Source organism: Janthinobacterium longum (assembly GCF_051380735.1).
Lineage (GTDB): Bacteria > Pseudomonadota > Gammaproteobacteria > Burkholderiales > Burkholderiaceae_D > Janthinobacterium.
In genome coordinates this window covers 113,127-169,664 of the sequence record NZ_JBNYXQ010000002.1, presented here as the reverse complement: position 1 = coordinate 169,664, position 56,538 = coordinate 113,127, and the positions used below count along the sequence as shown (strand labels likewise).

At 53.9% G+C, this 56,538-nt stretch carries 56 protein-coding genes, 1 tRNA gene and 3 pseudogenes (2 of these 60 running past the window's edge); 35 read left to right on the top strand and 25 right to left on the bottom strand.

Translation table 11 applies throughout. The features are described from left to right. The 3 genes from ACQ4WM_RS09055 to gpmA form a co-directional block, all read right to left on the bottom strand. Positions 1-255, bottom strand: the beginning of a protein-coding gene (locus ACQ4WM_RS09055) for a S41 family peptidase (RefSeq protein WP_436546374.1). Its footprint begins 1,248 nt before the window's first position; 255 of the gene's 1,503 nt are visible here — the first part of the coding sequence; the start codon lies at positions 253-255; its stop codon lies off the left edge, out of view. Between the two features lie 32 nt (positions 256-287). Next, positions 288-1,817, bottom strand: a complete 1,530-nt coding sequence (locus ACQ4WM_RS09050; protein ID WP_436546668.1) for a murein hydrolase activator EnvC family protein — start codon at positions 1,815-1,817, stop codon at positions 288-290. A 77-nt stretch (positions 1,818-1,894) separates the two neighbouring features. Continuing rightward, positions 1,895-2,641, bottom strand: coding sequence for a 2,3-diphosphoglycerate-dependent phosphoglycerate mutase (gene gpmA / locus ACQ4WM_RS09045; RefSeq protein WP_436546373.1), 747 nt, complete (start codon positions 2,639-2,641; stop codon positions 1,895-1,897). A gap of 106 nt (positions 2,642-2,747) precedes the next feature. Here gpmA and ACQ4WM_RS09040 point away from each other — a divergent pair, with 106 nt between their 5' ends. The 5 genes from ACQ4WM_RS09040 to ACQ4WM_RS09020 all read left to right on the top strand — a co-directional run bounded on the left by ACQ4WM_RS09040 (position 2,748) and on the right by ACQ4WM_RS09020 (position 5,745). Then, positions 2,748-3,194, top strand: a complete 447-nt coding sequence (locus ACQ4WM_RS09040) for a rhodanese-like domain-containing protein (protein ID WP_436546372.1) — start codon at positions 2,748-2,750, stop codon at positions 3,192-3,194. Between the two features lie 43 nt (positions 3,195-3,237). Then, positions 3,238-3,504, top strand: coding sequence for a glutaredoxin 3 (gene grxC, locus ACQ4WM_RS09035; protein WP_436546371.1), 267 nt, complete (start codon positions 3,238-3,240; stop codon positions 3,502-3,504). 171 nt (positions 3,505-3,675) lie between these two features. After that, positions 3,676-4,146 carry a protein-export chaperone SecB gene (gene secB, locus ACQ4WM_RS09030; RefSeq protein WP_436546370.1) on the top strand — a complete coding sequence of 157 codons (471 nt, stop codon included), beginning with the start codon at positions 3,676-3,678 and terminating at the stop codon, positions 4,144-4,146. A gap of 113 nt (positions 4,147-4,259) precedes the next feature. Then, a complete protein-coding gene (locus tag ACQ4WM_RS09025) occupies positions 4,260-4,703 on the top strand; it encodes an SH3 domain-containing protein (protein ID WP_436546369.1) in 444 nt (147 codons plus the stop codon). 4 nt (positions 4,704-4,707) lie between these two features. Next, positions 4,708-5,745, top strand: coding sequence for an NAD(P)H-dependent glycerol-3-phosphate dehydrogenase (locus ACQ4WM_RS09020; RefSeq protein WP_436546368.1), 1,038 nt, complete (start codon positions 4,708-4,710; stop codon positions 5,743-5,745). Positions 5,746-5,751: 6 nt separating this feature from the next. Here ACQ4WM_RS09020 and ACQ4WM_RS09015 read toward each other — a convergent pair whose 3' ends face one another. The 4 genes from ACQ4WM_RS09015 to mscL are packed head-to-tail and all read right to left on the bottom strand — an operon-like array spanning position 5,752 to position 8,484. Then, positions 5,752-6,093, bottom strand: a complete 342-nt coding sequence (locus ACQ4WM_RS09015; protein WP_436546367.1) for a cupin domain-containing protein — start codon at positions 6,091-6,093, stop codon at positions 5,752-5,754. Between the two features lie 17 nt (positions 6,094-6,110). After that, on the bottom strand, positions 6,111-6,806 hold the full coding sequence (locus tag ACQ4WM_RS09010; protein WP_436546366.1) for a DUF2461 domain-containing protein: 696 nt from the start codon (positions 6,804-6,806) through the stop codon (positions 6,111-6,113). A gap of 21 nt (positions 6,807-6,827) precedes the next feature. Next, a complete protein-coding gene (locus ACQ4WM_RS09005) occupies positions 6,828-7,991 on the bottom strand; it encodes a Do family serine endopeptidase (RefSeq protein ID WP_436546365.1) in 1,164 nt (387 codons plus the stop codon). Between the two features lie 40 nt (positions 7,992-8,031). Continuing rightward, positions 8,032-8,484 (bottom strand): large conductance mechanosensitive channel protein MscL, encoded by a 453-nt coding sequence (gene mscL, locus ACQ4WM_RS09000; RefSeq protein WP_436546364.1) that lies wholly within the window; start codon positions 8,482-8,484, stop codon positions 8,032-8,034. A 425-nt stretch (positions 8,485-8,909) separates the two neighbouring features. Between mscL and petA the strand changes: the two genes are divergently transcribed. The 11 genes from petA to ACQ4WM_RS08945 all read left to right on the top strand — a co-directional run bounded on the left by petA (position 8,910) and on the right by ACQ4WM_RS08945 (position 19,023). Next, positions 8,910-9,518, top strand: coding sequence for a ubiquinol-cytochrome c reductase iron-sulfur subunit (gene petA / locus ACQ4WM_RS08995; RefSeq protein ID WP_308923431.1), 609 nt, complete (start codon positions 8,910-8,912; stop codon positions 9,516-9,518). A 2-nt stretch (positions 9,519-9,520) separates the two neighbouring features. After that, positions 9,521-10,933, top strand: a complete 1,413-nt coding sequence (locus ACQ4WM_RS08990) for a cytochrome b (RefSeq protein WP_436546363.1) — start codon at positions 9,521-9,523, stop codon at positions 10,931-10,933. A gap of 36 nt (positions 10,934-10,969) precedes the next feature. After that, positions 10,970-11,734 (top strand): cytochrome c1, encoded by a 765-nt coding sequence (locus ACQ4WM_RS08985; protein ID WP_436546362.1) that lies wholly within the window; start codon positions 10,970-10,972, stop codon positions 11,732-11,734. A gap of 123 nt (positions 11,735-11,857) precedes the next feature. Further along, entirely contained in the window at positions 11,858-12,469 is a 612-nt protein-coding gene (locus tag ACQ4WM_RS08980) for a glutathione S-transferase N-terminal domain-containing protein (protein ID WP_008443913.1), read from the top strand. 208 nt (positions 12,470-12,677) lie between these two features. Next, the gene (locus ACQ4WM_RS08975; protein WP_436546361.1) at positions 12,678-13,193 is read left to right on the top strand and encodes a ClpXP protease specificity-enhancing factor; all 516 of its coding nucleotides are present in this window, start codon (positions 12,678-12,680) and stop codon (positions 13,191-13,193) included. A gap of 26 nt (positions 13,194-13,219) precedes the next feature. Continuing rightward, positions 13,220-13,295 (top strand) — tRNA-Thr (locus ACQ4WM_RS08970). A gap of 1,702 nt (positions 13,296-14,997) precedes the next feature. Next, positions 14,998-15,531: a sigma-70 RNA polymerase sigma factor region 4 domain-containing protein gene (locus ACQ4WM_RS08965; RefSeq protein WP_436546360.1), complete on the top strand. Its 534-nt coding sequence runs from the start codon at positions 14,998-15,000 to the stop codon at positions 15,529-15,531. Next, positions 15,531-16,541 carry a hypothetical protein gene (locus tag ACQ4WM_RS08960; protein WP_436546359.1) on the top strand — a complete coding sequence of 337 codons (1,011 nt, stop codon included), beginning with the start codon at positions 15,531-15,533 and terminating at the stop codon, positions 16,539-16,541. Before ACQ4WM_RS08965 ends, ACQ4WM_RS08960 begins: the two co-directional genes overlap by 1 nt. A gap of 444 nt (positions 16,542-16,985) precedes the next feature. Then, positions 16,986-17,663: a GTPase domain-containing protein gene (locus tag ACQ4WM_RS08955; RefSeq protein WP_436546358.1), complete on the top strand. Its 678-nt coding sequence runs from the start codon at positions 16,986-16,988 to the stop codon at positions 17,661-17,663. Next, on the top strand, positions 17,660-18,163 hold the full coding sequence (locus ACQ4WM_RS08950) for a hypothetical protein (protein ID WP_436546357.1): 504 nt from the start codon (positions 17,660-17,662) through the stop codon (positions 18,161-18,163). The genes ACQ4WM_RS08955 and ACQ4WM_RS08950 overlap by 4 nt, the downstream gene beginning before the upstream one ends. A 17-nt stretch (positions 18,164-18,180) precedes the next feature. Beyond that, a complete protein-coding gene (locus tag ACQ4WM_RS08945; RefSeq protein ID WP_436546356.1) occupies positions 18,181-19,023 on the top strand; it encodes a hypothetical protein in 843 nt (280 codons plus the stop codon). A gap of 60 nt (positions 19,024-19,083) precedes the next feature. On the opposite strand, the gene ACQ4WM_RS08940 is transcribed toward ACQ4WM_RS08945, so the two are convergent. The 3 genes from ACQ4WM_RS08940 to ACQ4WM_RS08930 form a co-directional block, all read right to left on the bottom strand. Next, positions 19,084-19,857, bottom strand: a complete 774-nt coding sequence (locus ACQ4WM_RS08940; protein WP_436546355.1) for a hypothetical protein — start codon at positions 19,855-19,857, stop codon at positions 19,084-19,086. Beyond that, positions 19,854-20,342: a Panacea domain-containing protein gene (locus ACQ4WM_RS08935; RefSeq protein ID WP_436546354.1), complete on the bottom strand. Its 489-nt coding sequence runs from the start codon at positions 20,340-20,342 to the stop codon at positions 19,854-19,856. Before ACQ4WM_RS08935 ends, ACQ4WM_RS08940 begins: the two co-directional genes overlap by 4 nt. Positions 20,343-20,593: 251 nt before the next feature. Next, positions 20,594-20,929 carry a transposase gene (locus ACQ4WM_RS08930; RefSeq protein ID WP_436546353.1) on the bottom strand — a complete coding sequence of 112 codons (336 nt, stop codon included), beginning with the start codon at positions 20,927-20,929 and terminating at the stop codon, positions 20,594-20,596. 555 nt (positions 20,930-21,484) lie between these two features. On the opposite strand from ACQ4WM_RS08930, the gene ACQ4WM_RS08925 reads away from it, so the two are divergent. Genes ACQ4WM_RS08925 through ACQ4WM_RS08915 form a run of 3 tightly spaced genes read left to right on the top strand, consistent with a single transcriptional unit; the run spans position 21,485 to position 22,341 of the window. After that, positions 21,485-21,862: a hypothetical protein gene (locus ACQ4WM_RS08925; RefSeq protein WP_436546352.1), complete on the top strand. Its 378-nt coding sequence runs from the start codon at positions 21,485-21,487 to the stop codon at positions 21,860-21,862. A gap of 57 nt (positions 21,863-21,919) precedes the next feature. Further along, positions 21,920-22,084 carry a hypothetical protein gene (locus ACQ4WM_RS08920; RefSeq protein WP_436546351.1) on the top strand — a complete coding sequence of 55 codons (165 nt, stop codon included), beginning with the start codon at positions 21,920-21,922 and terminating at the stop codon, positions 22,082-22,084. Beyond that, positions 22,081-22,341, top strand: coding sequence for a hypothetical protein (locus ACQ4WM_RS08915; protein WP_436546350.1), 261 nt, complete (start codon positions 22,081-22,083; stop codon positions 22,339-22,341). The genes ACQ4WM_RS08920 and ACQ4WM_RS08915 overlap by 4 nt, the downstream gene beginning before the upstream one ends. A gap of 399 nt (positions 22,342-22,740) precedes the next feature. Here the strand turns inward: ACQ4WM_RS08915 and ACQ4WM_RS08910 are convergent. After that, positions 22,741-23,217 (bottom strand): annotated as a pseudogene (locus tag ACQ4WM_RS08910) (transposase); the annotation flags it as partial. 461 nt (positions 23,218-23,678) lie between these two features. Between ACQ4WM_RS08910 and hsdR the strand changes: the two are divergent. Genes hsdR through ACQ4WM_RS08885 form a run of 5 tightly spaced genes read left to right on the top strand, consistent with a single transcriptional unit; the run spans position 23,679 to position 32,760 of the window. Next, positions 23,679-27,185: a type I restriction-modification system endonuclease gene (gene hsdR, locus ACQ4WM_RS08905; protein WP_436546349.1), complete on the top strand. Its 3,507-nt coding sequence runs from the start codon at positions 23,679-23,681 to the stop codon at positions 27,183-27,185. A 30-nt stretch (positions 27,186-27,215) separates the two neighbouring features. After that, positions 27,216-28,664: a class I SAM-dependent DNA methyltransferase gene (locus ACQ4WM_RS08900; protein WP_436546348.1), complete on the top strand. Its 1,449-nt coding sequence runs from the start codon at positions 27,216-27,218 to the stop codon at positions 28,662-28,664. Next, positions 28,661-29,995 carry a restriction endonuclease subunit S gene (locus ACQ4WM_RS08895; RefSeq protein WP_436546347.1) on the top strand — a complete coding sequence of 445 codons (1,335 nt, stop codon included), beginning with the start codon at positions 28,661-28,663 and terminating at the stop codon, positions 29,993-29,995. The genes ACQ4WM_RS08900 and ACQ4WM_RS08895 overlap by 4 nt, the downstream gene beginning before the upstream one ends. Further along, entirely contained in the window at positions 29,992-31,668 is a 1,677-nt protein-coding gene (locus ACQ4WM_RS08890; RefSeq protein WP_436546346.1) for an AAA family ATPase, read from the top strand. Before ACQ4WM_RS08895 ends, ACQ4WM_RS08890 begins: the two co-directional genes overlap by 4 nt. After that, on the top strand, positions 31,669-32,760 hold the full coding sequence (locus tag ACQ4WM_RS08885) for a hypothetical protein (RefSeq protein ID WP_436546345.1): 1,092 nt from the start codon (positions 31,669-31,671) through the stop codon (positions 32,758-32,760). It abuts the gene before it with no gap. Between the two features lie 52 nt (positions 32,761-32,812). Here the strand turns inward: ACQ4WM_RS08885 and ACQ4WM_RS08880 are convergent. Continuing rightward, positions 32,813-33,676: pseudogene (locus ACQ4WM_RS08880) on the bottom strand (IS3 family transposase); the annotation flags it as partial. Between the two features lie 470 nt (positions 33,677-34,146). Here ACQ4WM_RS08880 and ACQ4WM_RS08875 point away from each other — a divergent pair. Further along, positions 34,147-34,410 carry a helix-turn-helix domain-containing protein gene (locus ACQ4WM_RS08875; RefSeq protein WP_436546344.1) on the top strand — a complete coding sequence of 88 codons (264 nt, stop codon included), beginning with the start codon at positions 34,147-34,149 and terminating at the stop codon, positions 34,408-34,410. Positions 34,411-34,412: 2 nt separating this feature from the next. After that, positions 34,413-35,759: a type II toxin-antitoxin system HipA family toxin gene (locus ACQ4WM_RS08870; protein WP_436546343.1), complete on the top strand. Its 1,347-nt coding sequence runs from the start codon at positions 34,413-34,415 to the stop codon at positions 35,757-35,759. 112 nt (positions 35,760-35,871) lie between these two features. Here the strand turns inward: ACQ4WM_RS08870 and ACQ4WM_RS08865 are convergent, their stop codons facing one another. Both ACQ4WM_RS08865 and ACQ4WM_RS08860 read right to left on the bottom strand, forming a co-directional pair. Next, entirely contained in the window at positions 35,872-36,552 is a 681-nt protein-coding gene (locus tag ACQ4WM_RS08865; protein WP_436546342.1) for a hypothetical protein, read from the bottom strand. A 13-nt stretch (positions 36,553-36,565) separates the two neighbouring features. Next, positions 36,566-37,807: a phage integrase N-terminal domain-containing protein gene (locus tag ACQ4WM_RS08860; RefSeq protein WP_436546341.1), complete on the bottom strand. Its 1,242-nt coding sequence runs from the start codon at positions 37,805-37,807 to the stop codon at positions 36,566-36,568. A 931-nt stretch (positions 37,808-38,738) separates the two neighbouring features. Here ACQ4WM_RS08860 and ACQ4WM_RS08855 point away from each other — a divergent pair. From ACQ4WM_RS08855 to ACQ4WM_RS08840, 4 genes and pseudogenes are all read left to right on the top strand, one after another. Next, positions 38,739-39,746 carry a ParM/StbA family protein gene (locus ACQ4WM_RS08855; RefSeq protein WP_436546340.1) on the top strand — a complete coding sequence of 336 codons (1,008 nt, stop codon included), beginning with the start codon at positions 38,739-38,741 and terminating at the stop codon, positions 39,744-39,746. 14 nt (positions 39,747-39,760) lie between these two features. Then, positions 39,761-40,171 carry a hypothetical protein gene (locus tag ACQ4WM_RS08850; protein WP_436546339.1) on the top strand — a complete coding sequence of 137 codons (411 nt, stop codon included), beginning with the start codon at positions 39,761-39,763 and terminating at the stop codon, positions 40,169-40,171. 420 nt (positions 40,172-40,591) lie between these two features. After that, the gene (locus tag ACQ4WM_RS08845; RefSeq protein ID WP_436546338.1) at positions 40,592-42,460 is read left to right on the top strand and encodes a hypothetical protein; all 1,869 of its coding nucleotides are present in this window, start codon (positions 40,592-40,594) and stop codon (positions 42,458-42,460) included. 145 nt (positions 42,461-42,605) lie between these two features. Then, positions 42,606-43,857, top strand: a pseudogene (locus ACQ4WM_RS08840) (IS3 family transposase). A gap of 139 nt (positions 43,858-43,996) precedes the next feature. Here ACQ4WM_RS08840 and ACQ4WM_RS08835 read toward each other — a convergent pair. The 11 genes from ACQ4WM_RS08835 to ACQ4WM_RS08785 form a co-directional block, all read right to left on the bottom strand. After that, positions 43,997-44,740: a hypothetical protein gene (locus ACQ4WM_RS08835; protein WP_436546337.1), complete on the bottom strand. Its 744-nt coding sequence runs from the start codon at positions 44,738-44,740 to the stop codon at positions 43,997-43,999. A 192-nt stretch (positions 44,741-44,932) separates the two neighbouring features. After that, on the bottom strand, positions 44,933-45,211 hold the full coding sequence (locus ACQ4WM_RS08830; RefSeq protein WP_436546336.1) for a DUF1643 domain-containing protein: 279 nt from the start codon (positions 45,209-45,211) through the stop codon (positions 44,933-44,935). Between the two features lie 13 nt (positions 45,212-45,224). After that, positions 45,225-45,470 carry a hypothetical protein gene (locus ACQ4WM_RS08825; protein WP_436546335.1) on the bottom strand — a complete coding sequence of 82 codons (246 nt, stop codon included), beginning with the start codon at positions 45,468-45,470 and terminating at the stop codon, positions 45,225-45,227. Between the two features lie 294 nt (positions 45,471-45,764). Continuing rightward, on the bottom strand, positions 45,765-46,106 hold the full coding sequence (locus tag ACQ4WM_RS08820) for a hypothetical protein (RefSeq protein WP_436546334.1): 342 nt from the start codon (positions 46,104-46,106) through the stop codon (positions 45,765-45,767). Positions 46,107-46,117: 11 nt separating this feature from the next. Next, the gene (locus ACQ4WM_RS08815) at positions 46,118-46,342 is read right to left on the bottom strand and encodes a hypothetical protein (RefSeq protein ID WP_436546333.1); all 225 of its coding nucleotides are present in this window, start codon (positions 46,340-46,342) and stop codon (positions 46,118-46,120) included. Between the two features lie 540 nt (positions 46,343-46,882). Beyond that, positions 46,883-48,130, bottom strand: coding sequence for a hypothetical protein (locus tag ACQ4WM_RS08810; protein ID WP_436546332.1), 1,248 nt, complete (start codon positions 48,128-48,130; stop codon positions 46,883-46,885). Between the two features lie 439 nt (positions 48,131-48,569). Next, a complete protein-coding gene (locus tag ACQ4WM_RS08805; protein ID WP_436546331.1) occupies positions 48,570-48,821 on the bottom strand; it encodes a hypothetical protein in 252 nt (83 codons plus the stop codon). A 34-nt stretch (positions 48,822-48,855) separates the two neighbouring features. Continuing rightward, positions 48,856-49,338 carry a GNAT family protein gene (locus ACQ4WM_RS08800; protein ID WP_436546330.1) on the bottom strand — a complete coding sequence of 161 codons (483 nt, stop codon included), beginning with the start codon at positions 49,336-49,338 and terminating at the stop codon, positions 48,856-48,858. A 627-nt stretch (positions 49,339-49,965) separates the two neighbouring features. Then, positions 49,966-51,696 carry a DUF2326 domain-containing protein gene (locus ACQ4WM_RS08795; RefSeq protein ID WP_436546329.1) on the bottom strand — a complete coding sequence of 577 codons (1,731 nt, stop codon included), beginning with the start codon at positions 51,694-51,696 and terminating at the stop codon, positions 49,966-49,968. Then, on the bottom strand, positions 51,687-51,914 hold the full coding sequence (locus ACQ4WM_RS08790) for an ABC-three component system middle component 6 (RefSeq protein WP_436546328.1): 228 nt from the start codon (positions 51,912-51,914) through the stop codon (positions 51,687-51,689). The genes ACQ4WM_RS08795 and ACQ4WM_RS08790 overlap by 10 nt, the downstream gene beginning before the upstream one ends. Further along, a complete protein-coding gene (locus tag ACQ4WM_RS08785) occupies positions 51,901-52,866 on the bottom strand; it encodes an ABC-three component system protein (RefSeq protein WP_436546327.1) in 966 nt (321 codons plus the stop codon). Before ACQ4WM_RS08785 ends, ACQ4WM_RS08790 begins: the two co-directional genes overlap by 14 nt. A gap of 470 nt (positions 52,867-53,336) precedes the next feature. On the opposite strand from ACQ4WM_RS08785, the gene ACQ4WM_RS08780 reads away from it, so the two are divergent. The 5 genes from ACQ4WM_RS08780 to ACQ4WM_RS08760 form a co-directional block, all read left to right on the top strand. Then, the gene (locus tag ACQ4WM_RS08780; protein WP_436546326.1) at positions 53,337-53,825 is read left to right on the top strand and encodes an arsinothricin resistance N-acetyltransferase ArsN1 family B; all 489 of its coding nucleotides are present in this window, start codon (positions 53,337-53,339) and stop codon (positions 53,823-53,825) included. 193 nt (positions 53,826-54,018) lie between these two features. Then, a complete protein-coding gene (locus ACQ4WM_RS08775) occupies positions 54,019-54,825 on the top strand; it encodes a TIGR02391 family protein (protein WP_436546325.1) in 807 nt (268 codons plus the stop codon). Between the two features lie 221 nt (positions 54,826-55,046). Beyond that, positions 55,047-55,259 carry a HigA family addiction module antitoxin gene (locus ACQ4WM_RS08770; RefSeq protein WP_436546324.1) on the top strand — a complete coding sequence of 71 codons (213 nt, stop codon included), beginning with the start codon at positions 55,047-55,049 and terminating at the stop codon, positions 55,257-55,259. A gap of 148 nt (positions 55,260-55,407) precedes the next feature. Further along, entirely contained in the window at positions 55,408-56,163 is a 756-nt protein-coding gene (locus ACQ4WM_RS08765; RefSeq protein WP_436546323.1) for a YkgJ family cysteine cluster protein, read from the top strand. An 80-nt stretch (positions 56,164-56,243) separates the two neighbouring features. Continuing rightward, positions 56,244-56,538: the 5' portion of a DUF6650 family protein gene (locus ACQ4WM_RS08760; protein WP_436546322.1), read on the top strand. It continues 197 nt past the right edge of the window; 295 of the gene's 492 nt are visible here — the first part of the coding sequence; the start codon lies at positions 56,244-56,246; the stop codon falls past the right edge of the window.

Below are 56,538 nucleotides of genomic sequence, written 5' to 3'. Positions count from 1 at the left end.
CTTGTCGAGGTAGACCGAGTGCGGGTCCAGCGACGACACCATGCCGGCGATCGCTTCGGACAGCAGCTTCTTGTCTTCCACTTTTTCAACGTAATCGGTCTTGATCAGGCCAAACACGTCGGACAGCTGGCGCAGCTCGTCGAGCGGCAGCGGTGCGCCAGCCTTCTGGGCAATGGCCGGGAACTGCAGCGTGGCGCCGATGCCGGCCAGCAGGCCCACGCCGATCAAGCCGATACTTTTTACTTTAATGCCCATGTGTGTTTCGCAATCTGCAAGTACGTTGTTACTTAAAACCTGACCCAGGTGGCGGGATCGAAGGCACGGCCCTGATAGCGCAACTCAAAGTATAGCCCCGATTCTTCGTTGCCGCCGCTGTTGCCCGCGCTGGCAATCGCGTCGCCGCTCTTGACGCTGTCACCGGCACGTTTCAGCAATGACTGGTTATTGCCATAAATGCTCATGTACTGGCCGCCATGGTCAACGATGATCAAATTGCCGAAGCCGCGCATCCAGTCGGAAAACACCACGCGGCCGGCGGCCACGGCATGCACGTCGCTGCCCTCGCCGGTCTTGATGAACACGCCCTTCCAGCTAGGGCCATCACCGCGCTTGCTGCCAAAGCGGGCTGCGATCCGGCCGGCCACGGGTGGACGCAACTGCCCTTTCAGGCTGGCAAAGGCGCCGGCCGGCGGTGCGGGTGCCAGGGTCGGACGGGCCGGCTCGGGAGCCGGAACCGGGGCCGGTTCGGGCTTGGGTTCCGGCTTCGGTTCGACCTTGGCTATCTGTGGCGGCTCGTCCTTGTCGATCGGATCGAGTTTCACGGGCGGCGCCGGGACCGGGACCGGGACCGGCACAGGTACTGGCACCGGGGTCTGCGGTTTGATCTTGCCCGATTTGCTCTGCTGCTCCCGCGCCAGGCGTTCGCGTTCGGCCAGGGCCCGTGCTTGCGCCTGGGCTTCCACCCTGGCGCGCGCGGCGAGCAAGCGCTCACGTTTTTCTTCGGCGGCCTTGGCGGCAGCCGCTGCTTTCTCGGCAGCGCGTTGTTCGGCCAGCAATTGCTGGCGTTTCTTTTCAGCGGCGGCCGCAGCCGCCTGCTCTTCGATCAGCTTGGCCAGCTTGTCGACCAGGTCGCCCATGCGCTGCTCGTCGCGCGCGACACTGCCCGCTTCCTTGCGCTTGGCCACCAGGCGCTGCGACAGATTGGCCAGCAGCGCGGCGCGGCGTGTCTTTTCCTGTTCCAGCACGACTTTCTGGTCGCGCTCTTCCTGGGCGATTTCTTCCAGCTCATCCTTGGCGTTCTGCACGTCGGCCTGGTTTTTCTCCACCGCCAGCAGGTTCGCGCGCAACGATTCGAGCAGGCGCGCCTGCGCCTGCGACACATAGGCCATCAGTTGCAGGTCGCGGTTGATGCGGTTCGGATTGTCGCCCGACAGCAGCAACTTCATGCGGTCTTCATTGCCGGCGACATATTGTTCGCGCAGCAATTTCGACAATTGTGCTTTTTGTTTTTCCACCGTCGCCGTCAGCTCGCGGTGTTCCTTGCCCAGCGCGGTGAGCTTGACGCTGGTCTGGTTCTGCTCCTGCGCCAGATCGCGCAGGGCGCGGTTGGCGTTGGAGATCGCCTCTTCCGACTCGGCCAGGGTATCGGCCGCGTCGTCCTTGGCACTTTCGGTCTGGCTGATGTCGCGTTTCAAGGCCGTCAGCTTTTGCTGCAGGCCGGCGCGCTGCAATTCCGCAGCCGCCTTCTGCTTGCTGCGTTCGGTGGGTCTGGCGGCATGCGCAGCGCCGCAAGACAGCAGCAGCGCCAGGCACAACACGGCGCCGGCACGCCAGGCCGGCTGGGGACGTTCAGCAGAGGGGGCGATCACTGTGCCACGGAAGAAAGACTGCAAAGTTACTTGGCCTTCCCTTGGTTCGCCACGGCGGCCTGGGCCGCCGCAATTGCTGCCGGATCGCCCAGGTAGTAATGGCGGATCGGTTTCAGGTCGGCGTCCAGTTCATACACCAGCGGCTGGCCGTTCGGGATGTTCAGGCCGACGATATCGCTGTCGCTGATGCCGTCGAGCATTTTGATCAGGGCGCGCAGGCTGTTGCCGTGGGCCGAGATAATGATCTTCTTGCCGGCGCGAATGGCTGGTGCAATTTCTTCATCCCAGGCCGGCATCACGCGCGCCACGGTGTCTTTCAGGCATTCGGTCAGCGGGATCGACGCTTTCGCCAAGCCGGCATAGCGCGGGTCGTTGAACGAGGCACGGTCATCGCTTTCTTCCAGGGCCGGCGGCGGCGTGTCGTAGCTGCGGCGCCAGACCAGCACCTGCTCGTCGCCATACTTGGCAGCCGTTTCCGCCTTGTCCAGGCCCTGCAGGGCGCCGTAGTGGCGCTCGTTCAAACGCCAGTCGTTCTTTACCGGCAGATACATCATGTCCATTTCGTCCAGCGCCAGCCATAGCGTACGGATGGCGCGCTTGAGCACCGAAGTGTAGGCCACGTCGAAAGTAAAACCTTCTTCTTTCAGGATCTGGCCGGCAGCCTTGGCTTCGTTGATGCCCTTGGCTGTCAGATCGACGTCGGTCCAGCCGGTGAAGCGGTTATCGAGGTTCCAGGTGGACTCGCCGTGACGCATGAAAACGATTTTGTACATGGTTCTATCTTCTAAAAGGGTTCAATCAAAAAAGCAAAGGTAAAAAAAGAACTGTTCCGGCTTCTATTTTATAATGCGCGCATAACCTTAAACCATTGGACTCTTCGTGAAATTCATTATCGACCATATTTTTCTGCTTGCCATCGTCATCCTGTCGGGCGGCGCCCTGCTCTGGCCAATGCTGTCGATGCGCGGCAAACGCGCTACCGTACTCGAAGTGACGCAGTTGATCAACCGTGGCAAGACCATCGTGCTCGACGTACGCACGGCGGACGAATTCGCCAAGGGTCATCTGCCTGACGCGAAAAATATTCCAGTGGCAGAACTGGCAAAACGCATGGGCGAGCTGGAAAAATTCAAAACACGCCCCATTGTAGTGGTTTGCCAGAAAGGATCGCGCTCTGCAACCGCAGTTGCGGCGCTGACCAAGGCTGGTTATACCGAAGCGACCAGCCTGGAAGGCGGCATCGACGAATGGAGCAAGCAAGGCTTGCCGTTGAAAACGCCTTCGCTGGCCAAACCGTCACTGGTCAAACCGTCGCTGGCCAAATAAGGCCGGCCACTTTGCCACTGAGCACTCATACAAGGAGAACCCCATGTCCGTCCCCGTAACCGTGTATAGCACCGCCGTGTGCCCGTATTGCGTCCGCGCCGAGCGCCTGCTCGAGGCCAAAGGCGTGACCGTGCAAAAAGTGCGCGTCGATCTCGATCCTGCCGAGCGCATCAAGATGATGGAACGCACGGGCCGCCGCACGGTGCCGCAAATTTATGTCGGCGACACCCATGTAGGCGGTTTCGATGACCTGTATGCGCTGGATCAAGCCGGCAAGCTGGACCCCTTGTTAAATGGCATGGCAACCTGATATAAAGCGGGGTCGAGAAATTGCTTGGTTTTTGGCCGTATTGTTTTGATACAATTGCTCTCGCACCCCTGCAAGTTGCGCCTATCCGGCGCGGTTTGCCGCAAGCACCGTATTTGTACGCACCCTATCTGAACGGTGTGCCGTTCTTGTCCATTACAACGAAAGCGTTCCATGTCTGACGAAAATCTGCAACCAGTCTTCCAAATCCAACGCGTCTACCTGAAAGACATGTCGCTGGAACAACCGAATTCCCCAGCCATCTTCCTGGAACAAGAAGCACCGGCCATCGAAGTCGCTCTGGACGTGGGCGCCGAGCCTCTGGCCGACGGCATCTTTGAAGCCACCGTGACGATCACCGTGACGGCCAAGGTTGGCGAAAAAGTCGCTTTCCTGGTTGAAGGCAAGCAAGCTGGCATCTTCGAAGCACGCAACATCCCTGCCGATCAACTCGATCCGCTGCTGGGAATCGGCTGCCCGAACATTATCTACCCTTACCTGCGCGCCAACATCGCCGACGTGATCACCCGTGCCGGCTTCCCGCCAGTGCACCTGGCCGAGATCAACTTCGAAGTGTTCTACCAGCAACGTCAGCAAGCCATCGCTGAAGCCACTGCTGCTGCACCTAACGAAACCATCAATTAAGTTTTGCTCCACTTCGCCACCCCGTCCTGGGTTGGCCCGGCACGGCGGCTCGGTTATTTCGGCCGCCGTGTTTCATTCAAGGTTCACAAAACATCATGTTGAAAAATACGGTCATGAGCAAATTGCGTTGGTTGCCGGGCGCCCTGCTGTTGCTGGCCAGTGCCGCCAGCCACGCCGTCGACTTCAAGACAGTGGGCGCAGCCCCCGTGATCCTGTATGACGCGCCGTCCGCCAAGGGCGGCAAGTTGTACGTGGCGCCGCGCGGCATGCCGCTCGAAGTCGTGCTCAGCTATGGCGAATGGGTCAAGGTCCGCGACGCCAGCGGCGAAATGGCCTGGACCGAAGCCAAGGGCTTGTCCGCCAAACGCAACCTGGTGGCGCGCGCCGCCAACCTGAAGGTACGCGCCAGCCCTGACGAAACCTCCTCGCCGGTACTGCTGCTCGACAAGGGCGTGCTGCTGGAAATGATGGAACAGCCCGGAGGCGGCTGGATCAAGGTGCGCCACAAGGATGGCCAGGTCGGCTACGTCAAGACCAGCGAAGTGTGGGGTTTTTAAGCACATGACAGTTCAAGACAGCAATGCCGTCGTTGCACGCCGCCGCATCACCATCCTCGGCGCCGGCGCCTGGGGCACGGCGGTAGCGATGGCGCTGGCCGTCCGCCACGATGTGATGCTGTGGGGTCGCAACGCCGACGCCATGGCAGCCATGGCCGCCAGTGGTGAAAACCCTTATTTGCCCGGTTTTGCACTGCCTGCGCAATTGACGGTCAGCGCCGATTTCGACGCCGCACTCCAGCACGCCAGCGGCGAACATGCGCTGCTGATCGCCGCCTGCCCGGTGGCCGGCCTGCGTCCGCTGCTGCTGCAACTGAAACACCAGAATATACCCAACCTGGTGTGGCTATGCAAAGGATTCGAGAACGGTACCGGCCTGTTGCCGCACCAGATCTTCCAGGAGATCCTGGGCAATGCGGTCGCCGGTGGCGCCCTGTCCGGCCCCTCGTTTGCACAGGAAGTGGCGCGCGGCCTGCCGTGCGCGCTGACCATCGCCTCGCACGACACCGAGCTGCGCGCCTGCGTGGTGTCGGCCTTGCATGGCGGCAATTTCCGCGTGTATGGCAGCGATGACCTGGTGGGTGTCGAAGTGGGCGGCGCCGTAAAAAACGTGCTGGCGATCGCCACCGGCGTGGCCGACGGCCTGGGCCTGGGCTTGAATGCGCGCGCCGCACTGATCACGCGTGGCCTGGCCGAAATTACGCGGCTGGGTACGGCCCTGGGTGGCCGGACCGAAACTTTCATGGGCCTGACCGGCATGGGCGACCTGATACTCACCTGTACTGGCGATTTATCGCGCAACCGCCGCGTCGGCCTTGGCCTGGCGCAAGGCAAGCAACTGGCCACCATCGTGGCCGAGCTGGGCCATGTGGCCGAGGGCGTGCCCTGCGCCAGGGCCGTGCGCGAACTGGCGCAGCGCATGCAGGTGGAAATGCCGATTACCAACGCGGTGGCCGGCGTGCTGTTCGACGGCGACTTGCCGCAGGAAATGGTGCAGCAACTGCTGGCGCGCGATCCGCGCGACGAAGCGAACCGGGTATAAACAAGCTTAGCGGCCGGTCCTGGCCAGCAAGATAGTCAGCAACACCAGACTATCTTCGCGCGCTTCCAGCGCATGGGCCTGGCCGCCGCTCAGGTACACCATCTGGCCCGGCCCCAGCAGCTGTACACCGCCGTGGGCATCGAGCGCAACCTGGCCTTGCAGGCACAGCAAGGTGACTTCGCCCGGCACATGATGTTCGGGCATGGTCTTGCCCTTGGGCATGCACATGCGAATCAGCTCCAGTTCGTCCGTCCTGGCCAGCGCGATGGCGGAAAACTGCGTCAGGTTCTCGCCACTGGCCCCCTGCACATCGATTATTTGCCCTGAAGTTGCATGGTTCAATGCCATCCTGTGCTCCTGTTCAGTTAGTCCGCCGCTTCCTCGGCTTCTTCCTTGGCGCCGCGCATCCATTCGACCAGTGGAAACGCATCCTTCAAGCCTTCGGCCATCAGCGGCAGCAGTTTTTCCGGCTCGTTCAGTGGCAACGGCAACTCGGTCCAGACAAAAAAGCTTTTCAGCTTGATGAATTCGATATGTTCGGCATCCGGCGAAAAACCTTTGGGTGGACGCTGCAGCTTGCCCTCGTCCTGAATGGTGCCGAAGCGGGCCTTCAGGCGCTTATTCTTGAGCACTTTGGAAAACCCTGGCGCGTCGTTGACCATATGCTCGCGCAACGCCTTGAGCCGGCCCGGCGGCGGCATGTATTCGCCGGCGCCAAACAGCATATTGCCATGACCATCGATCTGCACATAGTAAGTGGGGCCGCCGGCCTTGCTGGGGCGGCGCATGTCGTTCGGTGCAATCGCCGCCGAAAAGCGCGTTTTATACGGGCTCTTGTCATGCGCAAAGCGCACGTCGCGGTTGATGCGGAACATGGCTTTCTTGGGATTGCAGAATTTCACGGCCGGGTCGAACTTGCCCAGCTCGCCGATCAGGCTGGTCACCAGCGCCAGGAATTCCTCGCGCAGGATGTCGTAGCGCGGCTTGTTCATGACAAACCAGGGACGGTTGTTGTTTTCGCTCAGTTCACGTAAAAATTGGGTCAAATCACGCACATGCATGTGTCGGTTTCCGATTCGCGGCTATTTGTTGAGATCCTTGGGGATGGGGCGCTTGCCCACCACCACGTCGAGCGCCGCCTCGCGGTTCTTGCGCAGTACCGTCATTTTAGCTGTTTCGCCAGGCGGCAGCTGGGCGATCAGGTTCAGCATTTCGGTGGTGTCGCCGACTGGCTTGCCATTGACCGCCAGCAAAATATCGCCCGGCTTGATGCCGGCCTTGTCGGCCGGGCCGCCGCGCACCACGCCGGCGATAATGGCGCCGGTTGAACGCTGCAGGCCGAAGCTTTCGGCCAGCTCTTTGGTGATGTCCTGGGTTTCCACGCCGATCCAGCCGCGCACTACATGGCCGTTCTTGATGATCGCTTCCATCACCGTCTTGGTGGTGGAGACGGGAATGGCAAAGCCGATACCGACCGAGCCGCCGCTTTGCGAATAGATGGCCGTATTGATGCCGATCAAATTGCCGCGCGTATCGACCAGGGCCCCGCCCGAATTGCCGAAGTTGATGGCCGCATCGGTCTGGATAAAGTTTTCAAAGCTGTTGATATGCAGGTTGTTGCGGCCCAGGGCGGAAATAATGCCCATGGTCACCGTCTGGCCCACGCCGAATGGGTTGCCGATCGCCAGCACAGCATCGCCCACGCGCGCCTGCTCCGACTGTCCCAGCACGATCACGGGCAATTTGTCGAGCTTGACCTTGATCACGGCCAGGTCCGTTTCCGGGTCCAGCCCCACTACCTGCGCCGGCGCCTTGCGACCGTCGGTCAGCACGACTTCGATTTCGTCGGCACCTTCGACCACATGGTTATTGGTCAGGATATAGCCTTCGTGGCTGACGATCACGCCCGAGCCCAGGCTGTTTTTCAGGCCGCCGCCTTCGTCGTCCATGTCGGGCGTGCGCTCGCCGAAAAAGCGCTTGAAGAAGGGATCGCGCATCAAGGGATGCGCGCCGCGCTTGGGCGCCTGGGTAGTCAGGATATTGACCACCGCCGGCATGGCGCGCGCCGCCGCATCGCGGAAGGATCCGGGCGCCAGGCTGCTCGAGGCCGTCTCCACCACGGGAATCGGCGTGGCGGGCGAACCCAGTTGCTGGAGCCGGCTGGCCGGGCGCAAGGCACCATAAACAAAATACAGTGCCAGCGCGATGGTCACGGTTTGCGCAAACAACAACCAGAAACGTCGCATAAAACTCCACCCAGGTCAGCCGGCCCAGTGCCGGAACGGTTTATTGTGCCAGATCGTTGTTTTTTGGTGTGCCTTTGAGCGCGTCGCGTATCTCGCGCAGCAACATGATGTCTTCCGGCGTGACCGGTGGCGCGGCCGGCGCCGGCGGCGGCGTATTGGCGCGGCGTGCCTTGTTCATCAGCCGTACCATCTGGAAAATGATAAAGGCAAGAATAATGAAGTTGAGCAAAATGGTCAGGAAGTTACCGTAGGCCAGCACGGCGCCCGCTTTCTTGGCTTCCACCAGGGTCATGCTGGTGGCCTGGCCATTCAGGGGCAGGTAGTAATTGGCGAAATCGAGACCACCAAAAATGCGGCCGATCGGGGGCATGATAACGTCTTGCACCAATGAATCGACGATCTTGCCGAAAGCGCCGCCGATGATCACACCGACTGCCAGGTCGACGACATTGCCCTTCATCGCAAATTCTTTAAATTCTTTCATCATCGCCATCTTTTTCCCCTTCGGAATGTCTATAAAAACATGACGATCATACTATTGATTTCGTTTGCACCGAGATTTTGCATGTGCGCTTGCAGCATTGTTGCCGGGCTAAAGCTTTCTAGTTCGAAAGAACTAGCCACTGCCTGCAAAAGTATATAAATTATGGTACGGGCAACGTTTTGGTTTTATTCGCAGTTTGCTTCACTTATAATTTGCGGTTGCCAGCGGGGGCTTTTTTGCCCTCTGGCGATTAACAAGAAAATGGCAGGGGCTGCGCCATTTGACCGAAGTTCCGCAGGGATATTGCCACGTTGTCGTCCAAAGAGCGTACAAAGAGACGGCGCCTGGCAAACAGTGGGAAAGCGCTTCGGCGACGGATGTTTCGCGGCTGCCATTCATAATAAAGATTCGCATTTTGACTGATTGGGGTTTGCATGAGTAACGAAAAGCAGGTCGATTCAGGCCGCCGAGGCTTGCTCGTCGCCACGTGCGCGGCGGGCAGTGTAGTCGGGTTGGCAACCGCAGGAGCCTTGGTAAGCACCTTCCAGCCGTCGGAGCGAGCGAAAGCGGCGGGCGCGCCGGTCGAAGTGGATATCGCCACCTTGCAGCCCGGCGAAATGCGCACCGTCGAATGGCGCGGCAAGCCGGTCTGGATCCTCAAGCGCACGCCGGAAATGATCGCGTCGCTGAAGAAAACCGACGGCAAGGTCGCCGATGCCAATTCGCAACGCAATCCCGCCGAATTCACGCCGTCCTACTGCATGAACGAAGCGCGTTCCATCAAGCCTGAGATCCTCGTCGCCGTCGGTATCTGTACCCACCTCGGCTGCTCCCCTTCCTCGAAATTTACCCCCGGCCCACAACCATCGCTGCCAGATGACTGGGAAGGCGGCTTTTTGTGTCCTTGCCACGGCTCAACCTTCGACATGGCCGGCCGCGTGTACAAGAACAAGCCGGCGCCGGACAACCTGCAAGTGCCGCGCCATATGTACCTGAGCGACACCAAACTGGTCATTGGTAAAGACGAGAAAGGCGAGGCTTGATCATGGCTGCTTTCAAAGAAACCAAATTTCCGGCCGATGCCCCGGCCGCCGAAAAAGCACTGGGCTGGGTCGATGACCGCTTTCCCCTGACCAAGCTGTGGAACGACCAGTGGGGCAAATACTACGCCCCGAAAAACTTCAACTTCTGGTACATCTTCGGCTCGCTGGCAATGCTGGTGCTGGTGCTGCAGATCGTCACCGGCATCTTCCTGACCATGCACTACAAGCCGGACGCGGCGCTGGCCTTCAATTCGGTCGAATACATCATGCGCGAAGTGCCGTGGGGCTGGCTGGTGCGTTATATGCACTCGACCGGCGCCTCGGCCTTCTTCATCATCGTCTACCTGCACATGACGCGCGGCTTGATGTACGGCTCCTACCGCAAGCCACGCGAACTGATCTGGCTGTTCGGTTTCGCCATCTTCCTGTGCCTGATGGCCGAAGCGTTCTTCGGCTACCTGCTGCCATGGGGCCAGATGTCGTACTGGGGCGCCCAGGTGATCGTCAACCTGTTCGGTGCGATTCCCTTTATCGGCCCTGACCTGTCGCTGTGGATACGCGGCGACTATGTGGTGTCCGACGCGACCCTGAACCGCTTCTTCGCCTTCCATGTGATCGCCATCCCGCTGGTCCTGCTGGGCCTGGTTGCAGCGCATTTGATCGCCCTGCACGAAGTCGGTTCCAGCAATCCGGACGGCATTGAAGTGAAGGAAACCCTGGGCGCCGACGGCCATCCGCTCGATTCGATTCCATCGCACCCGTACTACACCGTGCACGATCTGTTCGGCGTGTCGATTTTCCTGGTGATTTTCAGCGCGGTAGTGTTTTTTGCGCCGGAAATGGGCGGCTACTTCCTGGAATACAACAACTTCCTGCCGGGCGACTCGCTGAAAACCCCGCTGCACATCGCGCCAACCTGGTACTTCACACCGTTCTACTCGGTGCTGCGCGCCACCACGGCCGACTTCATGTACGTGCTGATGGGCGCCGTCGCCGCCTACGTGGTGTTTATCTGGCTCAAGTCGCGCCTGTCGATCAAGGCCAAGACGGCGATCGCCGTGATCGCCCTGCTGGCCATCGTCGGCATGCTGCCACAGGTACTCGACGCGAAATTCTGGGGCGTGGTGTTCTTCGGCGGCTCGGTGGTGATCCTGGCCTTCCTGCCATGGCTCGATCATTCGCCGGTGAAGTCGATCCGCTACCGTCCGAACTGGCACAAGATTGTGTATGCGATTTTCGGCCTGTCGTTCCTGATCCTCGGCTACCTCGGTACCCAGGCACCGACCGACGCCAAGACCATCGTGTCGCAAGTGTGCACCCTGATTTACTTCAGCTTTTTCCTGTTGATGCCATGGTGGAGTGCAATGGGCAAGTTCAAGACCGTGCCGTCGCGTGTGACGTTTCACCCGCACTAAGCCGATCCCACGCCACGCTCAAAGGACATACATCAAATGAAGATTGCAAAAAAACTGCTCGCCATCTTGGCGTTCGTGCCGGCCATGGCCTTCGCCAACGAAGGCGGCTTTCCACTGGAAAAAGCGCCTGACCGCCAGACCAATATGGCGGCGCTGCAGCATGGCGCCAAACTGTTCGTCAATTATTGCCTCAATTGCCATGCCGCCGCGTCCATGCGCTACAACCGCCTGAAGGACCTGGGCCTGACGGAAGAGCAGATCAAGAAGAATCTGTTGTTCTCAGGTGATAAAGTGGGCGACTTGATGACCACCGCGCTGGCGCCGAAGGATGCCAAGGCCTTTTTCGGCGTGGTTCCACCGGATTTGTCGGTAATTTCGCGCGCAAAATCATCTTCCGCTGGCACAGGCGGCGACTACCTGTATACTTACCTGCGTACGTTCTATAAAGACGACACGCGGCCGACCGGCTGGAACAATATGGTCGTGCCAAATGTTGCCATGCCGCATGTGTTATGGGAGTTGCAAGGTATCCAGACTGCCAAGTTCGTGGAAGAGAATGATCCGCACGAAGCGGGCAAGAAAATCCACAAATTTGTCGGCTTCGAACAAGTCAAGCCAGGCACGTTGAACAAGATCGAGTATGACACTGCGGTGGCCGACCTGGTCGGCTACATGGAGTGGATGGCCGAACCGGCACAGCAGACACGCAAGCGCCTGGGCGTTTGGGTACTGCTGTTCCTGTCGGCTTTTGCTCTGCTGGCATGGCGCCTGAATGCGTCGTTCTGGAAGGAAGTCAAATAAAGCGAGGCACCGGCTTCAAGCCGGTTAATGCCTGTTTCTAGCGTTGTCCGCATGAGTGGACAAGCGACCTTGGGGTGAGCCGTTCGCGGCTTCACCCCCTTTGTTTCTAAGGAACTATAAAAAATGATGGTTCTCTATTCGGGTACAACCTGCCCATTTTCGCAACGCTGCCGCCTGGTCCTGTTTGAAAAAGGCATGGACTTCGAAGTGCGCGACGTCGACCTGTTCAACAAGCCGGAAGACATTTCCACGATGAACCCGTACGGCCAGGTGCCGATCCTGGTCGAGCGCGAACTGATTCTGTATGAGTCGAACATCATCAACGAGTATATCGATGAGCGCTTCCCGCATCCGCAACTGATGCCGGCCGATCCGCTGATGCGCGCCCGCGCGCGCCTGATGCTGTTCAACTTTGAAAAAGAACTGTTCGTCCACGTCCACGTGCTGGAAAGCGAACGCGCCAAGAGCAACGACAAGAGCCACGACAAGGCGCGCGCGGAAATTCGCGACCGCCTGACGACGCTGGCGCCGCTGTTCCTGAAAAACAAGTACATGCTGGGCGACGAATTCTCGATGCTCGACGTGGCTGTCGCGCCGCTGCTGTGGCGCCTGGACCACTACGGCATCGAACTGTCGAAAACGGCCGCGCCGCTGATGAAATACGCCGAACGCATCTTCTCGCGTCCTGCCTATATCGAAGCGCTGACGCCTTCCGAGAAAGTCATGCGCCGTTAAGATATCCCCATAAAGCTACTGCGCAGCCCGCTCTCGACTTGGCGTTACTCGCCGTACTAAAGTACGGCTGCGTTACTCAAGCCGATATCGGGCTTGCTCGCTACGCTTTCTGGGGCATCTTGAGATTTATCTCATCGCTCTGTTTCATTGAATCACCGGTGCGCCCGCCTTGCAGCAATGGCGGCGCTCTCGCCTCACAGTGCCTATCATGTCTGAAATCTCAACCAAACCTTATATGCTGCGCGCCATCTACGAGTGGTGCACCGACAGCGGCTACACGCCCTACCTCGCGGTCAAAGTCGATTCGCGCACCACGGTACCGATGGAATACGTGAAAAAAGGCGAAATCGTCCTGAACATCAGCTTCGGCGCCACCAGCGCCCTGAAAATGGACAACGACGCCGTGCGCTTCCACGCCCGCTTCGGCGGCGTTTCGCGTGAAATCTACGTCCCGGTCGACAACGTAATGGCCATCTACGCCAACGAAAACGGCCAAGGCATGGCATTCGAACCAGTCCTCGGCAACGACGACCCGCAAGGCCAGCCGACCGACAGCCCAGCATCAAGCGACGCCCCGCCACCACCCGCCCCGACGGCAACCGGCCCGACCCTGTCATCGGTCCCGACCGGCAACACCGGACCGAGCGAAACACGCGACACGCCACCCGGCGACGACGAGCCACCAAAAAAAGGCGGCCGCCCGACCCTCACACGCATTAAATAGCGTATAATTCGCAACGCACAGTTTTTGCCGACTTAGCTCATTTGGTAGAGCAGTTGATTTGTAATCATCAGGTGGCCAGTTCGAAACCGGCAGTCGGCACCAATAAATTCAAGCACTTAGCCCAATCCTCAGGATTGGGCTTTTTGCTTTCTGGACGCCATGTAACCCCTGTGTAACCCGGCTTGATCAATCAAGCCGGACTAACCAGCGGCCTGCCGCACCATGCACAGGTGCGGCACCCTTCTCTCAAAAACCAAGAACGCGCCGGATAGCCTCTACCGGCCAGGCCAAGCGGCCGTTCACACGAACCGGCCTCAGAGGCCCATTTTCGGCGGACGCCCATACCCGCAATGTCTGCGGTTTTCTGCCCAAGTGGTAAGCAGCACATGCGGTATCGACATGTGTCCGCCGTTCCAGGTCAAGCGGCGTGAAGCCCTGCCAAGATTGAGAGCCTGCCATCTGGTGCTGTACTGCTCGCGGTTGTTGCTGATCCATCCATCGCCTCGAAATTTGTGCGCCGAACAACAGGCCAACCTCAATGGTCAGCGCCACATTGTCCGGCACATGTCCGACAACGCCGGGGCACGGCCCCAGCCCAAGAATACTGTTCCGTATCGACGTCGCCCCTGACGCGCAGTCAATACGCAAGCACCTTTCGGCGCTTGTCCCCCACCCGGCTTCAGGCGCCGGGCGCAACTGCCATGCGGTCTCCCGCGTCGCGCTACCTGCAAAAAAGACAGGTCATTGGTGGCGCAACACCGGTTTTTCATATTCAGAGATGGGGACGTCAAACATCGTCCGGCCAATGGCTTGGCTCATGTGTTGGATCGACACACGACCAGTTAAAGCTGATGAGGAGAAGAGTCAGGATGAGAAAAACAGGCTTGCCGGGTTCTGGAGGCGATGATCCGCTTGTGAAACGTCGATGGCGTCTGCTATGCGTCGCTCATTGTTCTGCTGGACCGAGGTAGAAAGCAGTTCGTTGGTCAGTCAAGGGACGAAATAGAAATGGTACGCCATTCAAACTGGCGTTACTTGAAGAGCAATTCCCACCATAGCGGGCATTGTGTGTTGAGGTAGATATTTCAGTTTCAGGAAGTAAATCCCTGGCCATTCCGCAGAGCGAATCAGCATCATGAAGCAACACATATTACCTGTCAACAAGTTTTCAGCCATTAGCTTGAGGCATTAATACCCGTCTCTGCCTCCTGCAGACGCTGCGATAAAAAGGACGTTGCCACAGAGAAATTGGAGTGTTAAGATTTAACTGTCGCCATGCGGCATTATTGTAAATGCAATTCCCTGTCAAAAGTAAGCAACAAAGCAGTTCACAAAATCGGCAACTTCTGACGCGTTTTCCAGCAAACGCTTGGCGATTGCTCGGCAGAACGCGCTCAATATCAGCAACTCCTAGCACATCCGCAATTGCCGTATCCCTGAATCTTCTCGTGTGTACGCCTGACGTTTCGTAATATTCACGATTGTCACCTTGCTCGACCATCTGCAACGTAGTGCCAACGTCAGCTCGGGCAGGAACTTATGCGCCTGTCCTCTCCTTACACTGGGCCATACCCAACATCACCATTTTGGGCAATTCCTATTCTCTCCCACACCCTCCTCAACTCTTCTGCGCCTGCCTGAACCTTTCGTGAACAGCTTCACGAATAGGGCCATCTCGTCGATCCGCATGCAATGCAATACCCGGGTGCGACCGGGCGGATGAGAGCACTTCCTCGTCTATTCGCACACAACCGTGGTTATATTTTACTCATACCTGTATGCATATCGGATCAAGGAGGATGGCATGTTTTTTAGCACCAACGAAATAGCGCAACTTGCTACTTCATTCCCATGGGAACACGCGGCCCAAGTCAAAATCAAGGCCGCAAAATACGGCGTGGAACCGGACGACATCATCCAGGAAGGACGCGAAATAATCCTGGAAAAAGCTAAGGCATTCGACCCAGCCAAAGGTACCTTGTGCCAGTTCGTATTTGGCCAGTTGGAGAAAAGAATGCTCCGTCAGCTGGGCGCACACACGTTTGCTGTTTCCATAGACAGCAACGAACATATTGGTGAAAGTACACACAGCGTCATCGCCAATCTGGTGGCGCCAGCAGTGTACGACGACGACGACGACTACTTCCCGCCGCCTTCAGATCAATCCAAAATTTCTAAGGCTTTGTCGATCGCCAGTTTTGTGAGCGGAAAGTCGACTGCGGATCTTGCACGGGCCCTTGGCGTCACCCCGCGGCGAGTACGACAAATTCTGCAGCAAATTCGTGAGCAGTACGCGACATCGAACCAGTCTGAGCTTTTCTTTGATGAGGGGCGCTAATGTCATCAGGTAATTATCAAAAACATGCGGCCTCTCACGGTCCATCTCGCCTAGTCATAGCACTCAATTCTCTCTACGCGCGAAAGCTCGGGACGACCACGGCAGCATGGCTGTGTCAAGCTGAATACACCCAAAGGAAAGCCGGGAGCGGCTGCTGGTGGTTCAAAAAAATTCTCGCAGATAGGGATGATAATAATCAGATGATTTCACCCCAATGGGAAATCGACCAAAGCTTTGAGTATGAAACGGGCCTGACTCGGTCACACCAAGAGAAAGCCCGAAAAGCAGCGAAAAAACTTGGAGTGCTTCAGGAGCGGCGTTCGCGCAATGGAGGTCGACTCGATTACCTGGTCAATCTGGATCTGTTAGCTGAAATCGTGTCCAAGTGGGCCGATGAAGAGCGCAATTTCCAACGTTCAGAAGCGTCGGAAATCACATTCAGCAACGGTGAATCTGGCACTCTGGAAAGCGAAATTTCGCTTTCTAGTACAGAGAGTATACAGATTAAAAAAAGTAGAACTGCGCCATCAGGCTCATCAGCCAAGCATGAGAACAGTAGCAAGAAGCGACAACCAAGGGCCAAGATCGCTGGCGTACATTGCTGGAACGATCTCGACCAGAAACTTGCCAATACTATATTAGAAAAATATGGCGAGGAGGCTGTTTGCAACGCCGTATCACAACTTGAAAACGAGGGTGCAAAGCCATTGCCATCAGTCGTCGAAAAAATATTGTCACGCTCAAGCGCCAAGAATATGGTCGAAGAAACGCGCCAGCGGCTGGACAGCTATGACATCAGCGAAATCGACCGAAAGAGGCGAACAGCAGCACGTGACGCAGTGGACATGTTATCGCCAAGCGAACGTGGCAAGCTCATCAAAAAATTCATTGATGAAAACATCGGAGGGGACGCTACATCATTCGAACCTATCACAGGTGAGTTTCGCAAATTGGATGAAAAATTGCATTGCAAACGCTGGCTGGAGGCGCAGTTTATGGGTAAATTTTGATGCCGAAAAACTATGCGGTCGGATCGCCGACGGTCGAATCATTCGCTCACTCTGGCTGACGCCGTGTATCGGAAGAGAAACTTCGGTGCGGAGAAGCGCATACCGGTGAACGCAGTCGATGCACCTGCTTCCAAGATCGGCTGGCTATAGCGGTATCCCCTGACGGAGGCTCATGTGGCGTTTTGAAAGAACCTTCCCGTCCGGTCCACCATCAGGTAGGACTCCGTCATGTCATGTCATGTCATGTCATGTCATGGCATGTGCAGATCGAATAGCCCCTCTACGTATTCGCTATTGCTCAAGCAACTTATTCATGGCAAGATAATTAGTTTTCGCCTTTATCTTCGCTCTAGTCATTATCCGTCCACGCAACACAGCTAACTGACTCACATAATAGCGTGAGCTAATCTATTAAATGTGCAGTTATCCCTCGGAGTTTATTGAATGCCACTGCCACTAATATTTATAGCTATTGGTGTCGTGTCCTTGCTCGTTGGGACAACGATCGCCGTCAAGTGGGACTATATCCTCGTTACATTAAAAGGCAAGCGGCTCGCAGTCTTGGGCGCGCGTGGGGTGGGCAAGACACACCTTGTAAAGTTCCTGGCTACCGGCTCTATCCCAGTTGAGTACAAGCAGACGGTCGCTCCTGAGAAAACTTCGTCCCGTCGCTTTCAACTCAATGACCTCGACTTGAAGGTGAAAGATTCGCTTGATATATCTGGAGATAAGGCTGCCTACGGTGAGTGGAAGGAACTGTTCGAACAAGCAGATGTAGTGTTTTACCTCGTCCGCGCTGATCGGCTCATCGCCGGCGACCGTAACGTGGAGGCCCGAGTAAGAGATGACCTAAAGCACATTGGGGGGTGGCTAACATCCCGCAACCCGCGACCATTCATTTTTATCATCGGAACTCACTGCGACCTTGACCCTGAGTTCCGCAGCACCTCATCAGCCAAGATGGGTGATTACGTTGACAAGTTCAGGCAGATTCCCATCGTAGTGGAGCTCGTCGCACGTGCAGGCGGCGCACAACAAACAAAGGTCGTCTTAGGGAGCATGAAAAATACCCAAAATACCGAAGCACTCGTTTACCAAGTCTTTATGCAGGTGACTTCATGAGCGACAGGTTCATCCTTTGGGCTCAGGCTCTTGACAACGTTTCACCAGACCACTTCCAAGTGAACGGAAAGGTTTTGGCCCCAGACGAAACCATACAGCGCCAGGAAGTAGTGTCGGTAGTATCCAACGTCATCAAGAGGGGAGAACGGATCTGTGAGAAAAGTGGTGTGCTATTGACTGCCGATGAAAGCCACTTCGTCATGGAAATACCCTCCGCCCAACTCGACAGCGCAGGGAGATCCGCGCCGATAGTATGCTACGGCGACTACAACGCTACCGTTGATCCTGTACTTGGTGCCTCGGCTACAGTAATACTCGATGACTTTGCGAGGCGCATCGGACGCACGCTGCAGGCGGAGCACTTTGAACTCGTACAAGCATCCTTTGAAGCCCTAAAAAAAAAGTCCTCGACGACGAAGCTCATACGCATCTCTCGAATCGTGATAGCGAGCCTCGTGCTTTTCGCCATCGTCTACTGGCTAGCGCAAAATGGATCGTAGCCAAAGATAAGAAACAAATGCAGAAAGCTGTGCCTGTAATGGGCGAAACGACCACCGCGATCAACCACCAAGTATCAAATAAATTTCAATCTATGACGACAGGTTCCTTTCCCAACGATCCAAGTAGCCGAAAGGCTATTCTGGTTCTGCAACAACATGACCTTGAGAAGTGCGCTTACGAACCCGGCGCCGCGCAATCGCTTTTTGATGAGGAAGCGTATGTCCTCCAGTTTCCAGTTCGCTCGCAGAGCGAGGTGTCGCCAGCCCTTCGGAACATTATCGACTCGGGGCTTGCTCGTCCAGGTAGCATGCTAGTTCAAAGCCCCTTCGACGCAGACACCTACGAGGAGGCATCGCTTGCTCCACAGCGCTTCGCACTTGCCAAACACATGTATTTCTCCATGTTATGCATGTACCTCGGAGCAACGGAAGTCAGCGTGGAGCAAATCGACCTCCGCACGCGCACAGGCAAGACTTCAGTCGATGTTAGGGCGGAGCGGCTAGGAGCGAGCGGAAAAGTATCAATCGAGGCTGAAGAACTTGAGCGTTTCCGCGCCCAAATGAATCTATGCGACATGTTCACAGGAGGCACGCCCGACATTTTGACTGCCGAAAAGCTCCTGCGTCGCACCGGCTTACTAGCGGACCCGAACATGCGCACGCTCCTCGAAATGCGACGGGACGGCATGAATCAGCTGCTAACACGCAAGTTGACACTGAGCCTCTCGAACGAGGCAAAGAGTAATCTCAATGTTGCGGGACGACTAAAGGTACCTGAGTTCGTAACGCTTTCCGTCGAGTACGACCGGGTTATCAAGGAGCAACATGACTACACGTTAACCGTCCTCGTAAAATTTTGAAGCGATTACCAATAAGTTATTAAAGAGCAAAGCCACGGCAGTCGCACAGTTTGATACGTGCTAGGCCAATGCGACGAGTCCGGCTTCAAAGATGTCAAGATAGGACGCAGCTTTTCCCTGCGCTATAAGCTTGTCAGCATCTTCAACATCAGTACCATCAGCAACAGGAATAATAAAAGCCTCGCCAGGCTGTCGCTTAGTCCACTGGAAAGCGCTTTCAATCTCTCTATCGCAGCCACAGGGGCGACCTGCTATTTTTTTCAGAGCATTGACAGCGCTATATCGGATTGACGTGATTTCACATCCGAGCGGCTTACACATACGCACAACATAACCATTGAATTTGGAAGGCTGCGCGTTGTGCAACGGGTCTAGAAGGACCACTTGAAATACGTTATCCTCGTCCATGAACCCTACAAGTCGCCCCATTGCCTTAGACACCGAGATCTGAAAAAACGGAAACTCTTCCGCATTCTTGACATAGTCGTCGCCGATCCAATCGATGTCAGCGCGCTTGATTGGAATACTTCTCCATTTCCAATCGATATCGTGCATACGCAACGTCCCATCGGCGACTGTCCGGCTATCCAACACCGACTCAAGCGTAAGCGCTGACAATTCACCAAGTCGATACATCACGGACAAAGTCCATTTTTTATCAATTCTGTCAGAGTCCAGACCAAAGTTTTCGATCTCTTTGAAATAGCGGAATCCAAATGACCAGCGTTGATTGTCACGTTTTTGGGAACGTTTTAGAAGGTTTTTAAGATCTTCGCCTTTGCCGCCTTCACCAGACTTTTCGGCGCGAGCGCGCGCCGCGTCCTTGATGCTCATCGTGAGTTAGCGACTTCGAGGGTTTGTTTGTAATACGAGGCCATAAGCTCTTCGTCTATCTCGGTCTCGCATCGAGCCGAATTAGACAGACCACCGCGCGCCTGAATCCATGGCTCTTCGTCGTGCGTCATACGTTCCAACTTAGTACCAGAGTAGGATGCATAAGCTTCCAATATCTCGTTAACGAAGTCAGCCGCATCTCGATTCAAAGATTCACCTTGATTTTGTTCCACGACGTCATTGCTCGTGATAGCGTCGTACATCATGTGCGTTCTGGAAAAACGGTCATAAATTTCACGGTTCACAGGTCCATGGACCCATGCTTGAAATTTGGCGTCGAAAAGCGGTTTCTGCTTGATAGCAAGGTGCCAAGCTTGGATGTAGAACAACAACTTTTGGAGCTTCAACACATTCAAGCCAGCGCCAGCCTCTTCCAACTTGACTATTACGTAGTCTGCGACGCTGCCAATAGTTGCTTTTGTCATAAATTCTCCCATGAATGCATTGTATCACTTAGCGCCAGGGGCTTTTCAATACTTGATTATGCACTTGCTTCAGATGGCATCAAAATTCGCCGTTCGGACACGGTAACGTGTGGGTCGTAGCGACGGCCAAGCGCGGCACCAGCGCCACCAAGTCGCAGCGGCGGTTGGAACGATACTGTACTTCAGCCAGCTAGAGCGGCGGAAAAACTTGGCAAATTTGAAGGCTTGATGTGTGCCACATAAAGCAGTCTTCACGTTGCCAGTACCACGTTGAGCCAGCGGAAGGCGTCGATCTCGCTGCCGGTCTTGCCGCGCGTGGCATGGCGTATATTGTGCTCATAGCCGAACTGATCGAGGACGGCAAAACCGGACAGGCCGTCCGAGGGAAAGCAGGCGCTGGGCGGAATCGGCTGCCTAGCCCAAGGCGCTAGTGCGGACACAGAAAAACCGGCCACCGGATCGAAGCGCAATCGCTGCGGACGTACTTCGCTCATTTCGACCGCCGCCACGAATGGCACCTTTTGATCGATCCGTGGCCATGTCCGCCGCCGGGCAGCTCGCCGCCCGGATAGGAGTCGTCGCCCCACACCTCACCCTACAACGGCCGTGTCACTTCAACTTGAAAGATCACCTCCATCTGCTTGTGCCTGAGCAGCCAAGCCGTCTTCCAAGACACGCCGAGATGGCGCATCAGCGCCAGCGCCGCGATATTGGTTCTCGATTGTGTCATACAGTATATCGCCAGATACCAAGTGGTCAAAGACAGACGGCTGTGCTCTAGCATAGTGCTGGCACGCACGCTGGCCAGCGCGGCTGCGCACCGTGCTTCGGTGCCCTACTCCCGCAAAAATTTCGCGATGGATAATCCCTTATGGAACTGAGTCGGGCTGATCGACATGATGGCCCTCCCGTTTATGTTGTCAAACAAGCTTGGACAACAGGCGGCGATCAAGGTTCTGAGCCAAGAACATAATCAGGTAGATGTATATCACAAGAAATCGCCTGCAGGAATCAAGAATCCGTGGCTGCCGACACTCTTCCTTAGCTCTTAACTCGACTTGCGCAAGCACGCACGAGACTTACGATAACTCTTGTCGCGGTCGCATATGCCGCTCAACCGATCCTATTAAGGGAGTTATTTGATGAGTACCGATAAAGTCACGAACCTGACCATTTTTACTACCGACTGGACGAAAGAAGATCGCCGTTCCGTTAAGGCCTACCTCAATGGCAAAGGCGACGGCCGGGTCCTGTGGTGGAACATCAATCGTTGGCTTCACCAGCATTTCAGGCCCAAAGCTTCGCTCGACAAGATTATGTTTTGCTTCCACTCACGCCACCAAACGCTCACCTTGCTCAACCTGGAATATCGAGCCGACGTCCAAGAGGTGGCAAAGGCAATCCAGTCCGAGGGAGTTGTGGCAGGAATTCGATTCGCGATTTCCTCAGCCTGTAAGACGCGTTTGTCTGAAGGATACACGTACTCGCAGCTCTCCTGCCATAAGGACGCCAAGCCATGAACGAGGTTGGCGAATGCCGGACATAGTGGTTTCATCCTAAACATCATGAAGAAAAAAATGAACAAACTTATTGAGCATATTAAAAAAGTAGCGATCGAAGACACACGCCTTTTTTTCGAACCATTCGCTGCAGTGAAGCGCCTGATCCGCCGCGTGGCCACGGCCATCACTTCTAGGATCAAGCGATCAAAGCCAAAAGACAAGAAGGACGATGACCAATGAGAAGTGGCGCCTTCTATCTGTTGCTCTACTTCCATCCAATAGCGAAGATCCTCCTTACAATTGTGTGTCGGGTTTGCGGCTTCCTCGCAATCATCACGCTGGTCGGAATGTTCTTCAACGACTCTTGGGTGGGCATTATCGTGATTGCTGCGCTCTTCTTTTTGGTGTCGCTTAGCGCCTCGATTCTTCAGGCAAAGTACACCGGACTTCTGCTGAAACTCCAACCGGACGAGACTGAATACACTTTCTACGACTGATTGAACAGCCAAGGCAGGCCATCGCGTGATAGTCGGCCTTGGTTGGTACCCTGAGAAATAAAAGCGCACCATCCGTTTAGGTAATTTGCGCGGCTAATCAGCCAACGAGCGCTCGAATACCTCCGATATGTAGTTTTCCTGCAGACTCCTTCTGAAATAGAACATGTCTGTCCGCGACGTCTTTCCAAGAAGCAAGCTCTGGATTCCACCATCGGAGAGCTTTGTTGCACAAGTAAATTGAGAGCGTAATACCGGTTACCCCAAGCAGACCTAGGAGTCTGCGCGGCAGACCGATTTCGCTTCATTTTCCGACATTTTGAGGGGTGCTTTACGCCTTCCCAAGGTCGAGAAAGTCGATTCTAGAGCGTTCTGATAGGTCGAAAAATCGAGCCGTGATTTTCATTTCTTCTGCCGCGCACACTCCTGTGCCATGGCCAACGTCGTCGATGTTCGAAGCCTGGGCAAGCGATTGAGGATGGCTGCTCGCACTTGCAACTCGGCGGCCTAGTAGTCGAAATCGCGCGAATCACTGGTTCTCCTATCAGCTTGAAGCAGTGCATTTTGGTTTCCACTAGGCTGCGCCGATGGTAGCTCATCCACTTCTTCCATATTCGACGACCAAGGCGTCGCATGGCATGCAATATGGCATTGCGCGCATCAGCCTCCGGTCGACGGTCTTTCCCGGGCTTGCCGTTTTTGCGCGTCGGAATAATGGCCTGTGCGCCGCGTAGGGCAATAGCCTCATGGCAGGCCTTGTATCGTAGGCGTCAATCTGGTCGAGAAGCGATTACAGCATCGGCGATTGACGGCAGCTTTATCCGTGACCTCAACGGCATCAATTTCCAAGGTCTTGGCATCAATTCCAAGGTGTATCCGAGCTACAATTTAGGGACACCTCGGGCATATGTGCAACAAAGCCCTGCGGTAGTAAAAGATGGGCATCGCATTATTGGCTATCTTACAAGCGCTCCCCCATAATTTTTCATACACGTCGGCCAGAGAATCATTCTTATCAGCCCGACGCAGGTGAGTATCAGCCTCATCGGCCAACCGCACTATCCTTCCCACGAAGCGGCAACTGATCAGGTGGATACCCAACATTTCATTGCTATAATGCACAATGCCCTCGGACGACAGTTGCGACTATTTCAGTCCGGGTGTCGCAAGAGTGCAAGTAGGGCTTCGCTTCCTTGATCCACGCATCCCCTGGTAGTCAAGTCCGACTTTCACGTACTGTGCAGTTAGAAAATTTTTGGACGATTCGTGATCGTTACGCGACTACTGACGGCAGCTCGCCTTAGAATTTCTGTCGATTGATCTGGGGGAACGCAACAACTATGGAACTAGAACCTCAGGGAAAATCAAGCAACTTCGGTTTCTTGGCTGTGCATAGCCAGTTGCTGGCTGACCTTGGCTCCACGGCAGAGCGACTCTATCCCTTTGATCCTGCCAGTTGCGTTCTTAAGCTACGGCTACTTGCTGAATCGCTAGCGCAAGAAGTTGCCTCTCGCATCGGATTACGCCCGCAACAGTCGACACAAGCTGAGCTACTGCGTGCAGTCGACAGTCGTCTGAGCTTGGATCCCCAAGTGCGACAAATGTTTCATTTCCTGCGGACTCGTGGCAACGAGGCTGCTCACCAAGCAAATCATGGCATAGGCTACCGCGAAGGCCTTGAAGCACTCAAGGTTGCGCGAGAGGTCGCTCTTTGGTTCCACCGTAGCTTCGGATCTGAACCTGATTTCAGGTCAGGCCCTTTCATACTTCCAGATGACCCAAGTCAAAGGTTGGTCGAACTCCAACAGCAAGTATCCAGCCTCACTCAAGATCTGCAGCAGGCTCAAACGGAGCAGGCAGGCAAAGCTGAACTCGCCAAGCTGCTCGCCGCACAGGCGGCACAAGAGCGCGAACTTGCCGCACGCGCCAGCGAAGAGCGTGGCATTTATGAAAGCCTGGCCGAGGAGGCCAGCGCAAGATTTGTCGCGCTGAAAGCGGAGTTTGACGCAAAATTGGAAGCAGCAGCTTCGCAGCCCACAACAACAAGTACTCAAGACGTTCAGCGTTTTGTTCAGCGAGCGGCCCGCGCTGCACAGAAAGTCACGATGGACGAGGCTGGCACGCGCCTGCTGATCGACCAAATGCTACGTGACGCCGACTGGGAGGCTGACACTAATACGCTAACCTACGCAAAGGGCACTCGTCCAGAGCGTCACCGGAACCTAGCTATCGCCGAGTGGCCCACTAAAGGCAAGCAAAATGCCGACTATGTGCTGTTCGCGGGTCTCACGCCAGTTGCCGCAATTGAAGCAAAACGTCTGAATGTTAACGTCGCAGGTAAGATTAGTCAGGCTGAGCGTTACGCGCGCGGCTTCACCCTCGACGCTGAGCACCATGCAGCTTGGCTGGTCCAGGGCTGTCACATCCCATGGATGGATGGTCAAGGTGGCACTTTTCAACTGCCGTTTGCATACTCATGCAATGGCCGACCTTTGATCAAGCAAAGTCCTGAGGCTAGCGGTACTTGGTTCCGCGATCTTCGCTTCACGTCTAATTTATCCAGGCCTCTGCAGGGATTTCACACGCCCGCAGGTCTGTTAGACCAGCTTGGTCGCAGCAGGACCGATGCCGAGGAACGGCTAAAGCAAGAAGGCTTCGCCTATCTGGGCCTGCGCGACTATCAGGAAAAGGCCATCGCTGCCGTCGAACTAGCACTAGCGGGTGGACAGACCAGTTGCCTACTGGCGATGGCGACTGGCACCGGCAAAACTCGTACGATCATCGGCCTTATCTACCGCTTGCTCAAGACTGAACGTTTTCGCAGAATTTTGTTCCTGGTTGATCGCACTGCTCTCGGTGAGCAAGCCATCGATACTTTCAACGACGCTCCGCTGGAGCAAAGCCAGCCGCTGTCCAAGATTTATAACATCGCTGAGCTTGGTGACATGGCCGCTGAAGCTGAAACACGCGTGCAAGTAGCCACCGTACAAGCCATGGTCAAACGCATCTTCGTGAATGACAACGCGCCAGCCGTTGACGCGTTCGACTGCGTGATTGTCGACGAGGCTCACCGTGGCTATACACTGGACCAGGACATGACTGAAGGCGAACTTGCGCTGCGCGACGAAGCTCAGTACCTGTCAACATACCGCCGCGTGCTAGATTACTTTGATGCAGTCAAGGTTGGTCTGACTGCCACACCCGCTCGCCACACCACGGAAATTTTCGGCCGACCGGTGTACACCTATTCGTACAGAGAGGCCGTCGCCGACGACTGGCTTATCGATTACGAGCCCCCAATCCGATACCAAACTTTGCTAAGCCAACATGGGATCCACTTTGACCGGGGGCAGCAGGTGGAGGCAATCAACATGGGCACCGGCGAGATCGAGTCAGCCGAACTTGAAGACGAACTGCATTTCGAGCTTGAGAGCTTCAATAGGAGAGTCATTAACGAAGACTTTAACCGCGTCATCTGCGAACAGCTCGCGCAAGAGCTAGACCCTATGGGAGAAGAGAAAACGTTGATTTTTTGCGCCACTGACGCGCACGCGGACATGGTGAAACGCTTACTGGGTGACGCTTTCAAGGATCTGTATGGCGAGCAATATAATCAAGCCGCTGTCGAGAAAATCACCGGCGCCTCTGATAAGGTGGGGCAACTTATCCGTCGCTACAAAAACGAACGCTTTCCGTCGATCGCAATCACCGTTGACCTGCTAACAACAGGCATTGATGTGCCCCCCATCTGCCATTTAGTATTCATGCGCCGGGTAAGGTCGCGCATCTTGTATGAACAGATGATCGGGCGTGCAACCCGGCGCTGTGATGACATCGGCAAGACCGTCTTCAAAATCTACGACCCTGTTGATTTGTACGCCGCGCTGCAAGCCGTCAACACTATGCAGCCATTGGTGAAGGATCCACACGTCACATTGGACCAGTTACTGGACGAACTAAACAACCCGGCCGCGTACGGCCTGCAGGGCAATGCGCCGGGCCGCAGCCACGCTCACGACGTGCTGGACCAGCTTAACCAGAAACTAATGCGCATACTGCGCGACGCCGCCCACAAGGCGGAGAAACGCCCAGAGCTGAGAGATCGGTTGGACGCACTGGAGCAGCAATGGGGCGTCGCACCACAGAACCTCCACCGCCACCTGCACCAACTGGGCGAAGAAAACGGTCCCCAAGCTGCAGCTGACTTTCTTCGCAATAACACTCGGTTGCTGCTGCAACTCGCCGAGGTGCAGCAGTTGTTGGGGACGGCCTACATGCCAGTCATCTCACAACATGTAGACCAGATACGCGAGCGCACCCAGAGCTGGGGCCAGTACACCAAGCCAGAGGACTACTTAGACAGCTTCAGCCATTTCGTGCGTCTGCAGATCAATCAATCAGCTGCGATCGCCACTGTGGTTAACCGTCCGCGCGATCTTACCCGAGAGCAACTCAAAGAGGTACGCTTGCTGCTCGACGGTGCTGGCTACTCCGAGGCAAACCTCAAGGCTGCCTGGCGCATGCAAAGTAATCAGGACATCGCTGCAGGTGTCATTGCTTATATCCGCCAGGCCGCGCTCGGCGAGGCTCTGCTGCCGTTTGAGCAACGTGTAGCCCGCGCCATGCAGAAGCTGTACGTGCAGCACTCTTGGACAACATTGCAGCGCAGGTGGCTGGAACGTTTGGCAAAACAGCTTACCCACGAAATTATCATTGATCGCAGTTTCGTTAACACCGCATTTGCCAATGATGGTGGCGCCAAGCAGTTGGATAAGCTGCTTAGTGGCCAACTCGAGCAAATAATGAACAACCTGACCGATGGCCTGTGGCCGCAAGCCGCAGCCTGATGGCCAACCAGAACCCAACTTACCTCCTAAATGACTACCCAAGACTTCGTTCAAAAACTCTGGAACCTCTGTGACATCCTTCGAGATGACGGCATCAACTATAGCGACTATGTAACTGAGCTCGTTCTGCTGCTCTTCATCAAGATGGAGCACGAGAATAATGAGAGCGGACTGCTGGAGGCACACAAGCTCCCCGAGTATGCCCGCTGGCCCGAGTTCACCGGCCGTTCCGGACTGAACCTTCTAAATCACTACAAGAGTAGCCTGCTCCAGCTCTCGCAAAGTACTGACCCGCTCATTGCAGCTGTCTACACCGACGCTCAGACCAGCCTCAAGGAGCCTCGCCATCTAGAGCAACTGGTTAAGAGCTTGGACACCATCGACTGGTTTAGTGCTAAGCAGGACGGCCTGGGCGACCTCTATGAGGGACTGCTAGAGAAAAACGCCAACGAGACCAAGAGCGGCGCCGGCCAGTACTTTACCCCGCGTCCACTGATCGATAGCATTGTTCACCTATTGCAACCCCAGCCCGGCGAGACTATTCAGGATCCTGCTGCCGGCACAGCCGGCTTCCTGATCGCGGCCGACGCCTATATCCGCAGCCAAACCGACGATTTCTACGACCTGAACGAAAAGCAGCGCCAGTTCCAGCGCAATAAGGCCTACCTGGGGATGGAGCTAGTCGCCGGTACACGTCGCTTGGCCCTGATGAACTGCTTGCTGCACGGCATGGAGGGCGATGACCAAGGTGTGGTTCACCTGGGCAATACCTTGGGCAGCGCCGGCAGCAGCCTGCCGAGGAGCGACATCATCCTCAGCAACCCGCCCTTTGGCACTGCTAAAGGTGGCGGTGGCCCGACCCGGGACGATCTGACCTTCGCCACCAGTAACAAGCAACTGGCCTTCCTGCAACACATCGTGCGCCACCTCAAAGACGGGGGCCGCGCCGCAGTGGTGCTGCCTGACAACGTGCTGTTTGAAAGCGGCGTGGGTGCCGACATCCGCCGCGATCTGATGGAAAAGTGTCGCCTTCACACCATTTTGCGTCTGCCCACTGGCATTTTTTACGCCCAAGGTGTGAAGACCAATGTCCTGTTCTTCCAGAAGGTAAGCCAGGCGGCCACCAGCAGCACGCGGGAGGTATGGGTCTATGACATGCGCGCCAACGCTCCCAAGTTCGGCAAGCGTACCCCACTGTCCCGTGCTTACTTCGCCGAGTTCGAGGTCTGTTTCGGTGCCGACCCGAACGGCCAGAGTGCGCGGACCGACCAGAACGAAACTGGGCGCTTCCGCCGCTTCACCCGCGACTGGATCGCCAGTGAGAAAGGCGACAGCTTGGACATTGCCTGGCTCAAGGATGAGAGTTCCGAGGATGCTGCCGACCTGCCGGAGCCGGAGATGTTGGCTAGGGAAGCGAGCGAGGAATTGGCTGCGGCGATGGAGGAGCTGAAAGGGCTCTTGGCGGAGTTGGGCGAATGAGCATAATAGAAGATTCCCTGCCTCACTCGTGGATTCGTCTCTCGCTGGGAGACGCGATTAACTACGGCCGCACTTCGAAGGCCGAGCCCAATGAGCTAGCAGACGATACCTGGGTGCTCGAACTGGAAGACATTGAGAAGGATACCGGGCGTGTCCTGCAGCGATTGACCTATTTGCAGCGTCAGTCGAAAAGTACGAAGAACCGTTTTTTTGCGGGCGACGTGCTGTACGGAAAACTGCGCCCCTACCTAAACAAGGTGGTTTATGCCGACAGCTCCGGTGTTTGCACGACAGAGATCGTGCCGATCAGACCGACAGAGGCTGTTGATGGGCGGTATCTGCTTCATTGGCTGCGCCACCCGCAGTTTTTGTCCTACGTCACCGAGGTCAGCCATGGGGTGAATATGCCTCGTCTGGGGACTGATGCCGGCAAAGCTGCACCGTTCGTCCTTGCGCCAAAGCTTGAACAACGTCGCATCGCTGACAAACTTGACGCTGTGCTGGCCCGCGTAGAAGCGGTAACCGATCGCCTCGCCCGCGTCTCTCCGTTGCTCAAACGCTTCCGGCAATCAGTGCTGAAGGCGGCGACGTCGGGGAGTTTGACGAAGGAGTGGCGCATGCAGCAAAGTGGTGTCGCCTGTTGGAAGAACATTTTTTTGGTTGATGAGGCCGAGGATTTTGGCTACGGATCTGCAGCCAAATCTAGTAAGGCTGGTGACGTACCGGTGCTTCGTATGGGCAACATTCAGTCCGGCGAACTTGATTGGAAAGATTTAGTCTTCACTAGCGACCAAAACGAAATTGCGAAGTATGAGCTCCATGAGGGGGATGTACTCTTCAATAGAACGAATAGCCCCGAACTGGTAGGCAAGTCGGCGATCTTTAGAGGTGAGCGGAAGGCAATTTTTGCAGGCTACCTAATCCGCGTGCGATGCAGTGAACAGTTATTGCCAGACTTCCTGAACTACAATCTGTGCAGTCCTGCAGGGCGCGAGTACTGCAGACGAGTGAAATCGGACGGAGTTAGTCAGTCGAACATCAACGCCTCGAAGCTGCGCGCATTTGAATTCAAATTGCCAGGGATCGTTGAGCAAATCGAAATCGTCCGCCGAGTCGAACTCCTCTTCGCTTTCGCCGACCGTCTGGAAGACCGTCTGAAAGTCGCGCAAACCGCAACCGCTCGCCTGACGCCCTCGCTGCTGGCTAAGGCTTTCCGCGGCGAGTTGGTGCCGCAAGACCCGAGCGATGAACCTGCGAGTGAGTTACTCCGACGCCTTCAGGCAAATACTACTTCAGGCGTATCCAAGCGAGGTAGAAGGACGGCCGAATGAGGCTGCTATCGATCGGAATCATCGGTGAGTACAAGGGCCTGAAAAACCAAGTTTTTGACTTTTCTGCAGCAGGCGGCGACGTAGCGGTGCTAATCGGTGCAAACGGCTCAGGTAAGTCGCAGGTGATGGAGCTCATCGCAGAGGTCTTTTCCTTCTTGGAACGCAAGCAACGCTCAGACTTTCGCGTAAGGGAACCGCTGGGGTACGATTTTCGTGTCGATTACGAACTGTCGTCTTCACTTTTTGAAGGACGCCGTCGCTATGTGATTGACTCCCGCAGTGAGGGTCGAGTTGATGTGTACGAACCAATGCAAAACCCAGTCGTTGAGATCACGCCTGGAGCGCCCATACAGTGGAGCCAAGTCTATAGCACAGATAAATTAGACGACGTGCTGCTGCCCATACTCGTCGGTTACGCATCGGGTCTCTCTGAAAATCTACAACGCCCTTTTATGAGGAACGCCTTACAGTTTCATGACGTGATCCGAGTTCGCTCTAGACTTAAGGAAGAGCTTACCAAACCTGATGTGGATGAGCCTAAAACCTTTGAGATCAACAGGAGATTTCTGGCTCGTCACCGAGGCATCTTCTATGCAGAAAAAGACTCAAACGGTCCAGAGCTCTTCCGCCTGCGGGAGGCTGACACCGTCGCACCAAGAAGTCTCTTCCTCGACTACGACTGTGCTGCCTTACTAATCGCAGTATTGGGCATGCTGCCAACGGAAGATCGAGACGAGGTCTGGCGAGAAATTCCTTTCCGCCATCCAGCTCGCGCCGTTATCCGATTTGATCTGCGGAACCACGCTACCGCAGGCGACAACGCCAGAGACATTCAAAGGCTGATCGAGCTAGCGGGCGACGACAGGCTGACACCTCTGTCGGCAAGAACATCAGAGGAACAATACGAATTGTTCCAGTTGGACTACCTGGCTGGCGATATTGAGCTGGATTTCACTGACCAACATATTGTAAGGCGTCTCGCCGGCAGCGAGCGTAGCCCAACTGAATGGTTCTCAGCGCTCTACAAGCTCCAGCTGTTGGGTGTAGGAAGCTGGCCGGGCGACGTGAAGCGATCGCTCCGGCGCGACGGATTCCAGGGTCACGTGACGAAACCTCTGAAGGGTAAGCTTCCGCTATCGGTACAAGAACTCTGGATGTCCGACGGACAGGGCTATGTGACGCTTGACGATCTAAGCGACGGAGAGGTGCAACTGCTGCTCACGCTCGGCGCGGTCAGACTATTCAGTAGTGACGAGACACTGTTCTTGTACGATGAGCCGGAAACCCATCTCAATCCTAACTGGCGAGCCCACTTTCACCTAGACTTCGAACGGGCCAATCAAGCCAACGGTTCTGCCCAGGCTTTGGTCTCATCGCACTCCCCATTCCTGGTTTCGTCACTGCCGCGCCAAGCTATATTCCAATTCGATAAGGCCGACGGAGTGACATCGATGAATACACCGGCCAGCGAGACCTTTGGCGCTTCATTCGATGTGCTGATCAAAAAGCACTTCCATCTGAAAGCGACGATCTCTGAGACGGCCATCCAGGAGATACGAGAGAAACTAGCGGATCAAAGCATGAGCAATGAGGCCAAGCTTAGGTGGTTGGAAACGTCCGTGGGAGACTCGATAGAGCGCTCTTACCTCATCAATAAGCTAAAGGCCGAGTAAATGCTGTTTGCAATCAAGCCAGGCTTGGAGCAATCCAAGGTATTCCACGGACTCAACCAATTCCTGAAGGAGGTCGTGTTAGCCGCGCTCGAAGATCGAGAGATGCACCAGAACGCTTTGCCAAACGGCTTACTTGCCGCAGCAACTGGCAACCCGCCGACTCAGGATGCTGCCACCACCCTATGTGCGGCATTAGTCGTGCTGAGTCAAGGAGAAAAAGATGCGCTCAGAAATGTGCTACTACTGAATACAGAACCATGCGACTTCTTGACCGATCGTGCTTTGGCCCTGCCCGCTGTACCAGACTCAGTCTTTGCCCCGTTAAAGGCACTCGCAGTTCATCTGTACCAAGCTACCAGCAAGCTCACTGGTGTCAAGGCGGCGTGCGGCGAGAGTATTGACGATCACTACGCGCGTTTCCGCGCAAGGGCCGCACCGGGCAATGGCAACGTGTGCTGCGTGTGTGGTACCGAGTCCTTGGCTCAATTGCAAACTGGAGTGGATGATAACGAACAGTGGCGTGGCCCGTACGACCATTTACTGGCAAAAGATAACTACCCAATATACGGAGTTCATCCGAAGAACTTGGTGCCGATATGCCAGACTTGCAACTCGAAAGCCAAGCTTGCTAAAGACCTTTTGCTCCAAGACGGCAACAGGCGTCTCAGCTTCTCTCCTTGGACCGAGCGCGCCCTACCAAGCGAGGTACGGGTTTCAATTGATGATACGGATGCACTGTTTCCGCAAGTGGTTATTCACCTCGCAAGTAATGACCCGGATCGGAATGAGAAGCTAAGGACTTGGGATGATATCTACAAGATCAAGGCTCGCGTAGAAGGCGAGTTCTCGAATCTGCGCGAGAAAGTGACAGAAGACGTTTCTGCATCAGATGAGGCTCTGTTCTTGGGCAGCCTTGAGGAGCGCGCGATCGCCAAGGCTGTAGCCAGTCGAAGCACTCCCTTCAGCTATTGGCGCGCGCGCGTGTATCGAGCGGTGCGGGATATGCCCCCTAATAGTCGAGAAGCCCTTAGAACGGCAATCTTAGAATCGGTACCTGATGCAGCGGAATTGAACGAACTCTTTTTTGGCTAAAGCTAAGTGAGGGAGCAGCCTCTAAAATCTAGGCCCATCGCAAGTGTGGTGGTCAAGTAATTTCGGACACAACGATAGGTTCACGTGCTGCCATTTGCCGTTCGTAGACGGTGGGCGGCAGATTGCCCAATGCTGAATTGATACGCTTACAGTTGTAGAAACCGACGATGTAATCGGTAATATCGGCTTTTGCTTCGGCATGGTTGGCATACTGTCGTTGCCAGACACGTTCCATTTTCAAGTTCAGGAAGAAGCGTTCTGCGACGGCGTTATCCCAACAATTTCCCTTACGGCTCATACTGCAAACGAAGCCGTGCCGCTCAAGCATAGCCTGGTACAGCGCGCTGGCATATTGACTGCCGCGATCAGAATGGACGATCAATCCTGCGGCTGGCTGCCGCTGTCCGATCGCCATGCTCAAGGCATCGCAGACCAGCTGGGCGGGCATGCTCGGCGCCATGGCCCAGCCGACCACTTTGCGTGCATACAGATCGAGGACTGTGGCCAGGTACAGCCATCCAGCGCCGGTCCGAATGTAAGTGATGTCGCTGACGTAAGCGAGATTCGGCGCGGCCGGATTGAACTGTCGGTTCAACACATTGGCGGCCACCGGCAAGCCGTGCTTGCTGTCTGTCGTGTGCACGAATTTACGCTTCCAGACAGGCTTCAAGGCTGCCTGGCGCATCAGCCGGCGCACTTTGAAGCGCCCGATACGCACGCCCGCGTTCGCCATCGCGGTGACCAGTCGGCGGCTTCCGTAGCTCTGATGGCTGGCCATGAAGGCCGCTTTCAGATGAATGCTTGCTTTACAGGCCGCCGGCTTGGCGGCACGGTGCTGTGCCGTGTAAAAACCCGACCTGCTGACGGCCAGCAGATCGCAGCTCTGCTGCACAGGAAAGGCCTCCTTTTGCAGCTGACGCGCTTTCTATTTGTTACTTTATTTCCATCCGTTAGTGAAAATGCTCCTCACAATTGTGTGTCGGGTTTTCGACTTCCTCTCGGTCATCATGCTGATCGCGATATTCTTCAACGACTCTTGGCCGGACATTCTCGCGATTACTGCACTATTCTTTGTGGTATCGATCAGCGCCGCGATTCTTCAGGCAAAGTACACCAGGCTTCTGCTGAAACTCCAACCGGACGAGACTAAATACACTTTCTACGACTGATTGAACAGCCAAGGTCGACCGTCGCGTGACAGTCGGCCTTGGTGCCTCGCATACCTCGGTGAAACGCGAGGGAATCTGCAGCATCTTCTAGCCGACTGTTCGTCATCTCTTACCTACCTCACCTGTTCCCATCCATCTACTACATCCGTTATTCAGATATCTTGACTTTATCTGTAATTCAGATAATATTGACATATCTGAATAACGGATACAACACATGTCCTTCTCGCCCACTACCCACCGCCTCCTCACAGCGTCGCAGCTCGGCCAGTTACTCGCATCGACCCGCAAACGGCACAAGATCACCCAGGCGACTGTAGGCACGCGTGTCGGCCTTAGCCAGAATCGCATCTCCTACCTGGAGAGCCATGCTGACGAAATCAGCGTCAAGCAGTTACTCAGCTGGTGCTCCGCACTCGAGCTGGAGCTGCAGTTGGGCGAGCGCGATACGTCCGCCGCAAGCAATTCGGCCGAGTGGTAGTCATGGGGCGCCGCTCACACAGCCAGACGCTCCATCTTTGGGCAAATGGCGACTATGTAGGACGCTGGACGGTCAAAGCCAACGGCGACTCCGAACTCCAGTACGATGCGTCCTGGCAAAGCTCAAGGCTCGGGCGCCCGATCTCGCTGTCGCTGCCGTTCAATCTGCGCAATGAGCCGCTCAAGGGTACCAGTGTGGCAAACTACTTTGAAGGCTTGCTGCCGGACAGTGACATCATTCGCAAACGCGTTGCGACCCGCTTCCAGACAGGCTCTCTCGAACCGTTCGACCTACTCGCGGCTATCGGCCGGGACTGCGTCGGCGCCTTGCAACTGCTGCCAGAAGGCGGCGAGCCGGAAGGACTGGCGCAGGTTGACGGCATCGTCCTTGACGAGGAGGACATCGAGCGGCACTTGCTCGAAGTGGTCAGCTCGGAGCGACACGGCGCCACCGATGATGCAGACGATGATTTCCGCATTTCGCTCGCTGGCGCGCAAGAGAAGGACGCCTTCTTGTGGTGGAATGGGAAATGGATGAAGCCGCGCGGCGCTACGCCAACAACGCACATCTTCAAGCTCCCGATCGGGATGGTAGGCGGGAAAAAAGCCGACTTCACCACGTCGGTCGATAACGAGTGGCTATGCCTGCGGCTGTTCAAGGAGTACGGGCTGCCCACGGCAAATGCCGAGATTGCGACGTTCGGCGCGCAACGGGTGCTCGTCGTCGAGCGTTTTGACCGCGTGCGATCACCCAATGGCAAGCATCTCTTCCGGCTGATTCAGGAGGATTTTTGCCAGGCGACGGGAACATCACCGCTGCTGAAATACGAAAATGACGGTGGGCCGGGGTTAAAACAGATGTTTACCCTGCTGCAGCAATCGCAGCAGAGCGCTGCCGACATGCACACGCTGATGGCCTCGCAACTTCTGTTCTGGATGCTGCGCGCCCCAGATGGCCACGCCAAGAACTTCAGTATCCAGCTACTCGCGGGCGCCGGCCGGTTCACGCTGACGCCCATCTATGACGTGATGTCCGGCTATCCTGTGATCGGCCCAGGACCCAACCAGTGGGCCGAACGCAAGCTCAAGATGGCGATGGCGCTACTGGGAAGCAACCGGCACTACTTCGCGCATGGCATACAGCGGCGACACTTCAATAGTACTGCAAAAGCGGTCGGCTATGGCGCGGACGCCGAACCGCTCCTGCTCGATTTCATTGCCCGCACACCTGCCATCGTGGAAAAGGTCCGCAGCGAACTGCCTGTGGGTTTTTCGGAAAAGGTGGCAGACAAAATTCTGGGCGGCCTGCTTGATACCGCAGCCGCCCTTGAACGGATGCCGCCAACCTGACCAGTGCCTCGCGGATGGCACGGCTGCAACGGGCACTAACACGAAAATGGCCAGTATTTTAACCCCGGTTAAACATGAGGAAAATCAGCAGCATCTCTGGCCAGCTATTCTGTTATTCCTCTTCTAAAAACGCATCAACCTCGAACTGCAGCTCAGCAGGATCAATGCACAGCTGGCACCGATCGTGTTCGACAAGGAGTTCATGAAACGACCCATCCGGGGACTGTGCGACAGCTGCCTTGATCTTCTCTTGAACAATCCGTGTTGCCTCGCCAAGCAGGTCATGCCAGATGAGTGGAAGGAACACATTGGCAAGCCAGGACCTGAGCGTTTCTCCACCACCCTCTTCACTTTGAAAAGAAATGACTGACCAGCTCTCATCTCCCTCATCACAGTCGAACTCAGGATAATAGAGGGGATGGTTGCGGTACAGCCACATGAGAAGGTCTTCCAACTGCGCACTTTGCGGGAACGCCAGCAGGAGCTCCATTGGCATGAACTCAAAACGAAAAATCGCCGGACTCTTGTCATCATCGGGATCACTCGGATTTGCCACCTCACTTAACGTTCCCCAAGAAAAAACATACCCCTGTTTATCCAGGTATTCGTCGAGCATGCTAAGGCCCCATCCATCTTTGGAAAGGCTACACACGTCTTCAGCAGTAAGAAATGAATACTTGCCATGGACAAGCTCCCGTATAAGCTTTGCTGGCATCCCAAGCTGTACAGGACACGCGCTGATCAACAAATTCCTCGCCGCTTCATTCACTTCCATATCGCGATTGGTATTCACTCTACTTCTCCTATTAACACAACAAAAAATCGTTCAACATCGCTTCAGCGCTGGTGCGCAACGCCAGAGGAGTCTCCAGTCCAGGAGACATCCATTCCACCCCGTGACGCCGGGCATGCTTCGCAAACAACATATGCGCCTGGTCTGCAGTCAAAGCCAGGCCTGTGCAAGCCATCATTTCCTGAATAAACCGACAATCCTCCAACCGATCGGCTGGGACTTCGGGAAGTGCAACAGCGTCAAGAATTCGAAGTGCTTTCTGAATCGTCACGATCCCTTGATCGCTGTCCGGAAAAGGTGCCGAAGACGGCTCGAAGGAACCGATATACGCACTCGTCACAGACACCCTGTTGTGTCCCAATGCTTGCGCCACCTTCGCCTTCACGACACCGCTATCGGCGGCATCCAGCTGCCCTGACCTGCCACCCATCGTGGGTGGGATCATCCCTAGCAGCAGCGCATGGTTCTCGGCAAATTGCGCGCGCAATCCATGTCCTGTTATGCCGGCATCGGCTTTGGTAAAGCCGAACGACGTCATCAAATTCTCGTAGCGGCGAATGTTCTGCTCCAGACTGGCTATTTGGCCCGACCGGGAATACTCCCAACCAAGCGCTTTGTTTTTCGACACGCGTGCTTTGACGTAGTCGAGCAAATCACGCTGCGCGTGTGACGCGATGGGAATATTTCGCCAACGACCGCCTTTGCCCATCCCCGGAAAAACCTGCAGGTAATGGCCGTAATCCTGAACGTGTGGATTGCATTTCAGGACCTCTTCGCGCCGCAGTCCAAAGCCCAACTCGAGACGTAACATCAGACCGAGGCACGGGTCGCGCTCGTCAACCATGCGGAAAGTCTCGATCAGATCAATGCCATGTCCGGACCAGGACTTCGTGATTCGTGCGGCCGAACGCACTTTCAACAATTCAGGATCTACATCCGGCAGATATTTCTGGACGGCGCCGACCATGCCTGGCTTGCCGAGCATTGCGCAGAAAACGCGTAATCGAGACAGGTCGTTCTGGATGGTCTTCGCTTTCTTTCGCTGGCAATACCACCAGTGCTTGACGAGCACTTCGATGTGCCGTTCGCCGAGGTTCTTCGGATCCTGAATCTTGTAGCCGAGTTCATGCAGCCGCCGGATCGATGCATATAAAACGTCTTTCGTCAGTGTCTGCGTGCGTTCGGACGCCACCTTGCCATTGACTCTGCGTGTGCCTGCCAGCTTCATGATGTCGTTCACTTTTTGCTGCCACATACGTCCTCCAAAAAAACCATCGATACCTCTTATCAGCAGACGCGGAAGCGCGGCAGATCAAACAGGCAGGCGGGGGTAAGGCTCCCGTCTTAAATAAACCGGTTTCACATCAGTGGGCCTTACTGCCAACCACCGATGCGCCGAGCCCTTGCGGTACTCGGTATCTCTTCCTGGAAAGAGAATTGAACATTGAGCAGTTTCTCGCTACGCACTCCCGGAACAGGTCCGGGCTTTGAGGGTGCGCGCCTCCAGTTACGGGAAAACCAGTGAGAGCTGGCGTGACGTTCTCAGGCGCCGTGCTTGACGCACATGCGGCCTGAGGGGTGACTAGCCCGATCACGATGTTTGCAGTTGAAGTGTTGGAGGGTGGTGCTCTTCGGAGCGAAGAAGGGATGGAGATATGGCTGTAGCGTGGCCGTCTGCGCTAACCACTCAAGCAGAAACGTCGATCTGTGATCGGGTTTTCCCTGCCATTGCGCTGGAAAGCAGATAACGACATATTTTGGGGATCACTCTGTACCTGCCTGTAGAGCCTTGCAGACAAGACTAGGCCAAGTAAGAACTGGATTTTTTGATGGTGATGAATGCTCGCGATCCGATGAAAGCGAGCGATGCCAAACGCCTGGCGTTGCGAAAAGCTGTTCTCTCTCTGGACAGAACAACTTGAAATTGCGGGGAACAAAAATGCCGAATGCCGACGCTGCGTAAGTTATACAAACGTAGCTAGCGTGTCAAGACACATTTTTTGCTGCGGCGCTTGTCTGGATTTCCGCACCTGGTGATAGCTAATGACGGCGCATTTTCGAACCTCGATATTCGACACGGACGGCTTCCCGGTTCCTGTCGCGGCTCATGGTCACGATGGAAACCTGACTTGCGCATGCCGGCTTGCGCTTTACATTAAATCTTTCACTGACACTTGGAGTTCTAAATGGAAAACATTTCAATCGCAATCGATGGCGGCCACTCAATGTTCAAAATTCGCGCAGCCTCGCTGGCTTCGCCAGACGCGCGTCATTCGTTCCAGATTCCCACTGTGGTGATCCCGGCGATCACGCTGACGAACGAGCAGACGCGACAAAAAGCTGAGCTCGAGACTGTCGAGGTGGATGGGCGCAGGTACTTCTTCGGCGATACGGCGTTGCGGCAAGGCCGCTCGGAAGTGTACACGGGACAAAACGCGGATTGGATCGAGAGTCCCCAGCACGATGCACTGGTGCTGGGTGCATGGCGCAAAGCCATGCAGGCGTTTGGCAATCCGTCAGCAAGGGTGCATCTGGTGATGGGCTTGCCAGCCAAGTTCGTCGGGCCGCAGCGCGACACGCTCCGTAACCGCATCATGGCTTTGCTGACCCCACGCCTTCTGCCAGGCCAGACGCTCAGGGTGATGGTGCAGAGCCAGGCTGATGCACCGCTGCAGTGGCTCTCGATCCAGAATAACGGTCGTCTCCACCCGCAGCGAGATCTCGACAGCGAGGCCTGGGGCGTCATCGAAATCGGCCACTACACAACCGACTTCGCGCTGTGCGATCGCGGCTCCATGATGGAATACGCGGCCATATCGTGCGCAGGCATGCATCTAGTCTACGACGGCATGTCCAGCGCACTGGCGCAGGCCAAGCTGCCAACATCACTGGACGTGGTCGATGCGGCAGTACGCAGCGGAAGCATCAAGCACTTCGGGCAGCGCGTCGACGTCTCTCGCTTGCTCAATCAGGCGAAAGCAGGCTTCGAAGCCGTCGTCATGGATGAAGCCAACCGCGTATTTGGCCAAAAAGCGGCCGTATTGGACGGCATCATCATTGGTGGTGGAGGCGCTGAAATGCTTCTTGATGGACTCAAACAACGATATCCCAATGCTGTCACCAGCGACGAGCCGCGGATGATGGTCGCGGAAGGCTTCTGCCGTCTGGGCCTGCTGTCACTGCTGCAGTCCTGATCCAGGGATCTGCCATGTCGACACCAATGGATAAGCCACCGAAAATCGGTACCGAGATCACCGTTCGCATCAGCCTGACTTTTCAGGAGGCGCCGGACGTCCACACGCTGCTGGCGATGACGCCAGTGCGCGAACGGGGCAAGCTTGTGCGCCTGGCATTGGAGCGATACATCGCCGAAATCGGTCATCCAGCAGGTGACGTCGAACAGCAGATCCATGCCATCTCGACATGGCTGAGATCCCGAAGTGGGCGGGAAGAACAGACGGTGGCTACCGTACTCAGTTCGGAAGCGGCTAGCCTGGTCGCGGCTGTGAGCGCAACCCACGTTCGCGAAACGGCAAAGCCTGTGCCAGCACCAGGTGAACTGGCTCAGAAAGAGACATCCAGTTCGTCCTCACCCATTGCGAGATGGCTTCAAACTTAGGTGGACAATCGGATGATCGATTGAATCCGCAGGCTAAATAAGCTCAGAAAGGAAAGTCTGAAAGGCTGAAAGGCACCCGAAATGGGCATCGACGAACGGGTTTGGACCGCTGGAGGCAGAACCGCGAGAAAATGCTTTTCTGTTACGGTCACATAATTACACTTCAAGCTCCATCCACGTCAAAAAGCATTTAATGAACCAAAAACAAGCTGATCATAACGCTAACCAGCATAACCCGAGCAACATCACTCACAAGCAGGTGAATGACAATCGTTCGAATCAGGGAAATCCCACAAGCCCGGTGCATGACAAAGGCAGAGCCATTCAGCAACCGGCCGTGAAACGCAAATAAAATAGAAGGCAATATCTTGGGGCGCGCAGCATCAATTTGCGGGCCCCGCTTCCAAAATGGAGTGTGCAATGGCAAGAAAAAAGGCTAATGACGGAGTTTTGGCAACGATCGAGCGACTGACAGGCAAAGTGCCTTGCCCTATGTATTTACGGAGTGCGCTGAACAAGTATTTGTACCAGGAACAGCTATTTGAAGGCGCGACTGCGGAGAATACACATGGTCGCCGTAAACAGCTGGGACAGCTACGTGGCCCAGATACTGACAACCTCGTGCGTAACCTGCTGGACCTCGATGCGCTCTTCAGCGGTGAGACAACCACGGTGATAGACGTCGTCACTGGTGCAATAGATGCGAATATCTTGAACGAACGGCTGAATGATGTCGAGCAAAGCATGCAGCAACGCCTCGATATCTACCGCTACTGGCTGGATCGTATCTCGTCAGCGCGCTCCGTTCTTGCTGACCCTCATTTGAATTTAAAGGTAGACAGGCTGGATGAGAGGTTGTTGGCCGCCAGGAATACTGAGATACCGGCTATTGCTCCCTTTGCGCTGCATGCACTGCAAGTGCAGGAGGCAAGTGAAGCGAAGGCGCGGACAGGCTTGCCAAGCGCAGCTGAGTTTGTATCAAGGGCGGATGCTTATCTCGCGCTGGACGACTTGGCGAATGCGGATAGAAATGCCTGCTCAGCTATCGAGCAAGACGCAGCTTGCGCACGAGGCTGGTTTATCCGCGTCGCAATCGCGCTCCGACGCCGTCAATCGGCAATGCGAACATTCCATCGGAAGAGGATGGAGGCGCAGGAATTTGCGGAACCATTCTCGGGGCATGAACGATGGGCAAATGAACAAGCCGACGAGTCAGCTAACGATGCCTGGGAGCACCAACAGTCTCTGGATGCGATACTGCCGCAAGCCATTTTGCATTGGCCTCAAAATGCAGGGCGACGTGAATACGGCGATTTATGGAAGCAGGTTCGCAACGTATTCGTCGGAAGAATGTTCTCGATTGCCGTGCACAGTGTCCAACGAGCTGGCTCACGGGAGCAGTGGGCGCATCTGAACGGCCTGGCGCTAGAATGGGAACTCGAGCACCGAAAGCAGCCATATGCGTCGAGCAGCGGATTGACTGGAAGCTCATCCTTCAGCGCAGAGGAAACGCGAGCCATCACTAAACTGCTGGCTGTCTACGATGATAAGCCTCAGCAGTTTTTTGACATCATTGAGGGTAGCAGAATCTCTACTGACTTCCAGCTTTACCACCTGCGCTTCGCGCTACGCATGGAAGGTTGCGACGCGCACTGGGCCAAGCTGCAGGCCGCAGTTGCGACAAGCACGCTTGCCTCGCAGGCCGATAACCTGATGCGAGATCCTACTGTAGCGAAACTATGGCAGGCGCATTACTGCCGCCACAGTCACCCAGCTGCTCTGGTGCAGTCTTACGCGAAATGGCTAAAGGAAACCCAAGCTCAAAGCAACGGACACCTTCGTCACTCTGTCCTGCGGCAATATGCCTACCTATTTCACCATCAATTCGTGCGGCGGCAATTCGGCCTATGCGGGGAGGTGGCCGCTGAGGCACTCGCACTTTTTGAAGGAGCTACAGCGCTGACCGGCTGGTTCGGGTGGCAGCCGCATCCTTACGACGATTCCATCAGCATGCCGCTCCATCAATGCCGTTACTGGGAGTATCTTGCAGCAGTCGCGGCCGTCGAGCAACGCAGGAAGAGCGAGCCCCTGTCAGCAAAAGCGCAAGCGATCCTCGATGACGAAAGCCGCTGGAGAGAGGCCTTTTCAGAACAAGCCAAATGCTTTTGGACGGCATCAATGGAGTACGAGGAGGGCTGTGGCGAAGACTGGCCCGAGCCGCCTTATGGAATCGACCTGCGCGAACGGGAAAATTGGGCGAAAGAGGCACAACTTTTACCATACAAATGAACGGAAGGAGCCGACTTAGACACTTCATGGTCAGGTGAGTAGCGTATATTTTGACTGTATACAGTCGTGCCACCATGAGATAGCCCCCTGATTCCCCGGACACAGCCTATGCGTTATTCTTACGGATAGGAATAGGACTGTGCATATGACTAGGAACAAGCAAACAATCGAAGTGGTGACAGTGAGCGAGGAGCGTCGCAGGCGCTGGTCAGCCGAGGAAAAGGCGGCACTGGTGCGCGAGACGTACGAGCCAGGCATGAACGTGTCGCTGGTCGCGCGCAAGCACGGCGTGGGCGCCAGTCAGTTATTCAACTGGCGTAAGCTTGAGCGCGAAGGTGCGCTGACGGCGGTCACGGCCGGCGAGTCGGTCGTGCCGGCGAGCGAACTGGCCGCCGCACGGGCCCAGATCGCTCAACTGCAGCGCATGCTCGGCAAGAAGACGATGGAGGCGGAGATTCTCAAGGAGGCAGTTGAGTTCGCTCGCGAAAAAAAGTGGATTGCGCGCTCGCCCTTGTCAGGCAAGGACGACCAGTGAAGCCGGTTTGTTCTGCCCTTGGCGTAGCGCGCTCACACGTTTCACAAATAATGGTTCGGCCCGCCAGCTGGGTCGATGGCCGCACCGTACAGACGTTTCACCAACCTGCTGACGCGATCCTGGTCGACGCAGTGCGCGCCGAGATCACCGCACTGCCGACGTATGGCTATCGTCGTGCAGGCGCTTTGGTCAACCGTACACGCGCTTTGATGGGGCTGCAAACGATCAACCATAAGCGCTTTTATCGGGTCATGAAAGAGAACCGTCTGCTGCTGCCAAAAGCGCCCAAACGCCCTCTCAGTAGCCGCGTGCATGACGGTGTGGTGTCGGTGGCCGAATCGAACCAACGCTGGTGCTCCGACGGCTTTGAGATCGCTTGCGACAACGGCGAAGTGGTGACTGGCGTCTTCATGAAAGACTGTTGTGATCGTGAGATCATCGCGTGGCGGGCCTGGGGCGAACGTGGCCTGCCTGGCGAGCCGGTGCGCGACATGTTGGTGGAGGCGGTGGAGGCCAGATTTGGGCAGGCCAGCGTGGGATCGGCCAAGCTGGAATTTTTGAGCGACAACGGCGGTGCCTATCGAGCTCATGAAACGCATGCGCTGGCTCGCGCGTTGGGTATCGAGCCGGTGCACACGCCCGTGTGCAGCCCGCAATCGAACGGCATGGCTGAGAGCTTTGTGAACACGTTTAAACGGGACTAATGATGGACCGCAGCACTGCCGAGGCAGTGCTGGCTCAACTGCCAGACGCTTTTACGCATTTCAATGAGGTGCATCCTCACTCGTCGTTGAACTTGAAATCACCTCGCATGTACAGGAGGGAGCTGGCACGCCGGGCTCAGGAAAGCGGCGTTAATTAAGCGCTAGGCTGTGTCCGGTTATACGGGGGCAAGATCAACCATTCATCTCGCTGCCGCGAGCCTTCCGAATGTTAACTTCTGATAGACGAATAGGAAAACCTTCGCTCCACAAATATGTGGCGTTGGTCAACTCATATCGCTAGTCCGCAAAACGGCGTTTCCCACGTACAGCCAACTTCAGATCGCATAGACACTGCAATGCCACGTCTCGGGGAACCCCTGCAGTTTCAAGTTGAATTGCAAACATGGCGGGCGAGATCGTTGGTTGCCGAACTGTTTCTACGATGGCCCTATATAACACGTCAACGTGCACAGGCCGACTCAGAACTACTCTCACGTTATCCAGCAATGCGCCGCTGGACTTCCACCAACTGGAGCTCCAAATATACCGATACTGGCCTGAAGTGAAATCAGGATCAACATCAAAATTGTAGCCACCATATACAACATCATTACTCGATTCCGACTGGTCGATAAATTCTGTCAACGGCACCGCATGTCTTTGAAGAGCAGCAATCCTGTCACGTTCCCCCTGCTGCCGCTCAGCTTCCCGGATAGCAGCAACTCGCTCAAATTCGATGCGTTCGTTTTCAAGCTGCTCGATGAATCGAGCTGTGTTCTCCACTAATATAGCTCGTTCGTCGTCTGTGAGTGGTCTAGCGCCGGTGCCGCCGTAATATGGAACGGCTACACTCGTGCCCATCCCACCATAGAGCTTTGCAAAACATTGGGATCCCAAAACCTGGAATTTCCCATCTACAAGGACAACGTGTATACGCTTGAAAACTGAATGACCGCATCCGTCTGCCTGGCACCTTATCCTATTGGCTTGCGAAACTTCCACGACACTCAACAAATAGGCTGTTGATTCAAGCACGGCCATGTCATTTCCCTTCAAAACGTCACCGGCGCGAGGTCGCCCGGGTGGTACCGCGGGTGGCCAGGATATCCAGCCTGGGTTTTGCGCAGGCAGCGTAAATTCGGCACCACGGCCAAACCACTTGGTCGCGTCCAAGGTGAGTGTCGAGCAGCGACCACCACGCCGGCTCCGTGTGCAAGACCGACAAAGTGCTTGTCATTTATCCGGTCCGAACGGATCGGTTGCTGCCAACATGCCGGCAGATCTGGTCGCACGGAACGCAAACAGATTGGCCATGCATAGAGCACCATGCCCCAAAGCTTTTGCGAACAACATGCAGCGCCGAATTGTTGGGCCGCCCTTACCGGCGCTGGCGCCAGCCGTGCGCTCGACTTCCCACATCGCCTCGCCGCGATACGGCGTGGTCGGTGCAATGGTGCGAACCTGGTTACCGGATTTCGTAAAAAAGTAGGTTTTGCCTGCTTCGATGGCCATGGTGCGTTTTCCTTCAAGCGTTCAACATGCGTGCAGCCTGGCGGCGAATGCGGCGGGCTACGCGCTTCAGGCTCTGGCCAACCATGCGCCAGTCGGCATACCACCAGGTGATGACGCGGGCGACCGTCGCGGTGTCCGGCGCAGCGATCATGGCGCCCAACTCGGTGCTCACATCGGCCCACCACCGCGCGCCCTGTTCCTCGCCCATGATCGGATCAACGGCACGCTGATAGATCTCAATTGCCTGATCCTGTTGCATGATCTTTTCCTTGACTACTGCACAGTCTTCGTGGATTCCGTTGGGGTCAGGGTGATATGCCCCATCTCTATCAACTTAACGATTCCGCCAGCCAGCTCACCAAAAGCGGTTTGCCCAAAACGGATATGCACGGGCATTGGGTTTGCGCTGACAGATGTTTGCATAAAACACTTCACGACCAGCTCTCGGGTCGCTCCCTCCACTGTCAAATACACCGGACCGTCAACAGAAAGCGGCAGGACAGTATTCGACAAGTCGACTTCCATAGGTTTACTATCTGACATAATTTTCCGATCACGTGGGTTTGTAAAAAGCAATGCCGTTAGAGCCAGCTTTTGACATAACAATCGTATCCGACCAGAGGTCAAGAATCCCAAAAGCGCCGTTGCTGTGGATATAGAGCCAATGCCCAATTTGAGGAACACGAACCGATCCATCCGGATAATTTTTAACTTCTTTCGCCGTGAGCGGATCTATTTTCCACGGCTTACTCTCTGCCTTTTCAGCGACGCGGACTGCATTGGATATGTTCGAGCATGCGTCCGCAACATTTGGCGCGACTGGAATTGCCGATATTGCCTGGACAAGGCGCTGGATGCGAGCGTTGATCTCGGGAGGGCGAGTATGGGTCGTCATTAATTTTCCGATCAATCGTGGGCGTGTTTCAAAGCATTCTGTACCCATGCCCTCGCCTCAGCGATATTGATCGCGCCATCATTCCGAATAAACTCAACATCGAACGACCCTCCAACGAAGTCGGTTTGCTGCACGTTCCACCGTAAACCTCCGACTGCATTCCATTTACCGATAAGCGCCTGCAGCTCGCTAGCCGAGCCATCAAAAGACACCCCTTTAACTCGTTTCGTTGCCATGCTTTTTCCTCGCTGGTCAGCACCATGCCGACCTTCTCATTGCGCCATCTCGAATGGCGAAAAAATAAGCTCGTTATGCTGCGTAATACTTCAAGCTAAGAGGCAAGTTACCCACCAATTCAAATACATTTGATGCAGGAAATGTACTTTAATGAGTCTATTTTAGCAAAAAAACGCCATTTTCTGACCTTTCATCAACCTCGAAATCATTCGCATTTTTGGTCGTTTTCTGCGGTGAATCGCCACGACTATCGTAGACACTCCTGAACCATAATATCGGACACAAGGAGAACGTATGAGTGGCAAGCGGTACACAGAAGAATTCAAGATAGCGCAGTCAAGCAGGTACCCCAACGTGGGCATCCAGCGAGCTAAGTAGCAGAGCTGCTCGGGGTAAGCATCCGCAGCTTGTACGCCTAGACGAAGCGCTATGGTGTGCCTGAGCGTGTACGGCTACCGCAAAGTCAGCGACGATGCGCGGAAAGCAGCGCCATTTCCTCTGCTGATTGCTGTTTGACTTGAATAGATCCAATTGCCAAGTCAGTTGATTTTTTCAAAATATTCACGAATTAAGTCATCATTTTTGAAGTACGAATCGAGAACTCGAAGTAGGAACAGGTCCCCGTCAATATTTATATTGAACGGTATCATCGAATTATCTATTTTAAATGTTTTTATTTTTCTATGCCCTTTTATGTTGGCATTGCTCAATCTTTCTTGGTAGCTCTCTAGCGTATATGCGATAAATTCGTGATCCAAGTGAGTTATAAAAAAATCCTCGCCTTTTGAACTGTATTCAAGATGGATGACTTGCGTGACGATGTAGTCGCCTGCCACTTCAAAGTCCTCCATCAATTCCTCAAAAGTCAAACTTAGTTTATCTGTATCATGGTGAATCCAAAGATTATTCTCGTATTTATCGGTGGAGTAGAACTTTGATAATTTAGGCAGGGAAGATATTTTTAGTCGCAGCGGAGCGCCAAACTCCTTATCCTCCAATGCCGGAACATAATCGGAAACATAATCAATTCTGAATGCTATTTCGGACAGCATTCTTTTTTCAATGAGTATCTCGATAGAGCTGAGCAGCTTCCTCGGAACTTTTATCCAGAAGTGTCGCCCTATGCGCTCATCGCGAATTGTCTGACTATCCTTATTGTTGAATATTTGGATATTATTATTCAGGCTAACAAGACTGTATTTTGAGAATTGAGCATCTTCCTTTTTTATGTCAATGCCAATTTTCTCGTACTCACTTTCAACCACCTCGGAATACTTAAGATCCAGCATTTCAATCCTCCCCCTGATTGATTGGTGCTTTGAATGCAAAATGCAGCCAATACGGTAATTTACGTAATTCTCTTCTATGTACGAAGAGCCGTCTTCGCCATGGATGTATTTGTAAGAGTTATTGAGAATTTCTAGCGTCCCCGGATACTCATTGAGATAATTTTTTAAGTGATCTATTAAATGCTGAATCGTCGTTATGGCCAATCGCTTGTCCACTTGTTCAATCTGCAGCGCATAAAACATGACTGCGGTTGGATGGTCGCGCTTGGCTTCGAATTCTTTCAGAATGGCCGCTTTCTCATTCATGCAGCCCTCCGTGTAAGCACGCATTACGTCTTCCTGAAAGCTTTCATTTGCCAGCGAGGTTTCGATGAGCGGACGCAATTTATTGAAAAATATCGGATCTTTATTAATAAAGACGTAGCCAAATTTCCCCAAGCTGAATAGTGCGACTTTTTCTGAAGAAAGTTCATTGATTTCTTCAAAGATGATTTTCATGTATTTATCCTCAACTTGAGGTATTCCAAATAATAAGCGACTGAACCTTGGGCGTCTCCACTTCATGAATCACGCTATTCCAGGCTCGCTACCGCTTCGGTGGCCAATCTACACCTGGTGCAGATTCTTGAACAGGTACGTCTACCAATGTGCATCTGACCATATTCTAGTAATAGAATTTTGAATGTGGCCAAGCCAGCTTTGTCCCATCACTCTGAGAGCCGGGGGGCGGCGCCACCTTAGAGGACGTTCATTCAAGTTTTCATTACATTGTTCAAGCTTCTATTCCGACCTAACACTGCCAATCCTCTAGATTTCTTCCTCGGCGGCTTTACCATGCGGTTTCCTATAAGAAGTAGGCCAACAATAAAATAGGCCGCGTCCAGCGCGGCCAAACTGCTGCTGGGCGCCTTCCCTTTACCTACATCATTCTTTCACCTCAAAGCTCTTCCGACGCTCCGGTAATTTTGATTAGCATTATTAGAGTATTGAAGTGGGGAATCTCTACCGCGCCCCACTTTTTTTCGGTGCGATATGCATTAACTAGCTGCTGCACTATCGGCCTAGCATCGGCGGCATCGCCGACTGCGACAATGCCAGCTAACCGATCGATAAAATCGACAAATTCATTTTCAAAACTTGCGATGTAAGCTTTTGTAGCTTCGGCTTTAAGATGGTCACTCAATGACATGTTTTTTCCTTATAAACGATTTATACGATCATAGCTATCCAATTCGTCGCAAGAACTGCATTGCTGGCTGCCCCGAGACCCCATCTGATATTTCAAGGGATGTCCGAGATATGTGTTTGCCTGCAATTTTCAGCGATGCCCGATTGCTTGCTCCGACAATTGCCTCTATGAAGAAGCTCGGCATGACATCCCGAAAACCATTCACCATTTCGGCAATCGACTTTCTGACGATCTCCGAACCCAAACCTTGTCGGAAGAATCGTTCAGCCACTGCATATCCGACCTGAAAGCAAGGGAGGCCATCATGCGACTCGGTGTTCACGAATACAGCAATCGCTTTTACCTCGCCCTTATTGGTGACTTTCGCATACGTGATTCGCTGAGTTCCTTGAGCAGGCTGATCCAAGTAGACCGCGAGGTCAGTATGGATGCGTCCCCTTTCCATCTGCACAGCCCTCATGCTGATGGAGTCTTGCAGTGCAACAAGCGTGTTCGTAGGGTCTGTCATTTTGCCCATTATTTTTCCCCGACCTTTTATTTATATTGAACGGTTGCGCCGGTGACAGGGTCGACGACATCTACCCTCGTAAATGAGCGACCGAATACATCCTGTTGATTATGGACTTTGCCCTCTTCGTCCTTGAACTCACAATAGCTTACGATCTTGAAGCATTGAGTTTGTTCACCCGTGCGATATATCTGAACCGAATGCCCAGGTGGAAGTTTGATGCCTGTAGTCATATAATTCCCCATTTTCGATTCTTTGATCTTGCGAATACCGACGCATTTTTCCACGGATTCAGCGAGGTAGTGGGATCGCGGTTGACTAGCCTATTTGAACGAGGTTGTTCCCTTCGAGGCTTGCACCGTACTTCGATAACAGCACGCAGATTACCGAATGCTCTTGCAGCGCAAGTAACTGGGAAAGGGAATACTTCGTGCGTCTTCCAATCATGTCGAGTCCTTAGTTGTTTTCTGTAAAGAATTATATCGCTTCGAGCCCGATCACACCGCTGCAAGCCAAAATCAAATGAGAATGGTTCTAAATGGCTCTCCGTAACAGTAGGGTTTACAGGCTCGAATCCAGTACGGAAAAATGCTCCTAAGCCTCCTTACTAGGGTACGCCATCAAGGCCCTTAAAGATTAATTTTCTCCATCCTTAATACGGAAAAGCATGTCCTGCTGAGATAGTTTAACGATAAAGAATTCCTCGTTGTTCAATTCCGCAGGCAGTTTGTCACGTAGGATCGACGCTACAAACTGGACATGATCATTTTCTCTCTCGACTAAACGCGCTATCTGGGTAAGTTGATTGTCGTGCATTAATTCCTTCTTGTCGTTTAGAAGAAAATGGACGCACGGAATATTCTCTTCGTCAGCAAACAACGTATACGCGATATCGAAACAAGAAATTTCACCTTGTTTTTTTCCAGAACTCAGGTTTAAGTTAAATGTATTGAACTTATAGATGTTCTGGCCATTTTTCTTTGCAACGTCAAAGCTCAAAAAGTAACTCTCATTGTAAAGTTCGTTAGATACACGAGAAAATACTTTGTTGAACTTATCTACCTGTACTTGGACCGCCGCACGCGTATCATCAGAAAAAAGTTCAGTGTCGATCTTCGTTAATAAAGCGGTTTGCCTAGTAATTTCGAGTTCTACGCCCCGTATTTGCAGAATAACTGTTTCGTATTCGCCTCGCTGCCTCTCCTTTTCGCTTAGTTCGCCGATTAATAATTCGAGTTGAGCAAGTGTGCCATTCTTTGCTATTTTATCGGAAAATTTTTTCTCAAGTTGCAGGAGGTCCGTTAGTTTTCGTCGACGTATAGCGATATCAATTTCCAGCTGTGGAATCTCTTTTGCAATATACCTTGTTTTTTCATCAATCATTCGATTGTGGAAATCAACTAATTCATCGAATGATTTTTGCACTCCACCAAGCCGGGTTGTGACTTCGCGATAAAGATTAGTCAACTGCTCTATGTCGATCTCAACACGACTCGTTGACAAGTCTTGAACGGCCTCATCAATAAGATTTTTCCGTAGCGTAGCGCGACCTATCTCCGCAGTTTCGACGCTTATAAGATAGGTGACACGATCTAACTCCCCCAAATCATCTTGGAAATCAGGATTCACTTGGAACGTGCTTCTTCGAGCATTCAAGGCGTCTATCTGCCCCACTAGTACTCCCAAGGATGCTTCGTAGGCTGAGCGCGTACGCGACGTTTCAAGGCGGCTTTTGAATATATTTTCTACACGTATCGCCGTCAGAATCTTTTGCCTTTCATCGCCTTGAGAGAAGTCGCATCCCAACATAAACAGATAGAGGGCCTCATATTCCTCATCTTTTGTCCATTGGTTAACATTTTTTAGAGTATTTGAAAGGCTGATATCCTTATAGCGAATATTATGTGCCAAAAGCTGCGCCAAGGACGGTTTTTTTTCGCCATGTTCTCTAAATATAAGGTTCGTAAGCGATATGAGAAATTCTGCTTCCGTTAGCGACTTCCCGTCAATTCTTCGGACAATACCTTTGCGAGCGGCAAAATTCCTTTCAATGACCACTTGTTTTGCAAATTGGTCATCGAGGTCTTCTGTGAGTATTAGGGTCACCAATACTTCGGTTTTTTGAAGGAATTCCTTTACAACCGTATACTCTTTTTTACTATTTTCCGGATCGGTATAAATCTGTTGTGGTTTTCCGCCCATACAAAAATCGATCAACCGCAGAACCGTCGTCTTTCCAACATTATTACCCGTTGACTCAGGGTCACTGCCAAGGGTTTCGTCGACGATGAGGTTCAGTCCTTTATGGAAGTGAATTTTGCGAATGATTCCATTTAAATTTTCTATCTGTAGCATTTTTAAAAACATGGAACTATCTTTCCATCATCATCAAGCTTTACTAGATCTGCAAGAAACAGCCAGTCAAGCGAAAGAACAAAAATCGGCATCGAAACATGGTAATAAAGGCGGGTTTCTGCAAATAATTCAAGCATATCTGGTCGGTGGATTCCACGTAACGCTTGAATAATGTGAGATCCTATGTAATACAAGCTAGACAACGGATGAATATTGTCAGGTAACAGCATGGCTTACCTCAGAAGGATTTTTGAAAATCTTACATCGAATGAAGGCATCAACTGCGAGTACACTTACGTATTGTTCCAACTCATCCAGTGGAATTTGAGCATAATTAGCACTTGACTGTATTTTCTCAATAGCAAGATCGACCACTTTAAAAAATAACTCATCGCCAGAGTAGTTTGAAGTATTTTTTGCATATATCATCATAAGCGTATTCAGAACGGAGTTGCTTTTATTTTTCCCAGCTCTATTGAACTCTTCATATAGTCGAGTAACGCGATGATGATGAATTTTGTACTCTTCTACAATCAATGCAGCCGAATTAAGGTTATTCACGATCAATTTTTTATCTACATCAAACGCAATAGGAACAGCTGCCGCGTAGCCGTCGAGCATATCTTCCCGTGAGAGAATGTTGATAACTGCGGCCAAATTTGTTTCAACAAAAATCTGTCGACTCCCAGGATCCAGTTCATCCTGTAGAAAAGAGTAAATGGAATGCTGTGCATTAATTTCCAGACTCCGGATCGTGGTCAGCAGCGATGTAATGTCGTGAATATCTGTGGGTGGACTGAAGGTCAGATTGTGTGGATTCTTATAGGTGAGCGCCCGTAGAGCTGCCGCATCCTTAGAAATAGACATAAACTTAAAAGAGTAGCCTGTGTACGATGATAAATTCTTATTCAACGCACTCTCCACCTTAGCTTTTGTTGCAGTTGACGAAACCTGCAAGACTATTTCATTTTCCTTATCACAAAGATCGATTCCCTCAGTATTGTTTTGGATTGCATTCATATTTTCAAGCTTGTAGCCATACAGCTTGTTGAGGAAATGTAGGTAGAAATCTTCGGAGTGATTGTGATCGTGGAGTATGTTCAGCTTTCCCAATATCTCAATCTTGGAGGATAATGCGGCAAGCTTCTGTGCACAGAGATTAAAGTAAATCGTACGGTTCATATGAGACGAGGTCGAATTGGAAATTTATTTGAATTTGTATGCCATCTTACCTCAATGCAATTACGAGATGGCAATATTTATGCTCAATGGGACGTAGCTATGACTCATTTGGATATCATGTCGGTGAACCATTCGAGACCTGTCATTTTCAGAAGACGATTGCACCATTTTGCTGGACTGAGGGCGACTGTCATCGTTGAGCAACCGAACGTAATCTAGCCATACGCGTTGGGTTTCCTATATCGAACGCACCTTTTCCCAGTTGATCTGGTGGGCCGAGGCCGCAGGACGGGAGCGGGCCCGCTCGGGAGGAACAGGGCCTTCACCAGCTTTTCTGCGCGATCCTACTCAACGCAATGCGCCGTGAGGGCACAGATGATGGCTTATTGCTAGAATGATACTTTAGGGCCCCATGCGCATTTTGCGGCCGTGCTCCTCCCTGCCACTTCACGTCTATTTGGATCCCGCTGATGATTCGACTTGCCACTACCGCCGATGCTGCTGCGATCGCCACGATCTACAACCATTACGTCAGCAGTTCCACCATCACGTTCGAAGAGCAGATAGTCGCTATCGATGAGATGGCCCAGCGCATCGTCTCTGTGGGTGCGCAGTTGCCGTGGTACGTCTTTGAACGCGACGGCGAGATAGTCGGCTACGCTTACGCAACGCCCTGGCGTGCCCGCAGCGCCTATCGTTTTTCGGTCGAATCGACGGTGTACGTGGCGCACGAGTGTGTGGGCGAGGGCATCGGCCGGCAGCTATACAGCGCGCTCATCGATGACTTGCGTAAACGGCAGTTACAAGTGGTCATCGGCGGCATCGCGCAGCCCAACGACGGCAGCGTCGCCTTGCACGAACGACTGGGATTCGAGAAAGTGGCCATGTTCAAGCGAGTTGGCCGTAAATTTGATCAGTGGATTGATGTGGGATACTGGGAGCTGCTTCTTGTAGAATGATCTACATACCTTTGTAAGTGGCATATCGATTCGACATGTCGATTCGTGTGACTCTAGTTGCCAAGTAACGTGGCGCCTGGGAGTATCTACCTAGCGGACTACGCGGCAATGTACGATGACTGATAGTTGCCGTACCATAGCCTCATTTGGCATTTGCATGATGGGGGGCGCGTGACAGAAAAGAACGGAAATCATGGGCTCGCTATTTTTCACAGATACTCAACTGGAAGCAATTGCTGGTGCGTTAGGCGATACATCCAGCGGACTGACTGGCTCCGAAATCGGATTTCTACTTAGTGCTAGCCAGATTTCTGACGTGGACCCAACTGCAACCAAACGGGTTCGAATTTACAACGCTGTTGCCGGTGATCAAAATCATCGCCAGAGCAGAGTGCACATCTTGGCCTTCATACGAAAATCCATGAAGCCTGAGCGTTACGTTTCAAATCCCGATCGCTTCGAGTTGATGCGTGGCCGCCTAAACCAGGCGTTATTGTTCGCCGGATTAGCTGTTGACCATAGCGGAGTGCTGCAAGAGGTGACTCATGTGCGAACGATCGCCGAATCCCGCATGCGAGCACAGGAACTTCGCGCAGATTTAGTCAAACGAGGTGTGCACGAAGACATCCTCAAATTTTGTAAAGAAGAACTGTTGGTTAGCAATTACTTCCACGCAGTCATGGAGGCGGTAAAGAGTATTATGGACAAGCTCCGATCCAAAAGTGGGCTCAACGATGACGGCGCATCGCTGATTGATAAATCGCTTTCGGGAGAACATCCGCTGGTCAGAATCAATACCATGTCTACGGACAGCGAAAAGAGCGAACAAAAAGGATTCGCCAACCTCCTGAAGGGTGTCGCAGGTATGTTCAGAAATACCACCGCACACGAGGCTCGCATCCACTGGACCATGTCCAAAGATGACGCGGAGGACTTGCTCTCAATGGCGTCTTTAATCCATCGACGCCTCGACAAAGCACATATCCAGGAAAATATGTAGAACCCATTTGCCGCGTACGACGCGACCTTTACGCTTGATAGGTGTCAATAGAAACTTGAATGGGGCAGTCATTAGAAGAATAGGTTTGCCATCTATGGACCAACGTTCAGTGGCGTCTGACCATAAAATGGGTGAGAGTGCCCCTAGAAGTGCTGATCGAAGACCCGCACTGAACCCAGCGTTGTCCGGTGTATAAAGCCCGAACAGAAACGGAGTACATTATGTTCAAGAACGGTATGCGTCCTATCCACCCGGGCGAAATTCTGTTAAAGGACTATATCAAGCCCATGGGCGTCAGCGTGCGAGATGTGGCTTTGGCCTTGCAAGTTCCCTATTTGTGCCTTAGCGAGATATCCAAGGGGAAGCGGAGCATGAGCGCTGATATTGCCCTTCGCTTGGAGCGCTACTTGGTAGTGAAGCACAAGGTTGGTTGAACCTCCAAAGCGCATATGACTTTCGTATCGCCGAATTAGCTTGTCGAGACTGCTAAATCAATGTTTTTAGTGAACCCTTATTCAAGTTTTATTGGCACGCAACATCGCTGAGAAGGTTGGGTGGGGGGGCTGCCCAGCGAAGGAGTAAATGATGTTTGATCCACATACCGGCGTAGTCGTGACGGAAACGTCCGATGCCGAATTAGCTCTCCAGGAACGAATACGCTCAGCACAGCAGGATGCGGTATCGGAAGTGCTATTGCCTGTCCCTAGCCCGGATCTTGTGCATAGAGTTATAGAAGATGCTGAAGGGTTTGCGGTGGCCCTGACTGCCAAGCATCGTGATCCAAATTCCCCACAGGTAGCCTGCTCCAGTGGCTGCGCACACTGCTGTTACCAGCTCGTGGCGGTATCTGCACCGGAAGTATTCCGTATTGTCCGATACATGAAGGCTTCAATGTTGAGTGCGCAGCTGGAGGAAACCGTCGGGCGTCTCCGCAACTTGGACAAGGCGACTCGCGGTGCAAATACAAAGGCGCGTGTCAACATCAAGAAACCGTGTGCGTTTTTAGATCAGGATCGGCAGTGTACGATTTACTCAGTTCGGCCTTTAGCCTGCTCGGAGTTCACGTCATATAATATTCAAGATTGCAAGCGTGGACAGCGGATCGGCTTTAAGCCATACGGGATAATTCACGAGAAGGCGCGCATGATTACGTTCAATGCGGTGCGTCAAGGACTCCACGATGGACTAGCTATTGCACTCCCTAAAGCGGACGTACAGTGGCTTGAACTCACGGCTGCAGTCCATACCACATTTGACCAATCTGACGCTGAAGATGGGTGGATTAGTGGCAAAGATATCTTCGCAAAGTCTCATCTCAATCAATCCGTAAAATCATAGGAAACACCCGGTGTATTGCGCGCCTGTATCCGGTCGGCTCCGGCAAGAAAAACACTGTTTCACCACATAAGGCTAACCACATGAGTTTGTTCGTTGATATTGTTTCATTAGTAGGCTCTGCCGCCTCGATTTCCGGCGTGTCCTTGAAGGATTTTTTGAAGAAGCAGCCGCAACTCCCTTCGGGGGATAAACAACAAATTGAACTGTTCCTGAGATTTCTAGAGGCGCGGAATGTGCTGTTCGCTGGAATGGATGACGAGGTGCATTCCGCTGTTGTTCGGAGCTTAGAGGAGATAAAACGAGAGGCTGATGCACTACGTCAACGGTGTAGTGACACGCACGTTGATACCATCCTTTTAAATTTGCTTCTCGTCA

Coding starts and splice junctions, on each gene's coding strand:
- ACQ4WM_RS08980 (WP_008443913.1), top strand. CDS start 11,858: ATGATGGTTCTCTATTCGGGTACAACCTGCCCATTTTCGCAACGCTGC.
- ACQ4WM_RS08835 (WP_436546337.1), bottom strand. CDS start 44,740: ATGGCCGTGCTTGAATCAACAGCCTATTTGTTGAGTGTCGTGGAAGTT.
- ACQ4WM_RS09005 (WP_436546365.1), bottom strand. CDS start 7,991: ATGCGACGTTTCTGGTTGTTGTTTGCGCAAACCGTGACCATCGCGCTG.
- ACQ4WM_RS09020 (WP_436546368.1), top strand. CDS start 4,708: ATGACAGTTCAAGACAGCAATGCCGTCGTTGCACGCCGCCGCATCACC.
- ACQ4WM_RS09015 (WP_436546367.1), bottom strand. CDS start 6,093: ATGGCATTGAACCATGCAACTTCAGGGCAAATAATCGATGTGCAGGGG.
- ACQ4WM_RS08945 (WP_436546356.1), top strand. CDS start 18,181: ATGCAGAAAGCTGTGCCTGTAATGGGCGAAACGACCACCGCGATCAAC.
- ACQ4WM_RS08765 (WP_436546323.1), top strand. CDS start 55,408: ATGATGTTTGATCCACATACCGGCGTAGTCGTGACGGAAACGTCCGAT.
- ACQ4WM_RS08885 (WP_436546345.1), top strand. CDS start 31,669: ATGCTGTTTGCAATCAAGCCAGGCTTGGAGCAATCCAAGGTATTCCAC.
- ACQ4WM_RS08870 (WP_436546343.1), top strand. CDS start 34,413: ATGGGGCGCCGCTCACACAGCCAGACGCTCCATCTTTGGGCAAATGGC.
- hsdR (WP_436546349.1), top strand. CDS start 23,679: ATGGAACTAGAACCTCAGGGAAAATCAAGCAACTTCGGTTTCTTGGCT.
- ACQ4WM_RS08855 (WP_436546340.1), top strand. CDS start 38,739: ATGGAAAACATTTCAATCGCAATCGATGGCGGCCACTCAATGTTCAAA.
- ACQ4WM_RS08990 (WP_436546363.1), top strand. CDS start 9,521: ATGGCTGCTTTCAAAGAAACCAAATTTCCGGCCGATGCCCCGGCCGCC.
- grxC (WP_436546371.1), top strand. CDS start 3,238: ATGTCCGTCCCCGTAACCGTGTATAGCACCGCCGTGTGCCCGTATTGC.
- ACQ4WM_RS08775 (WP_436546325.1), top strand. CDS start 54,019: ATGGGCTCGCTATTTTTCACAGATACTCAACTGGAAGCAATTGCTGGT.
- ACQ4WM_RS08780 (WP_436546326.1), top strand. CDS start 53,337: ATGATTCGACTTGCCACTACCGCCGATGCTGCTGCGATCGCCACGATC.
- ACQ4WM_RS08830 (WP_436546336.1), bottom strand. CDS start 45,211: ATGGCCATCGAAGCAGGCAAAACCTACTTTTTTACGAAATCCGGTAAC.
- ACQ4WM_RS08940 (WP_436546355.1), bottom strand. CDS start 19,857: ATGAGCATCAAGGACGCGGCGCGCGCTCGCGCCGAAAAGTCTGGTGAA.
- gpmA (WP_436546373.1), bottom strand. CDS start 2,641: ATGTACAAAATCGTTTTCATGCGTCACGGCGAGTCCACCTGGAACCTC.
- ACQ4WM_RS08825 (WP_436546335.1), bottom strand. CDS start 45,470: ATGCAACAGGATCAGGCAATTGAGATCTATCAGCGTGCCGTTGATCCG.
- ACQ4WM_RS08920 (WP_436546351.1), top strand. CDS start 21,920: ATGAACAAACTTATTGAGCATATTAAAAAAGTAGCGATCGAAGACACA.
- ACQ4WM_RS09025 (WP_436546369.1), top strand. CDS start 4,260: ATGAGCAAATTGCGTTGGTTGCCGGGCGCCCTGCTGTTGCTGGCCAGT.
- petA (WP_308923431.1), top strand. CDS start 8,910: ATGAGTAACGAAAAGCAGGTCGATTCAGGCCGCCGAGGCTTGCTCGTC.
- ACQ4WM_RS08770 (WP_436546324.1), top strand. CDS start 55,047: ATGTTCAAGAACGGTATGCGTCCTATCCACCCGGGCGAAATTCTGTTA.
- ACQ4WM_RS08815 (WP_436546333.1), bottom strand. CDS start 46,342: ATGGCAACGAAACGAGTTAAAGGGGTGTCTTTTGATGGCTCGGCTAGC.
- mscL (WP_436546364.1), bottom strand. CDS start 8,484: ATGGCGATGATGAAAGAATTTAAAGAATTTGCGATGAAGGGCAATGTC.
- ACQ4WM_RS08800 (WP_436546330.1), bottom strand. CDS start 49,338: ATGGGCAAAATGACAGACCCTACGAACACGCTTGTTGCACTGCAAGAC.
- ACQ4WM_RS08935 (WP_436546354.1), bottom strand. CDS start 20,342: ATGACAAAAGCAACTATTGGCAGCGTCGCAGACTACGTAATAGTCAAG.
- ACQ4WM_RS08955 (WP_436546358.1), top strand. CDS start 16,986: ATGCCACTGCCACTAATATTTATAGCTATTGGTGTCGTGTCCTTGCTC.
- ACQ4WM_RS08845 (WP_436546338.1), top strand. CDS start 40,592: ATGGCAAGAAAAAAGGCTAATGACGGAGTTTTGGCAACGATCGAGCGA.
- ACQ4WM_RS08785 (WP_436546327.1), bottom strand. CDS start 52,866: ATGAACCGTACGATTTACTTTAATCTCTGTGCACAGAAGCTTGCCGCA.
- ACQ4WM_RS08790 (WP_436546328.1), bottom strand. CDS start 51,914: ATGCTGTTACCTGACAATATTCATCCGTTGTCTAGCTTGTATTACATA.
- ACQ4WM_RS08860 (WP_436546341.1), bottom strand. CDS start 37,807: ATGTGGCAGCAAAAAGTGAACGACATCATGAAGCTGGCAGGCACACGC.
- ACQ4WM_RS08965 (WP_436546360.1), top strand. CDS start 14,998: ATGTTTTTTAGCACCAACGAAATAGCGCAACTTGCTACTTCATTCCCA.
- ACQ4WM_RS08795 (WP_436546329.1), bottom strand. CDS start 51,696: ATGTTTTTAAAAATGCTACAGATAGAAAATTTAAATGGAATCATTCGC.
- ACQ4WM_RS08820 (WP_436546334.1), bottom strand. CDS start 46,106: ATGACGACCCATACTCGCCCTCCCGAGATCAACGCTCGCATCCAGCGC.
- ACQ4WM_RS08890 (WP_436546346.1), top strand. CDS start 29,992: ATGAGGCTGCTATCGATCGGAATCATCGGTGAGTACAAGGGCCTGAAA.
- ACQ4WM_RS08875 (WP_436546344.1), top strand. CDS start 34,147: ATGTCCTTCTCGCCCACTACCCACCGCCTCCTCACAGCGTCGCAGCTC.
- ACQ4WM_RS08895 (WP_436546347.1), top strand. CDS start 28,661: ATGAGCATAATAGAAGATTCCCTGCCTCACTCGTGGATTCGTCTCTCG.
- ACQ4WM_RS08850 (WP_436546339.1), top strand. CDS start 39,761: ATGTCGACACCAATGGATAAGCCACCGAAAATCGGTACCGAGATCACC.
- ACQ4WM_RS09010 (WP_436546366.1), bottom strand. CDS start 6,806: ATGCATGTGCGTGATTTGACCCAATTTTTACGTGAACTGAGCGAAAAC.
- ACQ4WM_RS08925 (WP_436546352.1), top strand. CDS start 21,485: ATGAGTACCGATAAAGTCACGAACCTGACCATTTTTACTACCGACTGG.
- ACQ4WM_RS08960 (WP_436546359.1), top strand. CDS start 15,531: ATGTCATCAGGTAATTATCAAAAACATGCGGCCTCTCACGGTCCATCT.
- ACQ4WM_RS08915 (WP_436546350.1), top strand. CDS start 22,081: ATGAGAAGTGGCGCCTTCTATCTGTTGCTCTACTTCCATCCAATAGCG.
- ACQ4WM_RS08950 (WP_436546357.1), top strand. CDS start 17,660: ATGAGCGACAGGTTCATCCTTTGGGCTCAGGCTCTTGACAACGTTTCA.
- ACQ4WM_RS08805 (WP_436546331.1), bottom strand. CDS start 48,821: ATGTCATTGAGTGACCATCTTAAAGCCGAAGCTACAAAAGCTTACATC.
- ACQ4WM_RS08985 (WP_436546362.1), top strand. CDS start 10,970: ATGAAGATTGCAAAAAAACTGCTCGCCATCTTGGCGTTCGTGCCGGCC.
- ACQ4WM_RS08975 (WP_436546361.1), top strand. CDS start 12,678: ATGTCTGAAATCTCAACCAAACCTTATATGCTGCGCGCCATCTACGAG.
- ACQ4WM_RS08900 (WP_436546348.1), top strand. CDS start 27,216: ATGACTACCCAAGACTTCGTTCAAAAACTCTGGAACCTCTGTGACATC.
- ACQ4WM_RS08810 (WP_436546332.1), bottom strand. CDS start 48,130: ATGAAAATCATCTTTGAAGAAATCAATGAACTTTCTTCAGAAAAAGTC.
- secB (WP_436546370.1), top strand. CDS start 3,676: ATGTCTGACGAAAATCTGCAACCAGTCTTCCAAATCCAACGCGTCTAC.